The 57,671-nt window shown below is 41.5% G+C and carries 49 protein-coding genes, 1 other RNA gene and 1 pseudogene (2 of these 51 only partly in view); 31 read left to right on the top strand and 20 right to left on the bottom strand.

Annotated elements, in window-relative coordinates:
* From HWV03_RS08070 to HWV03_RS08055, 4 genes are all read right to left on the bottom strand, one after another.
* Nucleotides 1-383, bottom strand: partial view of a class II fumarate hydratase gene (locus HWV03_RS08070; protein ID WP_211679240.1) — the beginning only. 997 nt of this gene lie to the left of the window's left edge; only the first 383 of its 1,380 coding nucleotides appear in the window; its start codon is at nucleotides 381-383; the stop codon falls past the left edge of the window.
* A 71-nt stretch (nucleotides 384-454) separates the two neighbouring features.
* A complete protein-coding gene (locus HWV03_RS08065; RefSeq protein ID WP_211679239.1) occupies nucleotides 455-850 on the bottom strand; it encodes a hypothetical protein in 396 nt (131 codons plus the stop codon).
* 124 nt (nucleotides 851-974) lie between these two features.
* Nucleotides 975-3,653 (bottom strand): bifunctional diguanylate cyclase/phosphodiesterase, encoded by a 2,679-nt coding sequence (locus tag HWV03_RS08060; RefSeq protein WP_211679238.1) that lies wholly within the window; start codon nucleotides 3,651-3,653, stop codon nucleotides 975-977.
* 154 nt (nucleotides 3,654-3,807) lie between these two features.
* Entirely contained in the window at nucleotides 3,808-5,775 is a 1,968-nt protein-coding gene (locus HWV03_RS08055) for a transglycosylase SLT domain-containing protein (RefSeq protein WP_211679237.1), read from the bottom strand.
* Nucleotides 5,776-5,898: 123 nt separating this feature from the next.
* On the opposite strand from HWV03_RS08055, the gene HWV03_RS08050 reads away from it, so the two are divergent.
* Nucleotides 5,899-6,090, top strand: coding sequence for a hypothetical protein (locus tag HWV03_RS08050; RefSeq protein WP_211679236.1), 192 nt, complete (start codon nucleotides 5,899-5,901; stop codon nucleotides 6,088-6,090).
* Between the two features lie 518 nt (nucleotides 6,091-6,608).
* On the opposite strand, the gene HWV03_RS08045 is transcribed toward HWV03_RS08050, so the two are convergent.
* Nucleotides 6,609-9,506: an RHS repeat-associated core domain-containing protein gene (locus HWV03_RS08045; RefSeq protein ID WP_211679235.1), complete on the bottom strand. Its 2,898-nt coding sequence runs from the start codon at nucleotides 9,504-9,506 to the stop codon at nucleotides 6,609-6,611.
* Between the two features lie 324 nt (nucleotides 9,507-9,830).
* Between HWV03_RS08045 and HWV03_RS08040 the strand changes: the two genes are divergently transcribed.
* The 3 genes and pseudogenes from HWV03_RS08040 to HWV03_RS08020 all read left to right on the top strand — a co-directional run bounded on the left by HWV03_RS08040 (nucleotide 9,831) and on the right by HWV03_RS08020 (nucleotide 14,124).
* A complete protein-coding gene (locus HWV03_RS08040) occupies nucleotides 9,831-11,603 on the top strand; it encodes a DUF6531 domain-containing protein (RefSeq protein ID WP_211679234.1) in 1,773 nt (590 codons plus the stop codon).
* Nucleotides 11,604-11,694: 91 nt separating this feature from the next.
* Nucleotides 11,695-12,720 (top strand): annotated as a pseudogene (locus tag HWV03_RS22545) (ISAs1 family transposase); the annotation flags it as partial.
* A 96-nt stretch (nucleotides 12,721-12,816) separates the two neighbouring features.
* Complete coding sequence (locus tag HWV03_RS08020) at nucleotides 12,817-14,124, top strand: ISNCY family transposase (RefSeq protein ID WP_446724895.1); 1,308 nt, start codon at nucleotides 12,817-12,819, stop codon at nucleotides 14,122-14,124.
* A 619-nt stretch (nucleotides 14,125-14,743) separates the two neighbouring features.
* Here HWV03_RS08020 and HWV03_RS08015 read toward each other — a convergent pair.
* On the bottom strand, nucleotides 14,744-15,640 hold the full coding sequence (locus tag HWV03_RS08015) for a LysR substrate-binding domain-containing protein (RefSeq protein WP_211679230.1): 897 nt from the start codon (nucleotides 15,638-15,640) through the stop codon (nucleotides 14,744-14,746).
* Nucleotides 15,641-15,820: 180 nt separating this feature from the next.
* Here HWV03_RS08015 and HWV03_RS08010 point away from each other — a divergent pair, with 180 nt between their 5' ends.
* From HWV03_RS08010 to HWV03_RS08000, 3 genes are read left to right on the top strand one after another with little or no spacing between them, the layout of a single operon-like run.
* Nucleotides 15,821-16,267 carry a DoxX family protein gene (locus HWV03_RS08010; protein ID WP_211679229.1) on the top strand — a complete coding sequence of 149 codons (447 nt, stop codon included), beginning with the start codon at nucleotides 15,821-15,823 and terminating at the stop codon, nucleotides 16,265-16,267.
* A gap of 43 nt (nucleotides 16,268-16,310) precedes the next feature.
* The gene (locus tag HWV03_RS08005; protein ID WP_211679228.1) at nucleotides 16,311-17,291 is read left to right on the top strand and encodes a glutathione S-transferase family protein; all 981 of its coding nucleotides are present in this window, start codon (nucleotides 16,311-16,313) and stop codon (nucleotides 17,289-17,291) included.
* Between the two features lie 15 nt (nucleotides 17,292-17,306).
* A complete protein-coding gene (locus tag HWV03_RS08000) occupies nucleotides 17,307-18,056 on the top strand; it encodes a pirin family protein (RefSeq protein WP_211679227.1) in 750 nt (249 codons plus the stop codon).
* A 61-nt stretch (nucleotides 18,057-18,117) separates the two neighbouring features.
* Here the strand turns inward: HWV03_RS08000 and HWV03_RS07995 are convergent, their stop codons facing one another.
* The gene (locus tag HWV03_RS07995) at nucleotides 18,118-18,666 is read right to left on the bottom strand and encodes a MarR family winged helix-turn-helix transcriptional regulator (RefSeq protein ID WP_255547120.1); all 549 of its coding nucleotides are present in this window, start codon (nucleotides 18,664-18,666) and stop codon (nucleotides 18,118-18,120) included.
* Between the two features lie 145 nt (nucleotides 18,667-18,811).
* Here HWV03_RS07995 and HWV03_RS07990 point away from each other — a divergent pair, with 145 nt between their 5' ends.
* The 19 genes from HWV03_RS07990 to nuoG all read left to right on the top strand — a co-directional run bounded on the left by HWV03_RS07990 (nucleotide 18,812) and on the right by nuoG (nucleotide 38,045).
* Nucleotides 18,812-19,564 (top strand): hypothetical protein, encoded by a 753-nt coding sequence (locus HWV03_RS07990; protein ID WP_211674883.1) that lies wholly within the window; start codon nucleotides 18,812-18,814, stop codon nucleotides 19,562-19,564.
* A 64-nt stretch (nucleotides 19,565-19,628) separates the two neighbouring features.
* Nucleotides 19,629-20,192 carry a redoxin domain-containing protein gene (locus tag HWV03_RS07985; protein WP_211679225.1) on the top strand — a complete coding sequence of 188 codons (564 nt, stop codon included), beginning with the start codon at nucleotides 19,629-19,631 and terminating at the stop codon, nucleotides 20,190-20,192.
* 234 nt (nucleotides 20,193-20,426) lie between these two features.
* On the top strand, nucleotides 20,427-21,737 hold the full coding sequence (locus HWV03_RS07980) for a hypothetical protein (protein WP_211679224.1): 1,311 nt from the start codon (nucleotides 20,427-20,429) through the stop codon (nucleotides 21,735-21,737).
* A 162-nt stretch (nucleotides 21,738-21,899) separates the two neighbouring features.
* Nucleotides 21,900-22,886 (top strand): NADH-quinone oxidoreductase subunit NuoH, encoded by a 987-nt coding sequence (nuoH, locus tag HWV03_RS07975; RefSeq protein ID WP_211679223.1) that lies wholly within the window; start codon nucleotides 21,900-21,902, stop codon nucleotides 22,884-22,886.
* A gap of 64 nt (nucleotides 22,887-22,950) precedes the next feature.
* Nucleotides 22,951-23,526 carry a 4Fe-4S dicluster domain-containing protein gene (locus HWV03_RS07970; RefSeq protein WP_211679222.1) on the top strand — a complete coding sequence of 192 codons (576 nt, stop codon included), beginning with the start codon at nucleotides 22,951-22,953 and terminating at the stop codon, nucleotides 23,524-23,526.
* A gap of 17 nt (nucleotides 23,527-23,543) precedes the next feature.
* On the top strand, nucleotides 23,544-24,095 hold the full coding sequence (locus HWV03_RS07965) for an NADH-quinone oxidoreductase subunit J family protein (RefSeq protein ID WP_211679221.1): 552 nt from the start codon (nucleotides 23,544-23,546) through the stop codon (nucleotides 24,093-24,095).
* On the top strand, nucleotides 24,092-24,394 hold the full coding sequence (gene nuoK / locus HWV03_RS07960; protein ID WP_075473397.1) for an NADH-quinone oxidoreductase subunit NuoK: 303 nt from the start codon (nucleotides 24,092-24,094) through the stop codon (nucleotides 24,392-24,394). The genes HWV03_RS07965 and nuoK overlap by 4 nt, the downstream gene beginning before the upstream one ends.
* 11 nt (nucleotides 24,395-24,405) lie before the next feature.
* Nucleotides 24,406-25,947: a monovalent cation/H+ antiporter subunit D family protein gene (locus tag HWV03_RS07955; protein WP_255547119.1), complete on the top strand. Its 1,542-nt coding sequence runs from the start codon at nucleotides 24,406-24,408 to the stop codon at nucleotides 25,945-25,947.
* The gene (locus HWV03_RS07950; protein ID WP_211679220.1) at nucleotides 25,944-26,198 is read left to right on the top strand and encodes a hypothetical protein; all 255 of its coding nucleotides are present in this window, start codon (nucleotides 25,944-25,946) and stop codon (nucleotides 26,196-26,198) included. The genes HWV03_RS07955 and HWV03_RS07950 overlap by 4 nt, the downstream gene beginning before the upstream one ends.
* On the top strand, nucleotides 26,191-27,978 hold the full coding sequence (locus HWV03_RS07945) for a Na(+)/H(+) antiporter subunit D (protein ID WP_255547118.1): 1,788 nt from the start codon (nucleotides 26,191-26,193) through the stop codon (nucleotides 27,976-27,978). Before HWV03_RS07950 ends, HWV03_RS07945 begins: the two co-directional genes overlap by 8 nt.
* Entirely contained in the window at nucleotides 27,975-29,477 is a 1,503-nt protein-coding gene (locus HWV03_RS07940) for an NADH-quinone oxidoreductase subunit M (protein WP_211679219.1), read from the top strand. The genes HWV03_RS07945 and HWV03_RS07940 overlap by 4 nt, the downstream gene beginning before the upstream one ends.
* Nucleotides 29,474-30,997: an NADH-quinone oxidoreductase subunit N gene (locus HWV03_RS07935; protein WP_211679218.1), complete on the top strand. Its 1,524-nt coding sequence runs from the start codon at nucleotides 29,474-29,476 to the stop codon at nucleotides 30,995-30,997. Before HWV03_RS07940 ends, HWV03_RS07935 begins: the two co-directional genes overlap by 4 nt.
* Nucleotides 30,998-31,052: 55 nt before the next feature.
* On the top strand, nucleotides 31,053-31,415 hold the full coding sequence (locus HWV03_RS07930) for an NADH-quinone oxidoreductase subunit A (RefSeq protein WP_211679217.1): 363 nt from the start codon (nucleotides 31,053-31,055) through the stop codon (nucleotides 31,413-31,415).
* Entirely contained in the window at nucleotides 31,403-31,927 is a 525-nt protein-coding gene (locus tag HWV03_RS07925; RefSeq protein ID WP_211679216.1) for a NuoB/complex I 20 kDa subunit family protein, read from the top strand. Before HWV03_RS07930 ends, HWV03_RS07925 begins: the two co-directional genes overlap by 13 nt.
* A complete protein-coding gene (locus HWV03_RS07920) occupies nucleotides 31,924-32,454 on the top strand; it encodes an NADH-quinone oxidoreductase subunit C (RefSeq protein ID WP_211674872.1) in 531 nt (176 codons plus the stop codon). The genes HWV03_RS07925 and HWV03_RS07920 overlap by 4 nt, the downstream gene beginning before the upstream one ends.
* Nucleotides 32,451-33,668 carry an NADH dehydrogenase (quinone) subunit D gene (gene nuoD / locus HWV03_RS07915; RefSeq protein WP_211679215.1) on the top strand — a complete coding sequence of 406 codons (1,218 nt, stop codon included), beginning with the start codon at nucleotides 32,451-32,453 and terminating at the stop codon, nucleotides 33,666-33,668. The genes HWV03_RS07920 and nuoD overlap by 4 nt, the downstream gene beginning before the upstream one ends.
* The gene (locus HWV03_RS07910) at nucleotides 33,665-34,318 is read left to right on the top strand and encodes an NADH-quinone oxidoreductase subunit NuoE family protein (protein WP_211679214.1); all 654 of its coding nucleotides are present in this window, start codon (nucleotides 33,665-33,667) and stop codon (nucleotides 34,316-34,318) included. The genes nuoD and HWV03_RS07910 overlap by 4 nt, the downstream gene beginning before the upstream one ends.
* On the top strand, nucleotides 34,315-35,592 hold the full coding sequence (gene nuoF, locus HWV03_RS07905; protein ID WP_211679213.1) for an NADH-quinone oxidoreductase subunit NuoF: 1,278 nt from the start codon (nucleotides 34,315-34,317) through the stop codon (nucleotides 35,590-35,592). Before HWV03_RS07910 ends, nuoF begins: the two co-directional genes overlap by 4 nt.
* A complete protein-coding gene (gene nuoG, locus HWV03_RS07900) occupies nucleotides 35,589-38,045 on the top strand; it encodes an NADH-quinone oxidoreductase subunit NuoG (protein WP_211679212.1) in 2,457 nt (818 codons plus the stop codon). Before nuoF ends, nuoG begins: the two co-directional genes overlap by 4 nt.
* Here the strand turns inward: nuoG and HWV03_RS07895 are convergent.
* The 3 genes from HWV03_RS07895 to HWV03_RS07885 all read right to left on the bottom strand — a co-directional run bounded on the left by HWV03_RS07895 (nucleotide 38,029) and on the right by HWV03_RS07885 (nucleotide 40,405).
* Nucleotides 38,029-39,270: a hypothetical protein gene (locus tag HWV03_RS07895; RefSeq protein ID WP_211679211.1), complete on the bottom strand. Its 1,242-nt coding sequence runs from the start codon at nucleotides 39,268-39,270 to the stop codon at nucleotides 38,029-38,031. The genes nuoG and HWV03_RS07895 overlap by 17 nt on opposite strands.
* Nucleotides 39,271-39,333: 63 nt before the next feature.
* Nucleotides 39,334-39,843, bottom strand: a complete 510-nt coding sequence (locus tag HWV03_RS07890) for a L,D-transpeptidase family protein (RefSeq protein WP_211679210.1) — start codon at nucleotides 39,841-39,843, stop codon at nucleotides 39,334-39,336.
* Between the two features lie 49 nt (nucleotides 39,844-39,892).
* Complete coding sequence (locus HWV03_RS07885; RefSeq protein ID WP_211679209.1) at nucleotides 39,893-40,405, bottom strand: hypothetical protein; 513 nt, start codon at nucleotides 40,403-40,405, stop codon at nucleotides 39,893-39,895.
* Nucleotides 40,406-40,829: 424 nt separating this feature from the next.
* On the opposite strand from HWV03_RS07885, the gene HWV03_RS07880 reads away from it, so the two are divergent.
* The 3 genes from HWV03_RS07880 (at nucleotide 40,830) to HWV03_RS07870 (ending at nucleotide 43,525) form a co-directional block, all read left to right on the top strand.
* Nucleotides 40,830-41,891, top strand: coding sequence for a phosphotransferase (locus tag HWV03_RS07880; RefSeq protein ID WP_211679208.1), 1,062 nt, complete (start codon nucleotides 40,830-40,832; stop codon nucleotides 41,889-41,891).
* A 5-nt stretch (nucleotides 41,892-41,896) separates the two neighbouring features.
* Complete coding sequence (locus HWV03_RS07875; protein ID WP_211679207.1) at nucleotides 41,897-42,829, top strand: 3'(2'),5'-bisphosphate nucleotidase CysQ family protein; 933 nt, start codon at nucleotides 41,897-41,899, stop codon at nucleotides 42,827-42,829.
* 225 nt (nucleotides 42,830-43,054) lie between these two features.
* Nucleotides 43,055-43,525, top strand: a complete 471-nt coding sequence (locus HWV03_RS07870) for a cytochrome b (RefSeq protein ID WP_255547117.1) — start codon at nucleotides 43,055-43,057, stop codon at nucleotides 43,523-43,525.
* A 198-nt stretch (nucleotides 43,526-43,723) separates the two neighbouring features.
* Here the strand turns inward: HWV03_RS07870 and HWV03_RS07865 are convergent, their stop codons facing one another.
* Nucleotides 43,724-45,157, bottom strand: a complete 1,434-nt coding sequence (locus tag HWV03_RS07865; protein WP_211679205.1) for a porin — start codon at nucleotides 45,155-45,157, stop codon at nucleotides 43,724-43,726.
* 754 nt (nucleotides 45,158-45,911) lie between these two features.
* On the opposite strand from HWV03_RS07865, the gene HWV03_RS07860 reads away from it, so the two are divergent.
* On the top strand, nucleotides 45,912-47,492 hold the full coding sequence (locus HWV03_RS07860; RefSeq protein ID WP_211679204.1) for an alpha/beta fold hydrolase: 1,581 nt from the start codon (nucleotides 45,912-45,914) through the stop codon (nucleotides 47,490-47,492).
* Nucleotides 47,493-47,557: 65 nt separating this feature from the next.
* On the opposite strand, the gene HWV03_RS07855 is transcribed toward HWV03_RS07860, so the two are convergent.
* Complete coding sequence (locus HWV03_RS07855; RefSeq protein ID WP_211679203.1) at nucleotides 47,558-48,172, bottom strand: flavin reductase family protein; 615 nt, start codon at nucleotides 48,170-48,172, stop codon at nucleotides 47,558-47,560.
* Nucleotides 48,173-48,416: 244 nt separating this feature from the next.
* Between HWV03_RS07855 and HWV03_RS07850 the strand changes: the two genes are divergently transcribed.
* The gene (locus HWV03_RS07850) at nucleotides 48,417-49,184 is read left to right on the top strand and encodes an IclR family transcriptional regulator (RefSeq protein WP_211674853.1); all 768 of its coding nucleotides are present in this window, start codon (nucleotides 48,417-48,419) and stop codon (nucleotides 49,182-49,184) included.
* A 20-nt stretch (nucleotides 49,185-49,204) separates the two neighbouring features.
* Here the strand turns inward: HWV03_RS07850 and HWV03_RS07845 are convergent, their stop codons facing one another.
* The 8 genes from HWV03_RS07845 to menE all read right to left on the bottom strand — a co-directional run.
* The gene (locus HWV03_RS07845; protein ID WP_211679202.1) at nucleotides 49,205-49,894 is read right to left on the bottom strand and encodes an MOSC domain-containing protein; all 690 of its coding nucleotides are present in this window, start codon (nucleotides 49,892-49,894) and stop codon (nucleotides 49,205-49,207) included.
* 88 nt (nucleotides 49,895-49,982) lie between these two features.
* On the bottom strand, nucleotides 49,983-50,222 hold the full coding sequence (locus HWV03_RS07840; protein ID WP_211679201.1) for a hypothetical protein: 240 nt from the start codon (nucleotides 50,220-50,222) through the stop codon (nucleotides 49,983-49,985).
* 392 nt (nucleotides 50,223-50,614) lie between these two features.
* Nucleotides 50,615-50,797, bottom strand: a complete 183-nt coding sequence (locus HWV03_RS07835) for a hypothetical protein (RefSeq protein ID WP_067042981.1) — start codon at nucleotides 50,795-50,797, stop codon at nucleotides 50,615-50,617.
* A 500-nt stretch (nucleotides 50,798-51,297) separates the two neighbouring features.
* Nucleotides 51,298-51,789 carry a hypothetical protein gene (locus HWV03_RS07830; RefSeq protein WP_211679200.1) on the bottom strand — a complete coding sequence of 164 codons (492 nt, stop codon included), beginning with the start codon at nucleotides 51,787-51,789 and terminating at the stop codon, nucleotides 51,298-51,300.
* Between the two features lie 10 nt (nucleotides 51,790-51,799).
* Entirely contained in the window at nucleotides 51,800-54,637 is a 2,838-nt protein-coding gene (locus HWV03_RS07825; RefSeq protein ID WP_211679199.1) for a S8 family serine peptidase, read from the bottom strand.
* Between the two features lie 464 nt (nucleotides 54,638-55,101).
* Nucleotides 55,102-55,198: signal recognition particle sRNA small type (gene ffs, locus HWV03_RS07820), an RNA gene on the bottom strand.
* A 141-nt stretch (nucleotides 55,199-55,339) separates the two neighbouring features.
* On the bottom strand, nucleotides 55,340-57,226 hold the full coding sequence (locus tag HWV03_RS07815; protein WP_211679198.1) for a GGDEF and EAL domain-containing protein: 1,887 nt from the start codon (nucleotides 57,224-57,226) through the stop codon (nucleotides 55,340-55,342).
* Nucleotides 57,227-57,388: 162 nt separating this feature from the next.
* Nucleotides 57,389-57,671, bottom strand: partial view of an o-succinylbenzoate--CoA ligase gene (menE, locus tag HWV03_RS07810; protein WP_211679197.1) — the end only. Its footprint extends 1,244 nt past the window's final position; only the last 283 of its 1,527 coding nucleotides appear in the window; its start codon lies off the right edge, out of view; it ends in the stop codon at nucleotides 57,389-57,391.

Here is a 57,671-nt window from a genome sequence, read left to right as displayed (position 1 = left end):
TGATCGTTAGCACTGACTGGCTCGCCGGCTATTTCGCTAGCAAGATGTGCAATAACTTCATTCGCGTTCATGTTCGAACTAGTACCGGAACCAGTTTGGTAAACATCGACCGGAAAATGCTGCATCACATTTTCCATTTCTGACAAGTTTTTACAAGCCGAAATAATCGCATCAGCAATCGTTGGGGACACTAACTCGAGTTGTTTATTCGCTGCCGCAGCACTGGATTTAATTTGGATTAAGGCGCGAATAAAGCCGACGGGTAATTGCTGGCCACTAATTGGAAAGTTGTTAACTGCGCGTTGTGTTTGTGCGCCATAGAGTGCCGAAGATGGCACTTCAAGTTCGCCCATACTGTCTGTTTCTATTCTAAAGTTTGTCATTGTTCTTTCCGTAATTATCAGATGAATGGCACTAACTCAGTACCGTCGGATTAGCCTGCGATTAACGTAATTTAAAAAGGGTGTAGGTTGAATACCTTTGTTACTTGTTTGTTTATTTGAATATAGTAACTATTTATCTGATGTTTTTTTTCAGTTGTCGTTGCTATACGTTGCAGTGAAAGTAGCGGCTTGTTTAGCACTTCGTAACAAGCTCGACGCCAATGATTAGGTAGCAGTTCATTCTTTATTGAACGTAAAAGGAGAGCAAGCTGCGCTAAATATAGTGACCAGCACTGCTCTACATCAAGCGGTGCTGCGATCTGATCACTTAATTGAAAGTAGGACAAAAATATGTCGTGACGTTGCGGTGAATCAGCATGCTCAATCGCATTGCCAAGTTGTTCATAATATTCAAGAGCGCAGTCGTCACCTAAGGTGTTTTTAACATTTAATGTCGACAAGTTCATCGCATCCCCTAAAAACCGTTTGTGATAATGATTCTTATTATCATAAACGGTTTGATTGGATATTCAAGGAAATTTTAAATTGGTCATGAATCTTTTACGTCAAAAATCCGTTGGATTAGTCCGTTCAAGTACTTACAAGCTGTCGGCTCAATTCAACTTCCGGCAATGGACGAGAAAACAAATAGCCCTGAGCTAATCGGCAACCACCTACCTCTAACAACTTCCGTTGCGCCTCTGTTTCCACACCTTCTGCGACGACTTGTAAATTGAGTAAACGCGCCATCGTAACTATTACCTCGATCATAACCTGCTTACTGGAGTCTTCTTCTAAACCATCAACAAACGAGCGATCAATTTTAATACCATCAATCGGAAACTGAACCAAACGTTTTAATGAGCTATACCCTGTACCAAAGTCATCAATATATATTTGAAAGCCCATCGACCTTAGTGCCGACAAACGCTCTGTCACCACTTGCTCATTCATATCCAAAGCACTTTCTGTTAGTTCGAAACGGATATTCTCTGGTGCCACTCTTGCCTCTGTTAACAATCTAGGTAAAGCTTTCACTAATTGATCATCCTGTAATTGACGCGGCGACAAATTAATATTCAGATAAAGCCCTGCATTAGGCTTTAGCAAGGTTAACCGACGAAAACCAGCTAACGCCTGAGTAATCACCCATAGACCTAAGGGCTGAATCAGCAAAGATTTCTCTGCTAGCGGAATAAAACGCTCAGGGGAAATCTGACCCAATTTAGGATTATACCAGCGCAACAAGACCTCAAAACCTCGGGTTCGGGCATCCTTCAAACAGACGACAGGCTGAAAACATAAACTAAACTCATTTTTTTCCAATGCACTATGTAGGAGATCATCAAATTCAGTCTGGCGCTGTACCTGCTCATGCAAGGCTAAACTAAATACCTGATAATTGGCCTTACCATTCTTTTTCACTTCGTACATGGCCAGATCTGCATCTCGTAAAATATCCCTAGCATGCTGATAGTGAGGGCCCAAGAAGGTGAATCCAATGCTGGCAGAAACCTGTAGAGCGATAGACGCGCCGTCGAATAGAACTGGCTGAGTGACTTCACGCTGTAAACGTTCAGCCACATACTTAATGGTTTGTTGAGACATTTCGCCCTCAAAATAAATGACAAACTCATCACCTCCGATACGTGCAATTCGATCTTTTTTACGTAAAATCTGCGTTAATCTGTCCGCTATTTTTTGCAGATAAAAGTCGCCAACGCCATGCCCATAGGTATCATTAATCTTTTTAAAACCATCAAGGTCAATAAATAGCACCACGCCCCACTGTTTATTCTGTAAATAATGTTCCAAAAAATTCTGGCAGGCAGTTCGATTTAACAAACCCGTTAAGGCATCGTGATTGGCTTGATAACTCAGCTGCTGCTCATTACATTTACGTTCGGTAATCACATCCAAAGTGCCTTGATACACGACACAATCATCCTCAGTTGTATTTAAATATGCATTTTCTGACAGCCAGATAGTATTCCCATGTCGATCCTCGCCTTCCCATTCATAGTTAAATATTTCTTTTTTCTCTTTTAACGTCTCTAAAAAGGCCTGATATGATTGATCTTCTCGATGTAGTTGCCGACCAATATGCTCAACCGCTTGCAGCATCTGTCTTGGATCTTCATAACCAAAAGCCCGAGCTAACGCCGGATTAACCTTTAAAAACTGTCCTTCAAGCGTTGCGCTATAAACACCTTCAACCACTTTTTCAAACAAGTTATGATATTCATTTTGTGCTAACTCTAGCGAATGTGTCTTCTCTCTGGCGAGTTCTTCAGCGCGTATGCGACGGTATAGCGAATGACGTAACAACAAGAGAAACAATGAAATGATTAAGCCAATACCGATGACAATTAGCATGGGGCGAGATAGATACCACCAAGGCATAGGTGGACTTAAATCAACAAACTGATATCGCAACTGCCAATTTGCATAATTTTGTGTAAAGTCAATTCGATACTCAGGTTTAGAGCTTTGTTGATGTAACGAGGTAAATAACAGCTCAGTATTTTGCAAACATTCACGGTAGATCTCTAAACCAAGATTCTGCCTCTGGCTTAGTACTGGCCCTAAAAGAATTTCCATCGCTGCATCAAAGTGGGTCATCGCACTTACATAGCCCCTCAATTCAGAACCTACCTCACCTTGATCATTCAAAGCAAAAACAGGTAACAACAACCTAACTTCAGGTGTTGTCGCTTCATCAAGTGACATATTCTCACTGATCACTAACTGCAGACTGTTATCTATGGCCGCTAATGTCATCCCCTCGCGAATACTATCGATATCCGCCAGATTAATCCCCAAGGATAAACCATTCATCTGAGCCGAGGCCGAATAATAAATAGGGTAAAATACTTCACTTGTTCCAACTCGGCTAAAACGAAAATCAAAAATGCCGGTATTAACAGCTTCCTTAATTAAATCCAGGGTTTGCTGCTGACTGGTTTTAGGGATCCACTCATACACAACAATACCGTAATCACTTAGTGATGACTGAGCATTAAACTGATCAAACTGCTGGCGAGAAAGTTCAGGCTGGTAGGTCATCATACTGCGTAATGACACGAGGTGTTCCTGCAAAGCGTCAAGATTACGCTGAGCAGTGTCGAACGCTAGGCTAGCATGTTGATTCAGTTCCTCATAATCCCGTTCTTGCTCATTCTGCTGTAATTCCACATACAGAAAATATAAAGGAAACAACAACAAACTCATTGTTATAGACAACCATAAACGGATATTTTGTGCCAACACTACAGATTACCTACTGGTTTAATACTCAAATCAGATATGAATTATATTGATAATGAGAACTATTATCAATTGCATTTATGCATTTTAAACGAACTGACCAGCTTTGTTGTCCAACTAAATATTTCCTACTGATATGGTTAGGCGATTCATTATATTAAAAACGTGCATGGATCTCTTTAGGCGTAAGAAACTCAAGCGGTTTATCTAAGATATGCTGATAAATGACGTTATAGGCTAAAACATTTTTGACATAACGTCGGGTCTCTTTATAGGGAATGGCTTCGATCCAGCTATCCATCGTTAAGCCTTGCTCTGCCCTGCCGTCTTTGCTGGCTTGCCAGCGGTCTACTCGATTCGGACCCGCATTATATGCCGCAGTTGCCAGCACCCGATTCCCTTTATAGCGCTTAAGTAAGCTATCAAAATAGGCTGTACCTAACTGTACATTGATATCGCCATCGGTTAATTGTGCTTGCTTCTTATAATTTTTCAAGCCAATTTTACGTGCGGTCTCTTTTGCCGTTTTCGGCATCAACTGCATATAACCACGAGCCCCGACCGGAGAATTAGCAGACTCGTCAAAAGAACTTTCCTGGCGCGTAATGGCGTAAATATAGCTTAAATCGAGTTGGTATCGGTCGGCATTAGCATAAAATAGCTGTGGTTTAGCGGCAGGGAAACGAATATTCAAGGCATCCCAACTTCTAGAAAGAATACTGGCAACGACCGACAGATGAGCCCAACCTTTTTGGAAGGCAAATAAACCTAACTGCCTTTGCAAATTGTTACTTTGAGCGCTAATTAAGGTCCGCCACTCACGTTTAAGTAAATACGTATGTTGATGGAAATACAGTTCATCAATATGTGCTAGCTGTGTTTTCAGATGCTCTAAGTCTTGCTGCTGCCTGCTGACTATATTGGCATTAAACTGGTAATCTACACCTAATTTCTGCGCGGCCAAAAAGCCGTAGTAATTACGCTCAGCCGCGATTTTTTGATAAAGTTTATCGGCCTGATTTTGTTGCTGTTTCTTTTCCAATACTCGTGCTTGCCAATACACCCATTGACTATCCAGTTGCTTACTATCTACTTGCTTAATCTCGCTCAGCTGCATCAACCAGTATTCTATATCGGCCCAATGATTAAATTTAATCGCATAACGGATCCTATGCTCCGTTAATGGTACATCCCCTAAAGCCGAAAGCGCTTTATCTAGCCAAGGTAACAACTTAGTTTCATTACGGATCATAATGCGCGATATAAGGTATTTTTTTAATTTGACTTGCTCTGCCGATGTAAAATATTTTTTACGCTCATAAGTGAGGTATGCATTTAATCCTAATTCAATATCTTTTTTAGCAAGCCGCTTAATACTCGCAACTAAAAAATCGTGGCTAGCATGCGCCTTGTTGTTAAATGAAGGGTTGTTAAATGAAGGGCTCTTAAATAAGGGGCTGTTTAATAACTTTGTTGGTGATTTATGTAAGTCATATAACTGCTTAGCTAACAGTTCATTTTCCTTGTCCATTAAGGTGATTAAATAAGACATAAGGGATGTTTTATTATTTGCATAAGCTAAGTTAAAACGCTTAAAAATTAATGCCTGAGATATTTTTTTATTATTAAGATAATACGCCAAGACGCCATCACAGGCATTCGGCAAGGAAAATCCCGTTAACCAGGTTTTTTGCACATCAGGCCAAGTTTCATCTGCTTGATCGGCCGCTAATCGCGCCTGAAAATGAAAGCATTTCAAGTCGAGTGAATTGGGACGTTGCGGATAAAAAGACAGGTACTCACTCCAATATTGGTTTTTTGCTAAGTAATATAAATAGCTTCGCTGCAGATCATAACTCACGCGACGATCAGGGTTATCCTTTATAAAAGATTGCACTGCAACCAAACTGTTGCGGCTAAAGTGTGCTTTAAGCTGTTGGTATTCAAGCAGATAAGTTAATGGGTATGCAGGAATCTGCTCTGTTTTTTGTAACGCTTCGGACCACATTTGTTGTGCTTGTAAGTCTACAGCTTGCGTATACAGGCCTCTTTGCTGGCTCCACGTAAGCGAACTAGATAAACTTGAAAATGATAATAAAAACAAAGATATAAAAAATATTTTCATCGATTCATCCGTGAGATACTCTGCTTTAGCGCAGCTAGCTAAATACCAATACTGTATGTAATCGGCCCTGTTTCTTTTTAGTGTAGGAGTTATTCAAGAAGTTCATTAATCTACGAAAATATAATGGCCAGATTCGAATGGCGCAAAGGGGAAAGAGCCTTGGTAATTATAAAAACGACAGAGTCGCTTGGTAGTTATGGTACGACAAAGTCGCTTGGTAGTTATGGTACGACAAAGTCGCTTGGTGATCACACTTCATACTTCAGTCATTGTAAGCCAGAGCTAGACAAAACTGGCTTAGAGTTATTGTACTAACCGAGATAATACACATTAGATTTTGTAGGGGAAGTGAAGGGATCTAACTGATACCCTCACTCCATTAACCATAACATGCGTTATGCAAACAACACTAATGGGGTATCATCTAGTATAGCAATATCACTTATACCATAAGGTGTTTAGCTATCAAAAGCGACATTTCTATTGGTTTTTAGATATGACATTTTAAACTTGCCATAACAACGATTGTAAATCCCCGATTGTAGATCATTGTAAGTGCACACCTTTAATTTTGAACCACTAAACTCCAGTTTGCGACAGAACCTAAATTTATTGCCTGCGGATGTTCTTATTTATCTTTCGTAGAATATAGGCACCATACACCCCAGAAAACACACCGAAAGAAAACCAGATAAATACAAATAAATTAGAAATCATATCTGACGCTTCATTCCCTAGTAACAAGTACACCCAATAAAAAGCATAACCGATGCTTAAACCACCCACTGGAAATAAAATAAAATAAATACCATAGCACACATAACTATTCATAATTAACCTCCAGAATTATTGGCATTTATAGGTAGGTTGCTAGTTACGCCACCTAGAGTATTACCTACAGTTGTTCCCACCGTCCGAATCGGGGAGTTAGGCAAATTATGTAACGCATTAGAAGTTAGAAATAATTGCTGAGATAGCGGGAGAGAATTAAATCGAGATCGATTTATTTTCGAAAAAACACCTGATGTACCGTTACCCACTCCAGCCCCTAGCCCACCAAATATAAGTCCATTGATGAATGCATCTTCAATACTATCACAGGTCCCTAATAATTCGTTTTTACTTGCTGTAACTCCTGCGCTAATTAAGGCACTACCGTATGCATTTGCCGCTATATTTTTTGCCAAAGATAGACTTTTAGTTAGATTACCAAGTCCACCACCTAATCCACCTACGACAGTTGATGCTGCAAATGATCCCCAATCAAAAGGACCACCAGAGTTATATTGTGACCATGCATTTAGTCCCCCTCCAACTGCCGCGCCGAATACACACCAAGGACATAAACCTTTAGGATCAGCATACCTAACTGGATTCCCAGCAACATATTCATAGGTATTAATCCCCCCAGCCAAACCAATCGGGTCAGACTGAATATAGCGCCCCAACTCTGGATCGTAATCCCTGAAGTAGTTGTAATATAGTCCACTTTCTTTATCAAAATACTGCCCTGGAAAGCGTATTTCTTGATTAATATTATCGACATCAACGATGATTTTACCAAATGGAGTGTAATGTGCTGCCCATTGCACGGAACCAGAGTCTGTCAGCATGGTTGGTGTGCCTAAATGGTCTGTGTGCACATAATAAATATCAGCTTCACCTTGATCTGAACTTATCGCCGTTGCAACCTGCAGTGAACCAGCAAAGAAGTATTCACGGATCAAGGTGCCATCAGAAAGTGTTTCAGCTATAAGCTGACCATTGAGGTCGTAATGGTAATGAATCCTCTTCTTATCACCTATATTTTTTTGTACTCGCTGACCGAGGCTATTGTAAGTATATTCTGCCCAAGATTCGTTATTTTTGACGCTCGCTAAAAGTCTATTTTTAGAGTCGTAATGAAAATATTGTGTTGCTTTTTCATCTCCTCGGAATCCCTGCCTTTGATCATCTTTGTGTCCCTGCATTTGACCATTTTCATCGTAACTAAAATTCCGCACATTTCGAGGGACATCACCTGATGTTATTATTTCTTCGAGTTGATTATTCTCATGTGAATAAAGATAAGTTTCTTCCTTTACCCCTGTGTGATTTTGTTCAATTTTTTTTGTACGATTATGCACTGCGTCATAATCGTAGTCGATCTTACCATAATCTCCAATCGCGACTTTTAACCGGTCTAGTTCATCGTACTTAAATTCCTGATTTTGGTCACTAGCTAAAGCATTATTGATTGTTGCTATGTTACCATTAGCATCATATTGATAAGAAAATTGTTGTACAGCATTTTTTATAAGCCTAAGTTTATAATCTAAATCATAGATGTAGCTGTTAGTTAGGTCATTACCATATCTAAGTGAGGCTAGTGGTCCAAAAGCGTTGTATTCAAGGTTATTGACTAAACTATGCTTCATAGTTGTTGCCGTAACTGTGGAAATAGCTGTTAATCTGTGTTCGTTATTATATTCGTAGTGTAGGACCCTTCCACTTGGATAAGTCATCTCCTGCAAGGTACCGTTACTATTATATTGATAGGCAGTGACGTAGGTAGTGCCACGAATATTGCGAATTTCTCTAGTTACTTGATCTTGCTGGTTATAATGATATTCAGTAATTCCACTTTCGTCGATGATTTTTGTTAGTAAGCCTAAGCCATATTCACCATTGGACGGTCTGTCATATTCATAGCTAACATCATGTTTAGAATCAACATAGACCTCCGTAAGTAAACGATTGAGTTCGTCATAATGATAAACGACTATATTTTTTTTATTGTCTACTTTATAAATAAGATTACCAGCTTTATCATAATCAAACTCAGTAATGCCAGTATCTGGACTGATGGTTCTAACCAACTGTCCGAACCCGTCATATTCATAAACGGTGGTATTTCCTCTAGCATCGGTGATACTGGTTATTTGATCTAGGTTATTGTAGGTATACTCAGTTGTACCAGACTTAGCATTTTTCAGTAATTTAAAACGATTGAGGCTATCAAAAGTTTGCACCGTTTGGTTGAGTTTTGCATCAGTTAAGATTACCGGATTTCCTCCTGCATTATAAGTTATTTTCACGGTTTTATTGACTGCGCCAATATCTTTAATTAATCTATTTAGTTCATCAAACTGTTTCTCGTGTTCCAACATCAGCCTACCTTGGGCATCATTAATGCTGATGACAATACTATTCTTTGTTTTGTTCCGTTTAAAGAATATTTTATTGCCGTTACTGTCTTTAGTCGTTTCCAGTCGTAATGCTGGATCATAACTATAGATAAGAGTGTAATTTGATGAATTCGTTATAGTGTGAATAAGTGAACTACCCGACATGTAGGTATAAGTGGTAGTGTCTTGCCCTTGCTTTCTAAATACAGTTCGAGTTAGCACGTTACCAAGGTGGTCATAAGTTAATTTGACTGTCCTCCGATTAGCATTAGTAACTGTTTCTGGGTAACCATAACGGTTGTAGTCCCTGTAATCAGTTATATGACCTAATGCGTTAGTAATCCTGACGACTTGGCCTTTAGCATTATAATCGTATACCGTTATATCGTGAACATCGGTCCTTGGGCCGTTAATGGCCTCAATTAAACCTGCGCTGTTATGATAGTATTTGGTATAGTTGTATTTGTACTGGTCTTTGTCTATATATTTGCTATTGCCCGCCACTGCGCCACTTATTACTAAGTATAATATTGCACAGCTCATCAACGTCTTATGTGTTTTCATCCTTCATCCTTATATTATTTATCCTGCGCCAAAGGCAGTTGTAAGGCGCCTGTTAGTGGTAACAGTCAGCCCCTTATTAATTTCGCATGCAAATTATTATCATAAAACTGTAAATCACCAAGCGCTTGAGTCATAATGATTACTATTATCATTATCATTATCATTATCATTATCATTATCATTATGATTGCAATCGGTATGAATAGCTACAGGTGATTAAATATGTAGTGAAGCAACTAACTATCCTAAAGTTAACAATGATAAATAATGGATCTAGTAATAATAAATACAATATCGTTGCTAATAACATATCAAGGAGTTACTGTGTTAATCAGGATTTTAATATTATTTTCCTTCATCTTTTTTATTGGAAATCTCGTTATAAAGCCTGTACAGGCCAGTGATTTATATAAAACCTGCCCCAACGGGGAAGTCTGCTCAAAATTTTATTATGTGGTGGATACAACTAGTTATCCTTATAAATATATACATGAAAGCAGTAGTCGGGCTGAAGCTTGTAGTAAGTGGTATCCCACTGGAATAGCGGAATTAACAAAAAATGTTCCAGATATAACAACAATATCTACTGGTGATGACGATGCTTTCGGAGGACGTTGCGCGGTAAGGGGGGATTCAAAGACTTATTGTCAGATAAAACCTGTCTGTAGAATAAATTCTGCATTAACCAAAAGCCGATATAAAATAAAATCTGGGGGACCTTCTATTGATAGTAATAGCACAGGGGAGCAGGCTTGTAACATAATGACAAATCACCCTGTTAATATATATTCCGGTAACAAATTTTATCAAGTGTCAGAATTCAAGGGCGTGGGCAGAAATGCACTTCACTTTCAGCGATTTTATAATAGCTTAAGTGGAAGGTGGACTGTGACATATTCGCGTAATATTGATCTAGCAAATAAAAAATTCTATACCGATAGTGGTAAGGTTTTACCAATTAAAGGAAGTTTAATTAAGGGGTATGGCTTATTAGAGCCTGAGGGAAGGGGGTCGGTTATATACACTAATGATGGTGCTGTTGAGCATTATAACCAGTATGGACGACTAGATACCTTAATCACCAAGAATGGAAAGAGACAAACTTTTAACTACTCGGGTGTAATCTTCATTGAAAATAAGAGTGAAGATGAAATTGACGTTTTTAATAAAAACAATGGAAAATTAATTGCAACACTAAAGTATAAATATACGTCTTTAGCATCACAAAGAGCAGGGTTTTGGTCTCAAGGAACATTAATTACAGTCAATGACGAATTCGATAATCAATTTAAAATAGTTGTTGCCCACGACCTGAATAAGCCACAACTATACCTTAAGGATGGCTTTTTAGGTTATCCTATTGCTTGGCAAAGCAGTAATGGATTAAGTGCATTATTTTATTATGCCGATAATAAAAAATATAAACTGCCCCTTGCAGAAGTGAATTATTTTGATGATTTATTAATATCACCGACCAAAAAACATATTAAAAATATTATATACCAATATGACAATTTGTTATTGAATGGAAAGATATCATACATAACTAAAGTAATCGAAAATGGCAATGAAATCTCTAATGTTGAGTATTATCGAAACGGCCTCGTCAAGCGAAGTTCAATTACGTATGGGATTGAGTCTTCAAGTTTTAAATACGACACAGATAAAACAACCGTTACTAATTCAAACGGCAAGCAAAATATCTATACATTTAAAGATGGTAACGTGATTAATGTAGAAGGACTTGCTTCTCAAAATTGTCTTCGCTCAGATGCTAAATATTTTAACCATATAAAATATGGGCAAAGCGGAAATGGTGTGAAAGGGAGTAAACGTTCCGATGGCACATTCTCACTTATCAGAACAGATGAGTTGGGTCGAACCGTTTGCATCTTAGAGGGAGGGGGTACACCTGATCAACGTTATCGTACATTTATCTGGTCCGACAAACCAAGTCGACTTAGATATGAGAAAAATAGCCTATATGGTATAAGATATTTTTATAGTGGTCCTTCAGCATTACTAACAAAAGTAAAAAAATTTACTGTTAGTCCCGGATCTTTGAATGCAGAGCAATACTCTATATGTGAGGATTAATCTGAATATTTAAAGCGTATGTAGTGGTCAGGGCAAGATTATGAACGTTTTTTGATCATATTAAGCCCGGATTTGACCTGAACATGAACTTATGATCTCATATACATTTTTTGGAGATACCAAAGTGCTCGACGAGTTCGCCAAGCACTTTGGGGCGATTGATGATCCGCGTCAAGCCGCTAAAGTTTCCCATCCTCTTTTTGATATTATGTTTCTTACAATATGTGCTGTCATAGCGGGTGCTGATGGGTGGAAAGAGATCCAAGAATATGCTGAAGGACACCAATAGTGGTTTCAAGGTAATGATATGTTTATTAATGGATTTCCGATTGATGATACGATAGCTAGAACCATTTCACGTATTGATCCTGAGCAGTTTCGCCAATGCTTTATTGATTGGATGCAATCTATAAATAAGATAAGCAAAGGGGAACTTATTGCTATCGATGGAAAGGTACTTCGTGGCACTTATAACCGAGACGATCGCCAATCAACTATTCACATGGTTAGTGCTTATGCGACAGCAAATAAGGTTGTGATTGGTCAGTTTAAAACTGATGCAAAATCTAATGAAATAACCGCGATCCCTGAATTAATTAAGTTACTCGATATTAAGGGGTGTTTGATCTCTATCGATGCTATTGCTTGTCAGACTAAAATTACAGAAGAAGTTGTTAATAATGGTGGTGATTATTTATTAGCTGTTAAGGGTAATCAAAAGTCACTATCCATTTCAGTTCAAAACGCACTGTCAGAAATAGTAAACAGAAAACTTTAGCCTAAACAACTTATTATAGAGCAAGCTCACGGAAGAATCGAAGCAAGACACTATTATGTACTTGATGCTCAAGAGATTGCTAAGGTTCATCCTGAATAGAAAAATTTAAAAAGTATTGGTGTTGCTATTGGTTATAGGCAGGTCAAGGGTGGTAAAGCATCGCTTGATTACCGCTACTATATTAGTTCTGCAAATTTGACGGAAAACGGTTTTGCTAAAGCAGTTCGAGGGCATTGGTTAATCGAAAATAGTTTGCACTGGGTACTTGATGCCACGATGAATGAAGATAATTGTCAAATATATCGTGAGAATGGTGCAGAGAATTTGGCTTGTTTAAGACTGTAAGTGCAATATAGTAATGTCACATTCTAACAATTTAGAGATGTCACATTTTGGTATACTTGGTCGTAACTAATCCAAGCATCTAGTTGTGCCATGTTGATTACTATGAGCGAAAAAGAACTGCATCGTTTAGGTGTTATTAAAGATATTTGTCATAAGCGGATCACTCAAGTAGCGGCCGCTACACTGCTAAATCTAACTCGCAGACATATTCAGCGACTTGTTAATGCATATCGCCTTCATGGCGATATTGGATTAGTATCTAAGCGCCGTAACATGCCGAGCAATCGGCGCTATCCAGCCGAATTTAGAGAACAAATCCTCAACATAGTTAAAGATAAATACAGCGACTTCAAATCCACATTTGCTTGTGAAAAACTATTAGAGAATCACAACATCAAGCTATCTAGTGAAACGCTCCGTCAATGGATGGTCGCAGATGGCTTGTGGACTGTTCGCCGTCGCAAAAAACGGCAAATCTATCAGCCCCGATATAGACGAGATTGTGTTGGCGAATTAATTCAAATCGATGGTTCTCATCATGATTGGTTCGAAGGCCGCTCACCTAAATGCTGTTTACTCGTATTTATTGATGACGCGACAAGTAAATTAATGTCCCTTTATTTCTGTGAAGCTGAAACCACCTATGATTATATGAACGTAACCCGTCAGTATATTTCTGAATATGGTAAGCCAATTGCGCTCTATAGCGACAAGCATTCCGTCTTTAAAATCAACAGTCCTAGTCGTAAAACAAGCAAGCAAATGACGCAGTATAGCCGAGCGTTATACGAGTTAAATATCGAGCTTATTTGTGCTAATAGCTCACAAGCTAAAGGACGTGTTGAGCGTGCAAATTACACTCTGCAAGATAGATTAATCAAGGAGATGAGGCTTGCTGGTATCAATACGATTGAAGAAGCGAATGCCTGGGTTCCACACTATATTTCACTCCATAACGCACGCTTTGCGTGCTTACCCCACAGTACTGACGATAAGCATCGCCTACTCCAAGAATCTAACGTAGAGCTTGATGATATATTTGCGCGTCAAGTGAGTCGCTGCTTAACGACATCACTTACACTCCAGTACGATAAAGTCATTTACATGCTCACACCGACCGATAAAGCCAAGTCTCTGGTCGGTAAAAAAGTTATGATTTATGATTACCCTGATGGCACGCTTTCGATTCAACATTGCGGTGAATCGTTTGAATACAGCATATTTGATAAGCTGAGACATGTTCAGCAAGGTGAAGTCGTGAGTAATAAACGATTGGGCGCGGTCTTAGCGGCTGCAAAGCGTTCACAGGATGAACGAGAAAATGAACCGAGTCGTAACCGCAACTCAAGAATGGCAAGCCGTAAGGCACCCAAGCGTTTGATGAACCCAAGCGTTTGATGAACCCGATTTACCTTACTGACGTTGAGTTTAAAGCAAGTTCATCTCGGGATTAAAGGCATGAACAATGTGACATTTTAAACTTGCCCTAACAACGATATTAGAGTCATTCACTACTCAGGCAAAAAGTCCTCTCTAACGCTTACTTTACCCCTTTAAAACCAATTTTAACCCGTAATTCTGGATGGATCATTTTGCACTGCCTTAGTGAATATCACTTTCGCATCGATTTTAATTGAAATGCTTATTTCTAATGCTTTTGTAATATGGGATACAAGTCACTATAGGAGGGAGAGCCCCTTTGCATAATATCTAATCTAACCAAGGCTGGATCACAATTGAACTCGCAATAGAGTTCAATTGTACTGTTGTGATATGACAGATTCATCACATGATAAAATCTATGTAAAAACGATAAGTTCACATTTTGAGTGAGTCAAAGCTCTAACTCATTTAGAGGCAGAACCTTGTTAGGCGATTTGATCTCTTAGCCAATAACGTTGGTCGTAACAAGATTATGCAACGTTGCTAGATACACAGCTACAGAGACAGAAAACACTGTATTAGCGCTATTAATTTCTAGCTAGCCAGACAAGCAAGGTAACGTACTATTTAGCAATCAATGACCTAAATACTGCTGCATAATGTCTCTTAATCGTTTTAACCCTTTCCCTTTATTCACGGTTTTCCAAGCAAGGTAGATGCCTGATACAGGCTCCCTTTCGCCTAGGTCAATTTCGACTAAATCACCCGAATTTAAATGTGATTGAATACGTGTTTTCGGCAGATAGCCTACGCCAATGCCAGCAATAATAGCTTGGATCTTGTGTTCAACTGAATTGACGTAAAAATGTCGACTCTGTTCAATAATGTTATTTGACCAAGGTATGGCAGTTCTTGCCGAGTCGTGCACAACGACGGTCCGGTAGTTATCAATTTCAGATTTGCTGACTGGGGCTGTAAAATTAACAAGCTCATGGTCTTTAGGTACAACGAATATTTTCTGCAGATTGCCTAAGGCGGTCACACTAATGCCTTGTTGATTAGGTATAGGCTCGGGTGCAGCAATAACCAAATCGGTGCGATCTTCAATCAATGCTTCCCACGAACCACTCATTACTTCTTCATTCATGTCTACTTCGATATTCGGATGCTCATTTAAAAACAGCGCTAATGGTTTAAGTAATAGCTGCATGTCAAAAAGAGAATCGAATGTGATATTTATTTTAGGTTCCCAGCCATGGGAGATGGTTTGTGTTTGCTCGGTCAGTTTACTCACAGCACCAAGTACCTTACGGCCTTCATCGAGTAAGTGGCGACCCGCAGGCGTTAATACCGACCGCCTACCCTGACGCACAAACAAAGTCACCGCTAGTTGTTCTTCTAATTTCTGAACTATATAAGAGAGCGCCGAGGGTACTTTGTTTAACTGCTCAGCGGCCGCGGCAAAACTACCACGACGATCAATAGTATCAAGCACCTGTAATGCTTCTATCGTTATCGGAGATTTATACATTCATCGCCTCTCTCTTCTTAGTATTTTATTGTCACGCTTATACACGCCATCAATTGTTCAAATATTTTGAACATACTAAACAAATTTCAGCGGTTATTCCAATCCATTTAAGCGAATACAATGGCTACACACTTATAAGACATACTTAGAAACACATTAACGAATCAAAGAGAGCACAACATGAATACTTCAACAATTAAGAAAATATTAACATCAGATAACACTTTTTCGGCATTACCACTGCGTTTAGTGGCAGGCATTATTTTTACCGCTCACGGCGCGCAAAAACTGTTTGCTTGGTTCGGTGGTTATGGGCTCGAAGGCACAGGTCAATGGATGGAATCTATCGGCCTAGCACCGGGCTACTTAATGGCGATGATGGCAGGCAGTGCAGAATTTTTTGGCGGCCTACTGCTTATCCTTGGTCTACTAACCAGACCAACAGCGCTGGTATTGTCACTAACGATGATCGTCGCGATTTTTAGTACGCATATCGATAACGGGCTGTTCGTGAGCAACAGCGGTTATGAATTTGCCTTAGCACTGTTTGCAATCAGTCTGTCGATAATGCTGCAAGGCGGCGGTAAATTATCAATCGATAGCCTTATCGTGAGCAAGCTTAGTTAATAAACCCGATGGCGCTAACACAACATAAATTAGGAGTATTATCATGGGATTAATCGTTAACGGTAAATGGCATGACCAATGGTACGAAACCAAAGGCAATAAAGGCCAATTTGAACGTCAGGCAAGTCGCTTCAGAGATACTATTTCAAATGAGGAAGGTAGCCGCTATCCGGCAGAAGCAGGCCGCTATCATTTGTATGTTTCGTTAGCGTGTCCTTGGGCGCATCGCGCTTTGATTTTTAGACAATTGAAGCAACTCGAAGACATTATCTCTATTAGCGTCGTTAAACCTGAAATGCTAAACAATGGCTGGGAATTCGGTGCTAATAGTGACGATAGCAACGACTACAGCGATACACTCTATCAAAGTGACTATGTGTACCAGCTTTACCTTAAAGCAGCACCTGATTATGAAGGGCGAGTTACCGTACCAGTATTGTGGGATAAGAAAACACAAAGCATAGTGAACAATGAATCAAGCGAAATAATTCGTATTTTTAACACTGCGTTTAATGAGTTAACGGGCAACCACGATGACTATTACCCAACTGATTTACAACCAGAAATAGACACCATTAACGAACGTATTTATGACACGATAAACAATGGTGTCTATCGTGCAGGCTTTGCCACGACTCAAGCAGCATATGACCAAGCTTTTGACGCACTTTTTGCCAGTTTAGATTGGCTTGAAGCGCGACTTAGCAACCACCGTTATTTACTGGGGGAATACCTAACAGAAGCTGATTGGCGATTATTTACAACATTGCTGCGTTTCGATGCCGTTTATCATGGTCACTTTAAGTGTAATCGCAATAAGTTAAGTGAGTTCCATCATATCAGTCACTATGTACGTGAGTTATTTCAGTTTGAAGGGATCGAAAGCACTGTCGATTTGGAATATACCAAGATCCATTATTACGCGAGTCATGACACAATTAACCCGACTTTGATTGTCCCCCGTGGCCCACAGCAAGATTTCACTGCACCGCATGATAGAAATCGATTAACAGGTAAAGTCTAGTGGGAGGAAAATACAATGATAAAACACTATCCTTTTCAGCAGATTGGCAAAGCAAACCACGGCTGGTTAAAAGCCAATCATCACTTTAGCTTTGCTAATTATTACAATCCCAAAAGAATGGGATTTGGTGTGCTAAGAGTGGTTAATGACGACTGGGTTGCGGCAGGAACAGGATTTCCAGCTCACCCACACCGAAATATGGAAATCATTACTTTTGTACGATCCGGAGCGGTCACTCATCAAGACAATACTGGCAATAAAGGCGTGACCCTCGCAGGCGAAGTACAAGTAATGAGTGCAGGCTCAGGTATTACTCATTCGGAATACAATTTAACAAAAGAACCATTAACGTTATTTCAAATTTGGATTGAACCAAATAAGCAAAACGTAAAGCCGAGATGGGGCAGCAAACTGTTTTCTGAAAATACTGATACGATTAATAATACAGCTACGTTTCATCATACAGACAATACTAAGCTCCCCCTACTCGTTTCTGGATACCCAGGCGAGCAAGATAACGCACTCTTTATCAATCAAGCCGCGCGTATCTATGGTGGTAAGATTAAAAAAGGCACAAAATTTACTCACTCAATAGAGCACCAGGCATATATTTTGGCATCCAGTGGAGAGTTTGAACTTATTGATAATCAAAGGGCAATATTGATGAACAAAGGCGATGGTGCAGAAGTAACGAGACAAAAGGAAATCACGATCAAAGCGCTATCCGATGCGGAGATCATCATTATTGATGCACCTGCCCAATGATATTTTGTTTATGTTGCAGCAATAGCGATCAGACAATCGCTATTTTTTTAAGACAGTTGGTTTATTTGTGTAAATGTTCCCGGCATATAAGATCAATGTCATTTATTGAGAGTGGTTCCTGTGTCAACTCACAAAAATAACCCTCATCACGTTTAGAATTATGTATACAGGTATGACATTGACCAAAAGATTTAAACTGATTCGCTGACTGCACTGCAAATAGCAAATCATGGAGCGCTGTGTCAATCGTATTAAATTTCTTATTACTAAATTGTTCACTCGCTTGTTGCAGTAGTGGTGAGATCTGCAACCCATTAATCAACGCTAGGCCAGATTCTGTCACTTTAAGGTGTGCAACACGTTTATCTTTACTATCCGCTACTTTCTCAATAAGTCCTTTTTTTTCAAGTATTTTTAGTGTTTGAGAGACCGAACCCTTGGTCTGATTTAAATAATCAGTCACGCCCATTGGTGTGTCTGAATAACGGTTACATATCGACAGATAATATAACGCTTCAAATTGGATGGGCTGTAAACCATATTCAAGCAAGCGATTACGTTTTTCACTGCGTAGCAAGCTAGAAAGCCGCTCTAATGTTTGTTGGATCATTGATATACTCATTCATATATAGTATCGAATAAACACCATATTTACAACCTAGAACCAGAAATATAGTATCGACCCGATACCATTTGACAACGCGAGATGCCCGTGTACACTTAGTGTTGACTCAATACTAATTTTGGAGATAGTTATGAAACACCATTCTTTATTTATTACAGCCTCTTTGGCACTGTTGTCCTCCTCTTATGCATTTTCTGGCGGCTCACATGATGGGGGCATCCACGCGAAAGTCGACCCTACAGGTAACACACCAGCTACCTTTGATATCGTTCATGCCAAGATAACGACCGACAAAAATATTGCGACCTTCCACATGGCAGTGTCTGAAAAAGCAGGGACAAGTAAACCACTTGCGTCGGGTAAATTAGCGGGGAGTAATGTGTTTTCATATGTGTGGCCGACTTCGCTTAATAGTGCAACGGTTGGCTTTGAAAAAGACGCCGGAATATTAGCCTTAGCAGTAACAGCCCATGCCGACTTTGATGACACGCCTTTATACGATGAGAACTCAGATAATAATCCAGCCAATGATGGTGATGTTTGGCACAGCCATTGGGTCGTCTTACAAGGTAATGAACAGTGCGGTAAAGGTATGCTGGCAGTAGTTGATATTCCGGAGGGTACATCGCCAAGACTGCCTAAAACATGGCCGGGACTTCCCATTCTACTAGATAGTCCAGGTTGGGATCCTATTTTCAATAACGAAACCGTTGAAGTAAAAGTAGCCTTTGATTCTAACGTTGATATTTCCAATACCAAGTATGATGGCGTTACCGCTGGCCTACGCGTTAATCAAAGTGTTCATGCACCATTACTATGTGTAGTCAATGTGATGGACGTTGCCTCTGGAGATCTAAGTTTACCCGGTAAAGTAAATCAATAAAGAAATAGGCAGGTGTTAGCGCGCCTGCCTATCAATTAATCCCATAATCAATGAGGTAATAAGAATGTCTATATTCACCGAATACCCAATAGCACCCGAAATTGAAGCGAGTACTTGGCTAAATACCACAGCACCGTTACCCCTATCTAAAATGAAAGGATCTGTCGTTGTTATTCATGCATTTCAAATGTTATGTCCGGGCTGTGTGTCACACGGGATACCACAAACCAAAATGATCGCTGACACATTTGCAGATAAAGACGTTAAGGTTATTGGCCTTCACACTGTATTTGAACATCATGCAGTAATGACAGCGGACGCACTAAAAGCATTTATCCATGAATATCGCATTACTTTTCCAGTTGCCATCGATATGCCAGCTTCAACGGGGTATATACCAAAGACAATGCAAAGCTATGAAATGAGAGGAACGCCTACACTCATCTTGATCGATAAGAATGGCAGAGTAAGGCTAAATCACTTCGGTCGAATGGATGATATGCAAGTTGGTAAACTGATTAGTAAACTCGTCTCAGAAGCAGCTGCACTTACCAGTACTACTGAAAAGGCAGAGTCGACTTTAGATTCATCTGAAAATAAATGTGATGATAACGGCTGCTATATTTAATGCCGATGCGCCTAAGAACTGAGTCTTAAGCGCTTTATGATGACCCACTCCAGCCTACCTTTTAGTATCTTATGTAGCGCTAATAACCGTTAATTATGTTCGCTATTTAGATGGCATATTCCATGTTCATTATCCTACTTACATAACATTTCATTTTCTTTACATAGGTTGAATTGTCCTTGCAGCTCTGTATCGGTATATTGCTGCCAGAAATCAACCTAACTGGAACTAATTATGAAATTTAAACGCGTCATATTCCCTGCAAGTATCCTTTCAACTGTCACTCTTATGGGTTGTAATTTAGATACTAATGACAGCTATTCACAAACAGAAATCACAGCGATGAGCGGGTATTTAGGAAGCGCTCTAATATGCAGCGCCGAAAAAGCTCAATCTTGTAATGAAGACCGAAGTAATGTGCTCGGTACAACCAACAGTAATGGTAAATTAAATACGAATGAAACATCTCTCCAACATCCCTTGATTGCAAGGGTTCAAGAGGGTATTTCATTTGATAGTGATAAAATAGGAGTAGCCAGAAAAAGTTATACTTTATTTGCTCCTGCTGGCAGCACAGTTATAACACCATTTACAACAATAATGTACACCAAGAAAATTGATATAGAAACCTTAGCTGGCTGGCTAGATATGGAAGTAAAATTTATCTCAGGTGATTATATTGCGTTGAAATCAAATGAGGACGATAACTACAAAGCCCAACAAGCACACCTTCTAGCAAGAACAATCAGTGACTTAGACATTCACAACGAAACAGACCTCCGTAAGTTAGGAGATTTAGTAACTGGCTTAGTTAACGATGGCGATAAGCTAGATGAGGTGAAAATCACTCGAGATATTGAAAACAACTTCATCAAAGAAAAGGCTAACCACAATTCACTGGCTGCCTATGTTGACGGTAATAAATTTACTTATCGTAGCTTAAATGAAAGCCATCTCACTGATGAAGGGGATTATAAAAATGGTGAATTAACAATAGAATACATTGATAATGAATTAAATGTTAACGGCTCTCGTAATCTTTATTCCTATACAGCATCAGGTAGTGTCATTAAAGCGCCAGGTGTTGCTTACATAGATACATATTATTATGCGAGTGATAATGTGGCATTAGTTTCAACATCCCGTGCAGGTTTAGATTTAGTTACACACGCATCCCTTTCTAAGACAAAAAATATTAGCCTTACCAATATTAAATTAGAAGGTAATTCTTGGTTTTATATATCACCAACAGAGTCTTTGGCATTAGCAGATATTACCAAATTTAGTTTTAAGAATAACAAGACGCTAACCATTAAAATTAACGATGATAGTGAATTTGAAGGTATATGGAAGGCCGAGGCAGACCAGCTGACAATCAATAGTGACGATAACCGAATGAGTTATAAATTCGAATTCAAAATCGATGATGATAACGTTTTACCTGTAATCAACACTGTAGATGGAGAAAATCAGTACGGGTTATTTATTGGAACGTTGGAATTTGCGGAACAGATAAAGAAACTATGGAACAAGGACAAGCATTAAATAATCCATTCATAAAATAATCACCTAACGGTAAGCAAGGAAGCGAACCGTACTCACCTCGAAATGATATTTGATTAAGTTATAAGCGCAAACTACCTTTATAGTACGCTTAATTAAATATACCCAAACTACTTCAAAATACGATATCAGAGACCCAATAGCATGGAAAACTTATATGTAATCCTGCCTATGTTACTCAAGATTGCCGTCGTTGTGGCGGTGCTTCTGCTGCTGCCTTTGCCGCTCACTTGGTTAGAACGAAAAATTGCGGGTCATATCCAACAACGTCTAGGCCCCATGCGGGCTGGCTGGCACGGTTTGTTACAGCCCATAGCCGACGGCATCAAACTACTGACGAAAGAAGATCATATCCCCAGTGCCGCCGATCGTACCCTGTTCAAAATGGCCCCTGTGGTCGCATTAGTGCCGCCTTTTGTGGTGTTTGTCGCCATCCCACTAGGGGAACCGGTAACCATTTTTGGTACTGAATTAATGCTCAGCCTGTCAAATATGAATGTAGGGCTGCTGTTTATTCTCGCCGTTAGCAGCATCGGCATCTTTGGGACCATCCTCGCTGGCTGGGCCTCCAACAGTAAATATGCGGTGCTCGGCAGCCTCAGAGCAATAGCCCAGATGATTAGCTATGAAATTCCCATGGGATTCTCTGTTATTGGCGTGGTGATGCTGGCTAACTCGATGAATATGATGGACATAGTGGCCGCCCAAAAAGACATGTGGAATGTGGTCTATCAACCCTTAGGCTTTTTTGTATTCTTTGTGGCTGGATTGGCCGAAGTCCAGCGGATTCCGTTCGATCTGCCAGAGGCTGAAGGCGATTTGGGTGCCGGTTACCATACCGAATATAGCGGCATACGTTTTTCCCTTTTCATGCTTAGCGAATATTTAGGCGTTGTGATCATAGGCTTCCTCAATGTGATGCTGTTTTTTGGCGGCTGGCATGGCGCGCCGCCCTTTATACCAGATACTGTTTGGCTGTTACTCAAAGTTGGCTTTTTCATCTGGGTGTTTATGTGGTTCCGCTTTACCTTTCCGCGTTACCGTTATGATCAGTTAATGGCGATTGGCTGGAAGGTGCTTTTACCTCTGTCGCTAGTCAATATTTTAATCAGCGGATTATTTATGTTTTAAGAACATCTAGTTACCCAGGAAAACGGGATAAGCAATGAGGTATTGATAGTACCAGGAGGCCAATATGGCCAGAACACGACAACAAAAGCAAAGCTGGATCGGATGGCTGTTCTTCAGCGACCTGTGGCGCGCACTACGGCTGACATTACGTTATATGTTTTCCAGAGTTATTACACACAGATATCCTGACCATGAAAAATGGCGGCCTTACCATCGTCATCGTGGGCATCATTTCATGAAAACCAACGATGAAGGCGACGTGAACTGTGTCGGCTGTGAGCTGTGTGCAAAGATCTGTCCCTGTGACTGCATCACGGTGGTGCCCTATGAAGATGAAAAAGGTAACCGACGACCGAAAGTCTTTGATATCGATTTGTCGCGCTGCCTTTATTGCGGCTTGTGTGAAGATGCCTGCCCGGCTGACGCTATAAAGCTCGGTCAGGAATATGAGGTTGCTAGCACGACCAGCGAGGCGTTAATCGTGCACCTTGACGATCTAATCGCTGCGCCACACAAAACTGAAGAAGGGGCGGGAACAGTCATCCCTGCATCGCTGGATAAAAATGGTAGAGGAAAAACCATCACTCAGGATAACGTAAAAGGCCACGACTGGTGGCAATTACTCAAACGAGAAAAATAACAAAAAAGGATTAATCAATGGAGCAGCAATTTTTTATATTACTTGCCTTGGTTGCCATCGGCACTGGCTTACTGGTTGTCGTCGCCAGAAATCCGATCCACAGTGCCCTGTCTCTTGTCGCCTGTTTTGTGCAGATCGCGGCCCTGTTTGTCCTCCTAGGATCGCCGTTTCTTGCGGTAATCCAACTGTTTGTTTATGTCGGTGCCATTATGGTGCTGTTTTTATTCGTCATCATGATGCTAGACGTACGCAAAGAAGCCCATGGTCGGTTTATCAATAACAGTCGCTTTATTCAAAAAGGGGCAATACCGGCCATAATCGCGCTGTTAGCACTAGCAACTGAGCTACTATTTCTACTCAGCCAAAGCAGCCGTCTACATGCAGTGATGGCACAGCAAAGCATCATTGGCGATGAACCAACCAAGCAACTAAGCTTAACCTTATTCAGGGATTTTCTGCTGCCCTTTGAAGTGGCTTCAGTCATTCTACTGGTCGCCCTGATCGGCGCGGTAGTTCTGGCCCAAAGTAACGAACACAAAAAAGGGGCAACCAAGGAGGCACCCAAATGATCCCCATCTCTTGGTATTTGATATTAGCCGCTATTTTATTTGTCATTGGCGCTGCAGGCGTATTACTACGGCGTAATGTGTTGATTGTGCTAATGTCTCTCGAACTCATGCTCAACAGTGTCAATATCAATCTGATCGCCTTCGGGTATGAAATGAACGATCCTCGCGGCCAGATCATGGCTATTTTTATTATTGCAATCACCGCAGCCGAAGTCGCCATTGCACTTGGCATACTGGTGGCTTTATTACGTAACAAACGCACATTAGAAGTGGACGACCTGACAATCATGAAAGGCTGAGACTGGAATTGATGACTCTTATCAACATGGAATTACTGAATTGGGAATTAATATTATCCATAAGGCCGGCCTTAGCAGTCACAGTCTCACTCATCACTGCGGGCGTCATACTGTGCCTGCATAACCGCACCAACGCACGGGATGCGGTATCGGTTGTTGCTGCGGTGATAAAGTTCATCATCGTTATTTCAATGGCGCCATTAATACTGGCTGGCAATACTGTCGACCTGACCTTATTTGAAATCCTGCCAGGTGTTGATTTTGCGTTTCGGGTTGACGCGCTGGGCATGGTATTTGCCACAGTATCCAGCCTATTATGGATATTAGCCGCCATTTATTGTATCGGTTATATGCGCAGCCAGAATGAGAAAAATCAGACCCGATTTTATGCCTCTTTTGCCGTCTCGCTATCTGCTGCTGTGGGGGGCGCATTTGCCGCTAATCTGTTTACGCTGGTGATCTTTTACGAACTACTCAGCCTTATAACTTACCCATTGGTTTATCATAAAGAAAACCAGGCATCCTGGAATGGTAGCAAACGATATATCGTCTATTTGGTGGGGGCCTCAAAATCCTTTTTACTTGCCGCACTGGCGCTTACTTATCAACTTACTGGCAGCTTTGATTTCTTACCCCAAGGCCTGTTTAAAAATGTCGTCGCCGCCGATGGCTTATTGATTATTATCTATTTCTGCTACCTGTTTGGATTTGCCAAATCAGCCATCATGCCGTTCCACGCCTGGCTGCCAGCGGCCATGGTCGCACCAACCCCTGTCAGCGCTTTGTTACACGCGGTCGCGGTGGTAAAAATGGGGGTATTCTGTCTGTTACGGGTCATTTTCCATGTGTTTGGTATCAAGCTGATGAGTACCTTGGGTCTTGGCATCATCACCGCTTATCTGGTGTCTTTCACCATAGTTACCGCCTCTATTTACGCCCTGACCCGAGACGATTTGAAAGCAAGACTGGCCTACTCCACCGTCAGCCAACTCTCTTATATCATTCTCGGCGCAGCCATGCTGACACCAGTGGCAGCCATAGGGGGAATAATCCATATCGCCGCCCATGCCTTTTCAAAAATCACCCTGTTCTTCTGTGCTGGCTCTATTTATTGTGCCAGCCACCGCAAGAAGATCAGTGATCTTTCCGGCATAGGTAAAAGACTGCCTATCACTATGACTGCATTTTTCATCGGTTCCCTCGGTATGATAGGCATCCCGCCAACCGGTGGTTTTATCAGTAAATGGTATCTAGTAGTGGGGTCTGTCGATGCCGGACAGATGGCGCTGTTAATCGTACTGCTGGTTAGCGCTGTGCTTAATGCGGCTTATTTTCTGCCCGTCACCTATAAAGCCTTTTTTGAGCGGGAAGAAACACCCAAAGACCCGTCACTGGTGGCGGCCAATGATATCCACGAGATCCCAATGGTCGCAGTGCCCTTACTGATCACTGCGCTATTGTCTTTGCTATTGGGACTCTATCCGGACTATTTTTTAGGCTTAGCCAATACCTTAGTCACAGACGTATTTGTCACAGGAGAATCGCTACCATGATGGAAAAACTAGTCAACTTCTTTGGTGACAAAGAATACACAAGAACACGCTGGCGCCTGTTAGTCGTCATTTTAGTGGGCATAGTCATTGCCGATTTTCTGGTTGCCAGACCTCACGGTTATAACTTTTGGGATGCAATACCCGGCTGGGGAGCGCTGCTTGGGTTTATCGGCTGCGGCTTGATCGTATTAATCAGCAAATTCATCGGCAAAAAAATCGGTATCTCCAAGAAGGAAGACTATTATGACTGAATGGTTCTCCTTCTCCATGATGCCAGCCTTTCTGCTACTCGTCGGCGGTCTGCTGCTGCCGTTATTTAAAGGCAATAGCCAAAAATCTTACTCAATCATCATTCCACTGCTGGTGATCTTTTCTCTGACCCAGATGGAAATGGGGAGCGTCGGCGAAATTGACTTTGCCGGTATCTCATTAGTCATGTTCAACGTTGACAAACTGAGTCTATTTTTTGGCTGGGTATTTGCTATTGCGGCGCTGATCGGCAACATTTATAGCTTGCATATCAGTCATACAGGCCAAAGAGTGGCTGCGTTTCTTTATATGGGTAGTGCCTTTCTCGTACTCTTCGCAGGTGACTGGTTTACCCTGTTAGTCGGCTGGGAGATCATGGCATTTGCGTCTGCTTACCTGATCTTTGCCACTCGAAAAAAAACCGCTGTGAAAGCAGGCTTTCGTTATCTAATGGTGCATGTCACCGGCGGGGTATTACTGTTTGCTGGTATTGTACTACATGGCCTTGAAACCGGGTCTTACTTGTTTGGGCCAATCGATGGCGCACAACAAGGGGGTATAGCATATACCTTGATTCTGATCGCCTTTATGATAAATGCCGCGGTTCCACCGTTAAATGCCTGGCTCACAGATGCTTATCCGGAGGCAACAGTGACAGGCGCGGTATTCTTAAGTGCCTTTACCACCAAAACCGCTGTTTATGTGATGATCCGCGCCTACCCCGGCGCAGAAATCCTGATCGGTTTTGGGGTTTTCATGGCGCTTTATGGGGTGATATTCGCGATGCTGGAAAATGATTGCCGTCGCCTGCTGAGCTATCATATTGTCAGTCAAGTCGGTTACATGGTCGCAGGCATCGGTATCGGCACCGAAATGGCCCTGAACGGTAGTTCTTCCCATGCCTTCGCACATATTATCTATAAAGGTCTATTGTTTATGGGGGCTGGCGCTGTCATTCATATGACAGGCAAACGTAAGCTCACCGAACTCGGCGGCCTCTACCGAACGATGCCCTGGACGGTAGCGTTTTACATGGTTGGCGCATTTGCTATCGCAGGCTTTCCTTTCTTCAGTGGTTTCGTCAGTAAAAGTATGGTCATCGCCGCGGCCGCAGGAGATCATCATGCGACAGCCACGCTGTTACTTATGTTAGCTTCTTCCGGTACCTTCCTGTCAACAGGGCTTAAACTGCCTTATTATATGTTTTTTGGTAAGGATTCCGGCCTCAGCCCCAAAGATCCACCAATCAATATGTTAGTGGCCATGGGTATTGCCGCGTGCTTCTGCATTGGCATCGGACTCTTTCCTGCTCTGCTTTATAACATGCTGCCTTATGCTGTTGAATTTGAACCCTATACAGGTGCACATATCACCGAAAGTCTCGGTATATTGATGTTCACCCTGTTGGCTTTTGTACTGTTACTTAAATACCTCAATCCCAAGAATACCATCAGCATCGATACCGACTGGTTTTATCGGCGCGGGGCGGCTGTATTTATGTGGCTGGCCAATAAACCCGTGCTCCGGTGGGAACAGATGGTCATCACGCTGGGTGATGGCGTGATCCTCAATACCCTGCATCGATTGTCCAAACACAGCCTGACAGTCGATACTCATGTTGTCGATGGCGCGGTTAACGGCGTGGCGAAAACAGCAATGAAAAGCGGTAACTTGTTGCGCCGCCTGCAAACTGGCATTATTTCCCATTATGCCCTTGCGATGGCGATTGGCCTGTTTTTAGTGATCGCCGTTTATATGCTGATTGGGGATGAGGCCTTATGACAGACTCCTTGATGACCAGTTTATTCATAGAAAATGTCCCGATATTAAGCATATTGATATTTTTGCCTGCAATAGGCGCATTATGCGTGCCCTTCCTATCAGGTAAAAACGCAGTGCGCTGGTTTACGTTGACCATATTGTTTGTCGATTTCCTCATTGCCACTTGGTTGCTGGTCATTTTTGATAATAGCACCGCCCAAATGCAATTTGTGGAGAGTAAACCTTGGGTACCCTCTCTGGGCATAACCTATAAATTAGGTATTGATGGAGTCAGTGTTTTATTTCTATTCTTAACATCCCTGCTCGGCTGGATCTGTGTGTTGGCGTCCTGGAACGCCATTGATAAACGCCTCAAAGAATTTATGATCTGTCTGCTGGCAATTCAGAGCCTGATGCTTGGGGTTTTCTGCGCGTTAGATCTGCTGTTATTTTATGTATTTTGGGAAGCGATGTTAGTCCCCATGTATCTGATGATAGGTATCTGGGGTGGCGAAGATCGCATCTATGCCGCGTTTAAATTTTTCCTTTATACCCTTGCTGGCAGTCTGATTTTTCTGGTCGGGATATTGGTGCTGTATTTCGAAGGTGGGCGCACCTTCGATATCTTGGTATTAATGGATGTGTCATATGACTTTGAGCTGCAGCGCTGGGTCTTTATCGCGTTTCTGATCGCATTTGCGGTCAAGGTGCCTATGGTTCCCTTCCATACCTGGCTACCGGATGCCCACGTACAAGCCCCCACCGCGGGCAGTATTATTCTGGCTGGGGTACTGCTAAAAATGGGCGCATACGGTTTCATTCGTTTTTCGTTGCCAATGTTACCCGATGCTGCCCATTATTTTGCCCCGCTAATACAAGGGTTATCGGCCGTCGCAATTGTCTATGGGGGCTTCCTCGCATTAGCGCAGCAGGACATCAAAAAACTGATCGCGTATTCTAGTATCAGCCACATGGGATTTATCACTTTGGGGCTTTTTACGTTCACGACCAATGGCACAACCGGAGCCGTGATCCAAATGTTTAACCATGGCATTACCACGGGTGCCTTGTTCCTGTTTATTGGCCTAGTGTATGAGCGCACCCATTCACGGGATATTCCGGCTTATGGCGGTTTACTCAAGGCCATCCCCTTTTACGGCATATTTTTTGCGATATTCTTACTCTCTTCCATGGCAGTGCCCGGCACTAACGGATTTATTGGTGAAATACTGGTGCTGTCAGGGACTTTTGGCGTCAATAACGGGGCCGCAACTGCTGGTGTGTTAGGCGCTTTGCTCGGCGCAGCTTACCTGTTAAGCATTTATCGTCAGATGCTATTGGGACCAGTCCGTATTCCAGGTGCTGCCAAGATGTGGGATCTTAATGTGCGAGAGATTTGCTGTGCGCTGCCGCTCCTGCTCTTTGTGTTCTGGCTTGGATTTTATCCTAAACCCTTCCTCAGTATTCTGCAGCCGACCCTAAAACACCTGCTTGAGCAAACAGTAGGAGCAGGCTTATGAGCGACATCGCAGAAAAACAAACAGCTGCTGACTTAGCTACTGTAGATCTAACGGCTATCAGCCAATCAGTATTGGCAAGTGGGCCAGAAATTATCATCATTATCGGTGCCTGTGTGGCGTTGATGTTATCGCTGGTGCCACACCCTCGCCAGAATCAACTGCTGGCAGGTGTTTCGGTATTCATGATTTTACTTGCTGCCTGTATGAGCTATGCCCTATCCGACTTTCCGCAAACAGCTTATGCCGGTATGTTCGTCGTTGATGGATTTTCCACTTTTTTCAAAGTTATCCTTTATCTTGGCACCACGTTAACCGTGCTTATGTCAGGTAACTATCGGCCCAATAACGGGCTAATCAAGGACGGTGTGTTCCAGGGTGAATATTATGCCTTACTGCTGTTTGCACTTTTGGGTACGATGATCATGGTATCCAGCACCGATCTACTGCTTATCTATATCGGTCTGGAACTGCAGGCGCTCTCGATTTATGTGTTAACGGGCTTCCTCAAGACTGACCTAAGATCTAATGAAGCGTCTTTAAAATACATCATTCTTGGTGCTTTCTCGTCCGGTATTATCCTTTACGGCATGTCTTTATTTTATGGTCTTACCGGCACTACTAACCTCAACGATATGGCTGTAGCGCTGTCTACCTTGGACTTGTCCGACCCGATGTTGATCCTCGCGACCTTGTTTATGCTGGTTGGTCTGTTATTTAAAGTCGGTGCAGTCCCCTTCCACATGTGGGTACCAGACATTTATGAAGGTGCACCGTCACCGATCACCGCTTATATGTCGGTGGCCTCCAAAGCGGCCGCATTTGCCGTTATCATGCGCATTTTCATGCAGGACCTTTCAGTACTACAACCCATTTGGATTTTAAACATTGTAGGTATTGCAGTGCTAACAATGACGCTGGGCAGCTTTGTGGCTCTAGCACAAACAAATATCAAACGCATGCTGGCTTATTCCAGTATTGCTCACGCTGGTTTTTTGATGCTGGGCCTAGTGGCTGGTGGCAGAGACGGGATGGCAAGTATCATGCTTTATCTGCTGATTTATACGTTTATGACAATCGGTATTTTTGCCGTCATCATTCTCTTAAATAAAGGGGTGACCCTCGGTGAGCCAATCGAAGATTTTTCGGGGCTGGCAAAAAACCATCCCGGTCTGGCATTTATGAGTCTGATTTTTTTATTTTCTCTGGCTGGAATTCCGCCAACCGGTGGTTTTTTTGCCAAGTTTTATGTGCTAACAGCGCTTATAGATACAGGTCATGTGATATTGGCTGTGATCGCCGTGCTGTTGAGCGCCGTCGCGGCTTGGTTTTACATCCGTATCATCATGTTGATGTATGTACAGCCACCAGCTCCAGTACTAACACAAGCGGCCGAGATGCAGCTTACCCCATCCATACGCATTGTTTTGTTAATCGCCACAATAGGCACCTTAATGACTGGCGTGTTACCCGCCTGGTTCCTTGGTTTTGTAGCCGATTCAATCCCCCTTGGTCTTGGATAAAAGCCCAAAACAAGACTACAGTTAAAAAGAGCATAGTTGTAGGAGAACAGAGTAAATGCCTATTGATTTTTTACCGGTGTTTTTGATGGTTGCGGTTATCGTTACACTGGCCGCATTTATCCTGACCGTCTCCCGCCTGCTCAGGCCAGACAATCCCTATCCAGAAAAGAATCGGCCCTATGAATGCGGTATAGACCATGTAGGGGAAGCGTCAGCTGGATTATTTAAAGTGCAGTATTTTGTGATTGCCATTCTGTTTGTCGTATTTGATGTAGAAACCATGTTTCTGTTCCCTTGGGCGATGGTGCTGGCAGACCTCGGCTTGTTTGGTTACATCGAAATGTTTATTTTTATCATGATGCTGTTGGTTGGATTTATCTACGCTTGGATAAAAGGTGCCTTAGAATGGGAAGTTTGACAGAACGATACAAAGATAATGTACTTTTTACCACTTCCGATAGCATTATCAATTGGAGCCGAAAATCATCCCTGTGGCCGGAAACCTTTGGCATTGCCTGCTGCGCCATAGAAATGATCGCGGCCGGCTGTGCTAGATATGATCTTGACCGTTTTGGTGTCGTTTTCCGCTCCTCTCCCCGCCAGTCTGACGTGATGATCATCGCTGGAACTGTGACCAAAAAAATGGCACCAATTATCAGGCGTCTTTATGATCAGATGCCAGAGCCAAGGTATGTGATAGCCATGGGTACCTGCGCCATCTCAGGTGGTGTTTACAATACCTATTCTGTGGTGCAAGGTTCAGACCTTTTTGTCCCGGTTGATGTTCATGTAGCCGGGTGTCCGCCTCGCCCCGATGCACTCTTACATGCCATGGTGCTACTACAAGAACAGATCACCGGTAGCCGTCAGTCTAAGAAAGCTCAAGAACAAGCCTCCCCGCCGCCAGCCTTTGTGAAAGAGAATATATGATCATGCCGAGCCAGTTTCCACTTAACAAGCTCATCGATAATTTCAACGGCCGCATCAGCATAGATCCAAACGTCATCGATATGCCCTGTGTCATCGTCAGCCCGCAAAACCTAGTGGAACTGTGTTTATTTCTGCGCGACGACGACGCATTCAAATTTAATTTTATGGCTGATATTGGCGGTATTGATTTTTATCCAGATACCCCACGCTATCAACTTGTCTATCACCTTTATTCAATTTCACTGGGATGGCGAGTACGCATAAAATGTCCGCTAGATGACCCACCCAAAGTACCGACCATCACCCACCTCTGGACCACTGCTAACTGGCATGAACGGGAAGCCTATGACATGTTTGGTATCGTCTTCGAAGGTCACCCAGACTTGCGCCGGATCTATATGTGGCAAGACTTTGAAGGGTGGCCCATGCGTCGTGATTTTCCGCTGCGCGGTTACAAAGATAAATATAATCCATTTGGTGAAGAGAGACCGACCACCACACAGGGGCCCGTCGGAGATATTCTATGACTGATGTCAATATCATCCACGAAAGCAAACAAGAACATGGCTTAAGCCGCGAAGTATTGATGAACCTTGGGCCACAGCATCCCAGTACCCATGGGGTATTACGTCTGTTACTACAGATGGACGGTGAAATTGTAAAACGCATTGAACCACACATTGGCCTATTACACAGAGGTACCGAAAAGCTGTGTGAAAGTTTCACTTATACCCAGATCTTTCCGCTCACCGATCGGTTGGACTATCTTTGCCAACCGTCCAATAATCTGGGCTATGCGCTAGCGGTAGAATCCTTACTTGATATCAAAGCCCCTGAACGGGCGCAATATATCCGGGTATTAATGGCAGAACTGTCTCGGATCTCTGGGCATTTACTGATCACTGGCGCGCTACCGATGGACGTTGGCGCAATAACAACCTTGCTCTATACCATGCGTGACCGAGAAATGATCATGGACCTGATGGAGATGATCAGTGGCGCACGTATGCACACCTCCTTCTGCCGAGTTGGTGGTGTAAGAGAAGACCTGCCTGATGGCTGTGCCGAACGTATTATTGAATTTTGTGACATCTTCGAAAACAGCATTTCTGATTATGAAAATCTGGTGGGAAACAACCGCGTATTTCTTGCTCGGGTAGAAAATGTCGGCAACATCACAGGGGAGGATGCAATCGCCCTCGGCCTTAGTGGTCCCTGTTTGCGGGCTTCCGGTGTGGACTGGGATATCCGCCGAGATGCCCCTTACGAGATTTACGACAGACTCGATTTTAACGTTATCGTACGCACCGATGGCGACTGTTATGACCGTTGGAAATGCCGGGTCGACGAAATGCACGAAAGCCTGAAAATGATCCGCCAATGTGTTGCACAAATGCAGCCGGGTCCATTTTTAATCGATGACCCCAAGATCGCCTTTCCAGTCAATAAAGACCTGCTGGCTCATTCTATGGAAGCCCATATCCATCATTTTAAACTGGCTGCCGAAGGTTTCAAAGTACCCAAAGGCGAGGTTTATACCGCCATCGAAGCGCCAAAAGGGGAACTTGGTTTTTACATCGTCAGTGATGGCTCTGAAAAACCGTTCAGAGTCAAAATCAGAGCGCCCTCTTTTGTTAACCTACAGGCGCTGACCGACCGCACCACTAATCTGAAATATCTGGCCGATGTGATAGCCATGATAGGTTCACTCGACCCGGTGATGAAGGAGGTCGACAAATGACCGCTGAATATTCCAAACAAACTATCATAGCCGATCTTACCGCCCCTATCGCAGACATTGTAAAACGCTATCCGACCCAGCGCAGCGCGATCATGCCAGCGCTTTATCTGGCTCAGGAGAAATATGGTTTTATCGACGAAACAGCCTATCTAGCAATCTCAGAAATCCTAGACGTACCAGAGATCTGGGTGTTTGAATTGGCCAGTTTCTATACCCTGTATAAAAATAAAAACATCGGTAAATGTCACCTGCAGATCTGTACCAACGTTCCCTGCATGTTACGTGGCGCCTATGATTTGCTAGACCACCTACAAACTCGACTTGGGATTAGCCAAGGCGATACCAGCAAAGACGGTCTTTTTACCCTGAGTACAGTGGAATGTATCGGCTCTTGTGATGTCGCACCCGCCATGATGGTTAATGAAACCTATCACACCAAACTATCCAAACAGAGCATAGACCAATTACTCGATCAATTAACACAGGCAGAAACCGAATCCTTAGCAACAGATATATTGTCGTTAACGCAGAATACGTCTTCCGCAAATAATGAGCCCTTAGCAAATGGACAGCCGTTAGCGAATAAACAGTTTTCAGAAAATACAGAGTCGTTGACCAAGAGTGAGCCAACAGCAGGGCCAGAGTCATGAGCGAATTAGTATTGTTAAAACATATCACTCATCCAGACTCTACTGATATCGAATTTTATGAAAAAAACGGTGGTTATCAGGGATTAAAACAGGTCCTGAATGACTATTCCCCCGGTCAGGTGATCGAAACAATCAAAACATCCAGCCTGCGCGGTCGTGGTGGTGCCGGTTTTCCCACAGGCTTGAAATGGAGTTTTGTGCCCAAGGATGATGGCAAGATCCATTACCTGTGTTGCAATGCCGATGAAGGGGAACCTGGCACATTTAAAGACCGACTGCTGATGGAACGAGACCCACACCGGGTAATTGAAGGTATGATTATTGCGGCTTACGCGATTCAATCTCAGGTAGCTTATATCTATATTCGTGGTGAATATGGTGTATCAATTGAAAAAATATCACAAGCGATCAAAGCCGCTTACGCCAGAGGTTACCTTGGAAAAAATATCTTTGGTTCTCGTTTTTGTCTCGATATCTATATCCACAAAGGTGCTGGTGCTTATATCTGCGGTGAAGAAACGGCACTGCTGGAATCAATTGAAGGCAAGCGTGGACAACCCAAATTAAAACCGCCTTTCCCAGCAGTATCAGGTCTTTATGGCTGCCCAACCGTGGTCAATAACGTCGAAACCTTGGCCTGTGTCGCACATATTTTTGCCCGTGGCGTTGACTGGTTTACCGCCATCGGGCCTGAAGATGCACCCGGTCCACGTCTATTTGGTCTTAGCGGACGCTTACAGAATCCAGGGATCTACGAGTTACCAATGGGACTTTCGCTGCGTGAGTTGGTTTTTGACTATGGTGGTGGCCCTTTGACCGGACAACTTAAAGCGGTGATACCAGGTGGATTATCAGCACCAATGATCCCTTTAGCAGGACTTGATGTGAAGATGAACTTTGCCGATTTGGCGGCTGCCGACAGCATGATGGGCTCAGCTGCAGTAATCGCACTGGATGAGACTACCTCGATTCCAGTCATTGGCAGACGGATAGCCGAGTTTTTCTCCCATGAAAGCTGCGGTAAATGTACACCTTGCCGAGAAGGTCTGCACTGGGCCAGTAAGATTCTTAACCGCATCGAGTCTGGACAAGGTCGCCCAGGAGACCTAGAGCAATTACAAGTATTATGCGGCGGTATATTTAACAATAGCTTCTGCGCGCTGGGTGTCGGTGCATCATGGGCAATAGGAGCCACCCTGAAACATTTCAGCCATGAGTACGACGCCCTTATCACCCAACAAACCATCCCTGTGCGCGACAGGACACGCTTATGATCAAGCTCAAAATTAATGGTCAGGAGATTGAAGTAGAAGAAGGCACCACGATTCTTAACGCGGCACGCGCCAGCACTGTTGAGATCCCAACATTCTGTTATCAAGATAGGCTGTCCATCTTAGCCAGTTGCCGCATGTGTCTGATAGAAATCGAAGGCAGACCAAAACTAGAGCCCGCTTGCGCCACCGTCGTATCTGAAGGCATGGCAGTACTCACCCATTCGCAAAAAGTGGTTACCAGCCGCGAAGATATGTTGGAAATCCTACTGGCTAATCACCCACTCGATTGCCCGGTCTGTGACAAAAGTGGCGAATGTGAACTGCAGGATACGGTGTTTGAATATGGCAAAGGAGATTCAAGGCTTGCAGATCCAAAACGCGTATTTAGAATCGACGATATTGAACTGAATAATGTCATCACCTTTAATGCCAATCGCTGTATCCAGTGTCAACGTTGTGTCCGGGTTTGTGAAGAAGTGGTCGGTGATGTGGCACTCGGCACTATGGAGCGCGGGTTAGATTCAGAGATTACCGGTGTCGGTAACAGTTTGAAAGATTGCAGTCATTGCGGCAACTGCATCGAGGTCTGTCCGGTGGGGGCGCTGATGAGTACGCCATACCGTTATAAGGCTCGCCCTTGGGATCTTGAAAAGTTTGAAACCACCTGTGGCATGTGCGGTACTGGCTGCAGTATGACCATAGAAACCCGTGAAGGTAAACTTGCGCGGGTAAAAAGCCAATACGAAACGGGCATCAACGGTGAACTGCTGTGTGCGAAAGGCCGCTTTGGGTTTGATTTTATCGACGGAGGTGAACGCATCACCCAACCTATGATACGTAAAAATGATGTCATGACACCTGTAAGTTGGTCCGAAGCGTTAGATTTCATCATCAACAAAACTCTGAATACCCTCAGCAATAACGGTCATATCAAAGGCCTTATCTCACCACGCCAAACCAATGAAACCGCCTTTATGTTTCAGAAACTAATGCGGGAAGTTTTCCAGTCGTCTGACATCCATGCTAGTTGTCGATTCTCAGGCCTGAACCTGCAACCGGAAACCAATGATATCCTGAACAACTTGCTCACCCAGACCTATAGTCGCCAACCACTGGCTGAAACCCTAAAAAGCGACTGTGTGTTTATATTAGGCGGTAACATCTGTGATGAAAATCCAGTGTCGAGTTACCTCGTCCGACAACACAAGCGGGACAATCATAATCACTTATTATTGGCAAGCTCTAGACCCAGTGCTTTAGATGATATTGCCACTGAAAAATTGCGTTTACTGCCTGGTAATGAAGCGAGGTTATTGGCGGCTCTGATTTCAGACCTAGCGGTATCAGATGATAGGGAAATGGCTGATTTTGTTATCGCAGGTAACGTTATTCTGGAACAGGCTAATTCAATCACCCTATTAATAGGCACCGAGTTTATGCGGGGGAAACAGACCAAAGACTGTTTATTATGGATCGAAAAAACCACACAGCGTCTGCAACAACAGGGCAAAGCGGTATTTGTGCAATTCTTGTTTGACCGACCTAACCAGCTCGGTCTATGGCACATGGGCTGCCAGCCAGACTTGCATAACGATCAGTCCGGCTTACAAAAGTATCATCAAGACAATGTGCCAGATATGTTTTATGTGGTCGGAACTGACCCACTCGCTAACTGCTCTGCAGACGATCCATTGGAACAAGCGGCCTTAAATACCCCCTGCCTCATTGTACAAACTGCCTTTATGAACGCCAGCGCACAGCAAGCGATGGTTATTTTACCCGCGCCTTCATACGGGGAAGATAATGGCACTTATACCAACAATGAAGCAAGGGTACAAAAGGTTAGAGCAATCCGGCCACCAGCAGCAGATATATTACCAAGTGCAACTGTTTTTGCTCAGATAGCCAACTCATTGGGGGTGGATATTGGCTCAAGTAAAGTTAAGCAAATATTCAGTCAAATTAAACAGGAAATAAACGGTTATCAAACGCTCAAAGAAGACTTTATTTTTGGTCCCGAGCTCAATGACTATGGTTTAACAGCTACGCCTCCAACAATTAATGCATCAGCAGTTACAACGCCCGTGGTTAAGGCTCTAGCAGATACAGCGCCGACGGTCGATTACCTTGCTCTAGAAAATTACACGCTAATCACTGGCGACAGTCTGTTTCGCTCTGGCAAACTCACCGCCCAATCAAAAAACCTGTCAGGCCTCGGTCATAACACGTATGTAGAAATGAACCCCGGCGCAGATTATGACGAACAGCAGGATTATCAGGTGACCATTACCCGAGGCAACGTCTCTCTCACTGCGCCATTAAAAATAAACCGCGCGTTCCCTGACAAGCTGCTGTTTATACCAGAAGAACAGTTATGCTCCCCTGCGAATAAAATCATCACAGCGGCAGAGTATCCTTGTGTCGTGGAGGTGGAGGTTAAGGTTTCGAGTTAGAATAACGAACACACCTAATACCATCCGTATCTTCAAAAGGTCCTGATAAGCATATTTTATTGCCATTAATACTGTATGCATCAGCGTTAGGGTAATAGGGGTTATTGAACTGGCTACTTTTTCCTTCAGGACTATTCTTACCTTCAAGTAGGCTGTTAACCAGTGATATTTTACCATTTAGATCATGTAACCTTGCCATCTGAGTATGATAGCTGGGTCTGGCAAGACTGTTTAACACGCTGCCAACAGGGTTGAAGAAATCAACACCTTGCTCTTCATCGTCCTCCCCATCATCCAATTGCATCTTGGCGAATTCTTCAGCCGTCAACTCAGACATAGCAATCATATATTCAGTGGCCGGTATCGAACCGTTAATCGTCATGTTGGGCTTGAATAAAATATTCGCAATCCATCTAGGTAAATGACCATCTTTATTAAACAAATCAGGGCTGCCATCTAAACTGCGATATAACTCAACTTCCCAACCAAATTCTCTTATTGCCATGTTTTTAAAACTTAGTTCATCAACAGTTAGATAAGGCAAATCAATGTCGGCATGATAGTTATATTTATCACTAATGTAGGCAATTATATCGAGGTTGTTGGCGAGCAGATTACCTAAAATCAATTTCAAAACAAAATCATCTATAGCAGGAAACTGCTGATACAAGTTGTGTGTATCATCTATCAACAGCTGAACAGCTGAACTTGGCGACTGTTCAGCGGCTAACGTTAAGCTTTCCAATAGGGCAAGGCGGTTAGCAGAACGCAACGATTCAATTACTTCATAATCAATCAACATACTCGAGCCAACTAGGCTTCTGAAGTCTCTGAAGGATAAATATTTGCGGTATCTGGTTAACAATACTCCATGTTGCTTTAATTCAGCCACCCAAGCAGTGTCATTATTGACTACATAGTCAAAACAGTCTGCCTTTGAAAAGCGACAGTAAAGAGGATTTTCCTCTTGGGGCATAACAAGGGTTTTTAATATGTCGGGGTTTTGTTGTTGGTTTAACAGCTCAAGTCTTTCCCGGCCAAACTGAATAACATCAGCATCTGCACTAGCCATTATGCCATTGAGGTATAAGAATGATTGGCTTTCGGCTTGGTCATTCTGCTCAATAGATTCAAGCCACTTTGTTGCAGTGGGCGATAGTGCGTCATCACATTTAAAGATAGTCAATGATATGACTGGAATGAGTATTAACAGTATATAGTGCATATAATCCTTTATATAACCCTTGATATAAAAACATCAACTTATCATCAATGCGATGGTAATTATTTACCACTCGATTTGAATTTTTGTCCCCACTTCAATTAGCGACATGAATTCATCCATTTCAGAATTAGTCAAAGCAATACAGCCATTCGTCCAATTAAAGCGCTGAGTGATACCAGAAAGCCAACCTAACTTATTACGTTGGCCATGAACCATAATGAGGCCACCAGCAGACACACCTCTATTTTCTGCATCGTCTAAATCAGATTGATTCGGATAACTCACATGCATTGATCTATAAAATGATGAATCTTCTTTTTTATAATCTAATGTATACGTTCCTTCAGGCGTCTTTTCATCCCCTTCTTGCAGCTTGTGCCCTTTAGGATTGGCGCCAAACGCGACATGATATTCTTTAATCACTATTTCATTTTCAATTAAGTACATTTTACTTTCTGATTTATCAACTTTAACCAAATCGATACCTGCAACAGCACTTAAAAATGGTGATACAGAAAAAGACAAAACGATAAGATTTACAAATGCTATAACGCGCTTTTTGTTTCTGTGCATTCACTAGGGTCCTTAAGTGAAAATGTTCCAACCATCTTTATAAGTATAATTACTCACCCATGTTAAGCAGCATAAAACTTGAATCAGGTTTACATTCTTTGTTGCACCACATACCCCATTTCGAATCGCCATAATCAAAAAAATTGAGCTTAAGCGTTTTACCCGATATAGATGCAACCTGCAGTGAATATACTTTAGGTATTGATGTTGATTTATCAAAACTTGATTCCAAAAGTTCAATCGACTTTTGAGCGTCAATACCCGACAAGACCTGCATCTCTATTTTGGTGAAATATGACTCATTACCCACTGATTTTGGAGCATACTGCACCATCTGAGAAGAGATCATCACAGGTCTAAAACCACCTGCATTAGACCAAATCCAGCCGTTTTTATTAGCAATGATATGGCCATATTTAGAGCAGATAATTTGCCCCCAAGCATTCAATGGTTCAGGGAGTATCATCACTGCAGATGCAGGCGTTCCTTCGCACTCGCCTACTGGGGCAGCATTAACATTTAACGACAATAAAAACACTGCCGCGATAATTAGATATTTCATAAACACTCCTTTGTATAACACCTTTGATTTTCATGATTGAGAAAAGTGAGCTTACACCTATCAACTTATTTTTTTATCAAAATAAAATCCACAACAATGGGAACGCCATCACTCTTAAGTAGATATAAAAAACAAGCACTCATAATGCTATGACTAGTGAGCCGTAGAACTCTAAATATTTTCCAAAAAAATTATATTAAGCTTAATAGTGATATTCACGGCCCCCTGCATAACACCAACGCTATAATTAATGATACGTTCAAACACATAATTTAAACACCGTAAACACTTGATTTAATACTTATTTCATACGTCACTTACTGATTTATAAATTTGTACAGGAAGTCGTTTTAGGAAATTATTAAATACCCATCTGCAGCACTATTTTGTACACTATTGGCATATTTTCGTTCATGAGCCAAATATGAGTATACCGACAGACGTTTTACAGGCAGTCGCCAATGCAATGACAGCAGATCGCGTTGTCAGTACCCAGTTGATCCAACCTTTATGGGGTGGATACGGCGAGCTTTTTCGTGCCACGCTAGACGGCAGTCAATATACCTCGGTGATAGTTAAACACATCAAATTACCCCAACCAAAAGTGCATCCACGCGGTTGGAATACGTCTATATCTCATCAGCGAAAATTGAAATCATATCAGGTGGAGCTACACTGGTATCAGCATTATGCAAATAATTGTCTATCACAATGCCCTGTACCAAAATGCCTGTATGTTGAAGAACAGAATGATGAAATATTACTCATCATGGAAGATTTGGCCACGCAGGGGTTTAAGCATACGTTTACCAGCTTTGAACCGAAACCAGCATCCAACGAATCAACAGCAGACAATCCACATATCAGTCATAAACAAATAGAAGCATGTTTATCTTGGCTGGCTTATTTCCATGCCCAGCACCTCGCGATTGAACCGACAGGTTTATGGGATTGCGGCAGTTATTGGCACCTAGCCACCCGACCCGACGAACTAGCAGCGTTAACTGATATAGCATTACAACAAGCAGCTCAACAAATAGATCAAACATTACAGCAATGCCAGTTTCAAACCCTGATCCATGGCGATGCTAAGTTAGCTAACTTTTGTTTCACCACCGCTGGCGATCGGGTTGCTGGCGTTGATTTTCAATATGCCGGCAAAGGTTGCGGCATGAAAGACGTAATATTGTTGCTGAGCAGTTGTGTTCCCTATCAGCACTGTGAGCAAGATGTACCTGCATTGCTGGATTATTATTTTAGACAATTAAAGCAAGCGCTGTCAGAGCATAAACCACACATAGAACCGCAAGCAGTGGAAGATGAATGGCGACCGCTTTATTGTATTGCTTGGGCTGATTTTCAACGCTTTATGAAAGGCTGGAGTCCAACTCACTGGAAGATAAATAGCTATACAGAAGCGCTGACGCAACAGGCATTGTTACAGTTAAAAACAGTGCAATTAAACTCAGCTGAACAAGGTGAATAAAAACAATGACACTCACGATTTATCAGCTGGAACAGTTACTGAAACTCGCTACCGAGGCTGCATTAAAAGCTGGAACATTCATCAATAGCCTTGATAGAAGTTCGCTGCAGGTACACAACAAACAGGCTGGGTCGAGTTTAAGTGCTCAGGTGGTAACGCAAGTTGATCTGGACAGCCAAGCCATCATATTGGAGATACTACAGCCAACTATCGATCAATATGATTTAGCCCTGTTGACCGAAGAAAATGCCAGCGAAAAAGATGTAGCAACCCACGCCCGTTTTAATAAAGACTATTTCTGGTGTATCGATCCACTCGATGGCACCTTACCCTTCATTGAAGGCGGTGATGGCTTTGCCGTGTCTATCGCGTTAGTCGATATTGCAGGTAAACCAGTTATTGGTGTTGTACATAACCCAAGCTCTGGTGATATCTACCAAGCCATTAATGCACAGCCACTGATATCAAAAGTGTTGAAAAATGGACTACTTTGGCAATCTGAACGGCTTAAGGAGTACAGCCATTCATTAAGTTTGTATATTGATCGTAGTTTCCAGCAAGACCCACGTTATCCGGCTGTCATTGAGCAATTAACAAGGCTTTCAGCGCAGCAAGGATTGGCACTGCAAGTGATCAAAACTAACGGTGCGGTGATGAATGCAATTGGGGTACTTGAAAAGGCACCGGCTTGTTATTTAAAACTGCCAAAAGCACAGCTAGGTGGCGGCAGTTTATGGGACTTTAGTGCGACAGCAGCAATCACACAAGCATTGTCTGCTCAGTATTTCACTGCATCTTCGCAAGCATGCTGCGCAGTAAGTGATGCTCAAGGTGCCCCCTTGGATCTTAACCGTAAAGATTCTAATTACATGAATCACAAGGGGGTACTGTATAGCAGTGGATTACAGCATCAGACTTTTTTAAATCTAATCAATTGATTAGTTATGAGGTCCAACTCGTTTCAACTTAGTCGAGTAACTTATACTTACTTATGTTTACTTACTTTTGCTTAAAGTTAAAAAAGATAAAACGCTATACACTCACATTTTTCAACGCTAACGACCTTGATAAGGCGTATTAGGATGTAGGTATAATAGATGCAAAATGAAGTGAGTAAACATAGTAAAAAAACGGTGATATTCCACTGGCTAGTTGGACTATCTATGATCACTGTACTCATAATGGGTATGTATATGGTCGAAAATAAAGTGTATTCACTTTATTATTGGCATCGTTCATTAGGACTTTCATTATTCATTTTTGCCATTTACCGCCTTATTCTCAGAGTTAAGGAAGGGTTACCAAAACCAAAACTTTCTTATACTAAGATTGAGAAAAACTTATCGAGATTAGTACAAATATTACTATTAGCCAGTACAATTTTAATGCCTATATCTGGTATATTAATGACCACGATGAACGGATTCGGCTTGATTCTTTTTGATCTAGTATTCGTAACTCCAACCCCAGATCCAATAAATAGCATGCTGGGTGATCTGAGTAAAACTATCCACGTGACTTGTGGTTGGATTATGGCTGGTACTTTACTACTACACGTATCAGGCGCTATGAAGCATCATATTATTGACCGCGATGATACTTTAAAGAGTATGTTGAAGCTGAAATCTAATTAGAATAGCGTCAACTTGAAATGCTCTAGATTACCTGAGATTTAAGAAACAGGTAATCACGTATTCTCCAGTACAACAAAGACGAAACAATAATTAAATTGTATTCGTCTTTAATCACATTTATTTATTATTGAGATTACTCTGTTGCAAAAAACGACAGAGATTAATCCCCGTCGTTTTTATTACTGCCCGTATGCTAACTTATTTTAAAATATCGTAAGGCTTAGCCCAACCAAGACGCTGACTGAGATCTCTTTTAATTTGCAGATAACGTGGCGATGACTTCATGGCTTTCACATCATCTAAGGTAAGTAGCTCTTTTTCACCTTGAGGATTTTGCTTACGTACATAAATGATATCCTGCGCACTTTGACGCAAAGAACTAAACGTCACTTCCTCACCATTGCCATTGATGAAATGGGTGTATACTTTTGGCTCGTATCCCGGATCGACTGCTTTGCAATCATTCATCGAAGGAACCCAACCCATTTTACCGTCTTCAGTAAAGTGACCAGTTACAGGTCTACCTTTAGCAATATCTTCAATCATGCAGAAAGTTGGGCTCACACTGGTAATATTATGGATATTATTGAAAGCATGGCTTACCCAACCACCACTGCTAACCTGATCTGTGCCTTTTTCAGGATCCCAATCAGTTGCATCAACCTGTACCCAGCTGTCAAAAGGCCCAGTCATAGAAATATCAATTACAAAATTTTGCGGGTCAGAGACGAAATAAGCTTTAGTGCTATTCTCTAGGGTATATTGGTTCACATAATCACGGCTAACCCAATACACAGGTCCATCAGTCTTTACGTTACGGCCTTGATAGTTACTATCCATCACACCAAATGTATTGAATACCGTTTTCGCGACATGGTTGGCTGAATTATCTACCGCGGTATCCTCAGTATTATCAGTAATAAAATAAGGGGAATCGCTGTACAGCAAGCTCTCAGCGCCAGGTATGAGCCCCGAACGTGAGCGTGGTGAATATTGATAGTAAGCAACATCATAAGTCGGTTGAGTGGAAGAATCATTTAATACCGATTGACCTTTGATCACGCGAACTGAGTCACCAATCCATCGGCCTTCAAATTTAAATACATAATCCATAGTTAAGGTCTCTGTATTCGCCGAGACATTGTTATCATAACTTTGAATTTCAAAATGAGACTGCATTGGATCGAAATCCCAACGGCGGAAGAAAGTTACCTTCGTATCTTTCTGGCTTATCGCCATGGATTTATTGTCGTAGTTACCGCTGCAACCTTCATCCCTTTTCGCAATATAAGCCAGTTTTACGCCTGACATATCTGTTCGACAAACGTATTGGTCACGTAATCCTTCGGGGTTAACCTTTTGCACGATGCGCTTGAACTCCTCCCAATTCATGCCGCTGTTCTTAGCTTGGAAGTACCCTAATGCATCATTATTCGCCAGAAACTGAGCCTGAGGCTGAGCTGGTTTTGTAAGTGCATAGTCGAGCATGAAAAATTCAGCTTTGTTCTGTTGAATTTTATTTACAGTATAACTGACCAGCTCTTTTGCCTGGTAATAGCCCTGCAGGTTCGGTGCTGCAGAAACTTGGTTTGCAACAAACAATGACGCTGTACAAAGTAGTATTTTTTTCATTGCAGCCCCCTACTTCTGAAAGTTTTTTGGTGTACTGAATGCAATACCGTCATTCGACGCATATTTCACGTTCTGCAGCTCTTGCAGATCTGCCGCATCAACGCTGAGTTGCATTTTAGAGGGAGCACGCTGCTGGCTATCACTGTTTTGAGACGAGGAATCTCCCCCGCCGCCGCAGCCGACCATTAATATAGTTAAAACACCACTGTAGCTAATTTTTTCATAGTAATTATTTGGATTCCACGGTTTGTAAGAACAAGTATTGAAAGGTTCATTGCCCCCCCCTTTAAACAGACGTTTTAATCTTGAGATAAGCCGTCAATATGATTTTTTATTTCTGGAATGTGGCACATGAAGGCGATTACCATTCGATTAAAACGCAGTTTTTTGCTGTCGCAATAGTCAATTTTGCCAAGGGTAATCGTTGGTAACGGTTAGTTCATTATATTTTACATAATTTTACGCATTGGGCTTGTGTAGTTGAATTGTAGTGGCTGAGTAATACTGGATAATAATAGCGGCTCGTCCTCTAGATCTTTGCCGTTATGGTTAAGATAAGGCTTATCGTTGAGCTATAGACTGCCAATATTGAAAAACAGTGATTTAGTCTGCAAAAGTAAACATCCAAAAATAGGAGATTCATTCTCGACTCGAATTAATAACACCCTTCATATATTATGCCCCGTATCTTTAAGTCGACTCATCTATCACAGCGTTATTTTTACATTAAAATAATCTAGGGAAATAAATAAGAATGTATAAGAAATATTTACTATTACTAGCATGCGGGTTAATTCTTACTGGATGTGGAGGTGGGGGTGAATCTGAATCTACATTTGACTCAAATACCAGTACTAGTGGTAATGGCAATGGTAATGGCAATGGCAATGGCAATGGCAATGGCAATGGCAATGGCAACGGTAATGGCAATGGCAATGGCAATGGTAAATATCTGGTCGTACCTAAAGATTATGACAAACCTGATGGTGATAAAGTTAGGATTTATTATACAATTCATCCCGCAACCTCATCAAAACAACGTATAGGGATATTATTATTAAATTTTGGTGGACCAGGTGCAACAGCTGCCGATAGATTATTGAGTAAAGTGAGCTCAATGCCTACATCCATTACTGAGTCATTTGACATCGTCGCTATGGATCCTAGGGGCGCGGGGAAAAGTGCATTTGCAAGAGAATTAATGACCTGCGCAGTGGGAGGGTCATGTGATTCGACATATAAAGAGATATCCCCTTATATGGGAAGTAATGCTGTCATTCAAGACATGGACTCGTTACGGGAACATTTGAATGAAGATCAAATTAACTATCTAGGTTACTCTTATGGCACAAGACTAGGTGCGCTTTACGCCGAACGTTATCCGACAAAAATTCGTGCTCTAGTGCTTGATTCTTCAATGTCTCCTTTACATCAAAATTATGAAGAACTACGAATTGATCAGGCTCAAGGGCACCAAAAAATCGCTGAGTATCGACTGGACTCAAAGCCAAAGAGTATGGCGAAACTAGATGATATTGTCACTCAAACCAAGGATAGTGACTATACCGCGAATGATGGCGGAACGATTAAAAAAGACGATGTAAATCTAATTCTTGGTGCAATCAAACACCCTATGCGAGAATATTTAAATAATTTAAGGGGTATTTCATGGAGTGAGTCCAAGTTAGGGCTATCATTATCTGCATTATTTGATAAAGATGAAGCAAAACCTTTTATTTGTTGGAGAACCCAATGTGAGACTGAGTCCAATAGTTTAAGCTTTAGTCATATACCAAAAGAAAGTTTTACTTCTGATGAAAAGCGGTCGTCAGCTATGTTTCGCTCAGTCATGTGTACTGATGAACGAGCGACTTTGGACGATAGCGACATAGAAGGAAATGAGGATAAATATTTGGCTTCATCATCGATCTATGGCTATTACCTAAAAGAAAATCTTTCAGGTTTATGTAAAGGTTGGACGGCACAGCGCTCTCCTATTGCTAGCCAATCTGAAATTAAAAATAACATAACTGAGCAAGTGTTGATCGTGGGTGGTTTATATGATCCACAAACCTCTTATAATTGGTCTGTAGAAATGAAAGATACAATAAACAATGCAGCACTCATTACTATTGCAGATACTGTCGGTCATGGTTTTAGTTATAACGGCATTGGTTCCTGCTTAGATGACATTGTGACTAATTATTTACTTGAGCCAGAGGTCAAAGTTACAGATCGAAAATGCGAACGAGTTAAAAGAATATCTTATCGTTATAGTAATGAAGCCCCTACCGTCCCTGTTAATTCAGCACATTCCGGAGATATTCACTTGTAGTTAAGCATCTATAAGTTCACTCGGCGAGTAGCTCACTGCAGAGAGTTCTGTAAGCCGATGACTCATTATTCAGGCCTTTGAATACTAAAAGGTGCGGTGATTGATGCATACTCCCCTCCGCCTAACCGCGCGAGGGGTTTCATTTTATCCGCCGCAATATTCAATCGTTCCTTCGCATCTTTACTTACCACAGTATCATTGATGTAAAGCTGCTTAACTTCAACAAAGATAAGTGTTTGCGGTGCATCTCCAATCTCTTTAATTTCATAAAGCTCGCAGCCATAAGCAATATCACATTGCGTTAGTCTAGGTAGCGAGAAATCATCAAAGGCAGTGGTCGTTAATCCCGCATTAGCAAGTTCAGATTCACCATGCGCTAATGTGGCGGCAGTTTGTGTGACAATGTCAGCTTGATCATCTGATGCAATGTGAATAACCATTTTCTTATTTTTAAGGATGTTGGTGAGTGTATCTTTGTTATCACCATTCGGCTTTTCCCCAACCGAGATCATTAACAACGCAGGTTTACTTGATACCGCAGTAAAATACGAAAACGGCGCTAAGTTATAGCTCGCATCACCCGAGTCTGTCAGTACCCAAGCAATAGGTCGTGGGATAATCGTTTGTGTCATCAAGTGATAACCTTGATTGGCTGAAAAGTCTGAAAAGTTTAACTGCATGTCACTAAGTCCCTGTTATAGCAAAGATAGTATCGTGACATATCAGAGGTTGTTAGCCTAGGTTTAATTTATGGCTGAAAATGACTAGCGCTAACAAGAACATAAATACCTATTTAGCATAAACGACGAGATAAAACGTTCTGACTATGAATTTATCACTCACGCCTGTATCATAACCAAGCTACTGAAATTCTAGCTATAAAGCTACGTCAGCAACACCATACTAAACCAGTAATAGGACACTATGGAAAAGAAAAACCAAGGCATACAATCTGTAGAGCAAGCCTTTGAGATTATAGATTTTTTCTCTAACAAAAATCACGCAATCTCGTTAGGTGATGCAGCTGTAGAAATGGATATATCTAAAAGTAAACTCCATAAATACCTAGCAAGCTTTCTGCGTATTGGGGTCATCATTCAAGACGTAAATGGTAACTACTGCCACGGGTCAAAGCTGATCGAACTTGGTGCCAAGATCCTTGGTCATACCGATATTCTCCACGTCTGTGAGCCAGAATTACAACGGTTAAGACTAGAAACGCAAGAAGCAACGGCACTCGCCGTTTGGACTACACAGGGACCGATGATTGTGCGCTTCCTCGAAAGCCCATACCCTGTCGCGATAAGCTTTAGAGTCGGTTTTCACGCACCGCTAACTGGCAGCTCTGTCGGCATGTGTTTTGCGGCATTTTCACCGGAAGAAGCTTACCAACATCTTTTAAAAGCAGAAACGAAAGATCAAGCACAGCTGGACAAAGCGTTTAAACAAGGCCTAATATCGATAAAAGATGAAGGTTATGCGATTCGAAATAAAGTAAACCCAAGCATACCGGGTGCCAAAGCGATATCAGCACCTGTCTTTGACGCAACAGGCAATATAGTTGCGTGTATTCTCATCATCGGTTTCAAGCAAGAACATTCTATCCAAGAAAAAGACATAAAAGCGATACGCGATACGAGTAAACGACTGTCTCAACACTTAGGCTACACGGTGACTAAAGCGGTGAAGTAAAGGTGATAGACAACTCGCTTTTAAACCATTGGCCCGAATAACCGGAGGTCCCAGTTCTCTACAACGCCGCTTTCGAGGCGACGTTCGATAAGCCTTCTCCATGAATCGACCAGTGGTAACTCTAGCGCTTGTACAAGCGCTTGTTTATCTAAACATCCCGTGAAAATTAAACTCATTATTCTTGCGACAGACCAATCTGGGTAAGGTCGTTCACAAAGTAAGATTTCATCACCAACGCCGATTTTACCTTCTTCCAACACCCGAAAATACCAACCTGTCCGTAGGGTCTCTTGTAGTTTTAGCGCCATCTCGTGTTGTTCAAATCTTTCGTTTAATTTCCAACAAGGCATACGTCCTTGTGACACTTCCAATAGTGTCGTTCCGATGCGGATCTTATCTTCGATACAAATGGTATGTTCATTCAGCCCCAAGGAACTAATGTTTTCGCCAAAAGCCCCAACCTCTTGAAATATCACATTGTCACCGAGATCTTTTTGCCACTCGGCATAGTGTTCACTCGGATAGATATGTAGCGCTTTTTCAATGCCGCCGTGTACACTCAAGTCCCCGACTTCATCGTTGATAAACCCTAGTGTTTCAACAACTAGGCGTTCACTCATCACTTTTTTATCTATCGCACTTATTGATCCTCTCGCATAAGACACAGCTTTACCTACAAGCACTGCACCAACCGTTCCTATCTTTTTCATATTGAAGCCACCTCTTTGTTCTGCTGTCATGTTAGTTCGCTTCTATTTTGAATTGCCTCACCATTTGCTGTTTTGGAAGACGAGTATCCTAACTATTCGTCGGTCGATAAATGGGTTGTGAAGCGAGTACTTCGATGCCTGTCGGCGTACTTTTTAGATAACGCACTTCATCATCTGAAAATAGTACCTCTCTCTCAAACCCTTCAGCTGTTGGGAATCGGTCCAACACTAAGGCTAGTATTTCTTCCCTTGTTCTGTGATCGTTATTTTCGATTACGACTTCGCAAAGCGGTTTTTCTTCTTTTGTTATTTTTATCTTATATCTCATTACCATTCCTCACTCTTGTTGCTTCAACCTGTCTAGGTGACGAATGACACCTCACCTTAAAAACAGGAAATTAGATTTAATAATATTACACAATAACTATACCAACCCCACCCTTGTTTATCCATAGGGAATCTAGTTTAATATAAAGAAACAGACATGAAGATAAATTTGAGTGGCAATACGCAGAGGCAAATGAATCACCATTCAGGCTCTAATCAAGAGATATAATTAGTAAGGCGGGTTTACTGGATACGGCAGTGAAATAGAAAATGGATTAAATTAGAAGTGAAGCAGAAGTTACGACGCAATCGCCATAAAAAAGACCTACATTGTGAGGCCTTTTTTATATCTATATTAAAACAGCATAATGATAAGAAATTTAACTATGTATTTTAATTTTTAAATACGACTGAACCATTTTCATTAGTATAAAGTATTGCTTTAAATTGATTAATTAACTGCACTGCATAAGAAGGAGAAACTGAACGTAAATTGCCTTTTACAGTATAGAATGAAGGTTCCCAAGCTCTATCTTTGTACCGACCTGTTTCTATAAATTCCACTACAACTTTCATAAAGTACCTCTATTGATCTAACCAACTTCCGTCACGAATAAAATATCGATATCCAGAAGACAACATGACTATTCAGAATAATAAACTATCATTAGGCTTTATTTTTTACAAACGAGTTGAGATGAAAAGAAACAGAATTATGTTTTCGATCAAGCTTTTCCATTATTCTGCAACATAAACCAGCCCATTTCGGTTATAAAACCACTTATTTAAGTTGGTAAATTACAATTTACATTGAATAACTAGATACACCGGTAATTAAGGGGGGCTTAAGGGTAATTAAATTACAGTTGGGTTATTTAAGTTACACTAACACTTGTCGTGTGTTAGCGATATAGTGATGGATCTTATGCTCAGTCCTTGAGACATGACTCGATGGGAAACTAATTTGGGCAAAAAATAATTTAGCTCAAATTCAAACTGACAGCTACCATACAAGAATAAAGTAACTGTCAGATCAAGTTTAAGCTAATACAATTAAACTCAGGTTAATAATATATTTACAATGGTAAATATTCCTGTGTATTAACTTCAATCTCTGCAGCTTCAACCGTACTAAGTGCTTTGATTTCCTTTATTTTTTTCAATAGATCTATATTTTCATCAAAAGTAATGATGAAAAATCCGTTACCAATAACCAGTATTTCAGCATCATCAAAAGAGAGTGTTAGATCATCACTTTTCATTTTCACCAAAATTGAACCTGTTAACGTTCCTGTATATTCATCCTCTAATGATTGCATTTCTTGACCTGCATAGAGTGCTGGTGAAGAATCTGTACCTTCCTCTGACCCCGTATAGGCTGCGCCCATTATCGGTGAAAACTTAAATCCATCACTTTCAATAACGATATCACTATTCGTATGTGTATTTGAGCTCTCTCTAGGCATCGCTACATTATCACTGTTCATAATATTTGCATTAGCAGATGCATTACACAAAGATAATGTTGATACAAATAATGTTGATATAAATAAACTTTTTATTTTCATCTTAAATTCCTTAATGTCCATATATTCTTATTGAGACATCTTTTAACAATCCAGCTTCTGTATTATTCTCTAGTACCCTTTCTCTAAAAAGAAAATAATAAATAAAATCACCTTGATTTGTATCCGTTACTTTTATCTTCCATTCTCCGGCTGATGTTTCACCATAAAATGCATTACTGAGTAAGACTGTATTCTTGAAATCTGCGTCTCTGGTTAATAAGCTTCTCGGTGTCAACAGCATTGAACTTGTCCCCTGCGGTGAGATAAGTTCAATTGAAAGATCACTATTACGTTCATGTTTAATATTTAATTCTACCTGTACAGCTTCAATAATTAGATTGTCTTCTTCTGTTATACGAACACTCTTTGTTGTAGGGGTTCCTTCAACTATATCTAGCTCGGCATCATCCGATGGAATAAATGCAGTTTCTTTTAACGGAGGTAATAATCGCTTATCCTTAATATAAGTTTGTGCCATCTTCACCGCTTCAGAAGCATCGATGAGACCAAAACCATACCAATTATGGAAATTAAAGCCCGCGTTATTCGTTATCCAGCCGGGTTCGGCAATAAAAGAGTCGACAAATATGGGTTTAAACTTATCATCAATTTTCTTTGCTGTTTTAGCGATAATATAACGAACATCACGCCATGTTATAGCATCATCAACACTAAAAATAAGGGCCGCGACACCGGACACAACAGGGGCCGCAGAGGATGTACCATTAAAGGAAGATGTATAATTACAGTCTTCATTTAATACTTCTTCGCCACTGTTAAAACCTTTGCTCCCGCTGCCAGTTCTGGCGTAGCCAATGGTACAACCCATACTATCTGTTGTAATAATAGCTGGTGCATTACGACCGTATTCACCACCAGGGGCAGAAACAAATACTGCAGCACCCGTAGATGAATAGGATGACAGTGGATCACTCGCATTTGCGTTTAGCGCTGATACGACCGTATTATAAAAACTAGCATTACCAAGATCAATTGATGCATTATGTGCAGTTAATCTTGGTAATGATTTATTTTCACTATATGCGCTTTTAACATACCAAGAGAAGCCTTCGAATGAATTCCCTGCTGATTTAACGAATAAAACCCCTCGGCCTTTATTATTCTTACGCGTTATTTCTTTTAGCCAAGACTCATGAGCTTTATTCCAGGGTGACGTAAACACCCTTGGCTTATTTTGTGATCCAGCACCATAACTTTGATTGATAACAAGAACATCTTTAGTTCTTTTTCCACCATGACTATCATACCAATTAGACTCTTCTTGACTTTCTAAATAGTTTAATCCAATTAGACTCGTTTCCGGTGCAACACCACGCCCACCAATATTGTTAAAACCACGCGCGGCAATAATGCCTGCAACCGAAGTACCATGGTCACCTTCTTTACTTGTAGAAGTAGGGTCATTTATTGACGTCACATAATTATAAGATCGATTTAATAATATGTTCTCAACTAAATCCTCGTGCTTAATTTCGAGCCCAGAGTCAACAACGGCAACCTTAACGCCTGAGCCTTTAACTCCTTGTTTATGCAGATTTCCTATATTTATATCGTGCCCAACCGTACCTCCTGACTTTGAAAATGCTTTCTGCCCTGTATTCTTCAGATGCCATTGTTGACTATATAAAGGGTCCGTAAGTTTAGAATTGAAATTAAAAGTGAAGTTTGCCTCTATCGATGTAGTCCCGTCAGAGATAATGATAGGAAGCTCAACCTCACTCTCTTCCTTGCTTTTCGTTGTGATGTTAAAAGAACCATCACGATCAAGCTTAAACGTGAGATCTTCAGGTAATGTGAAGCTATCTTTTAATTTAAAGTTAAGCGTGTCACCGTCAACATCTATTGCTCTAATTTGACTCTTAATCATTTTCGTTGGAGATGTAAACGTACGTTTACCCAGTACTTTTGGTGTGTCATTCACCGGTGAAATCGAGAGTGATATTCTTGCTTTATCAAAGCCATCATTCTCTGTCACTGTTATTTCCAGTGAGTCCAAACCAGAAGCATCACGATTAGGTGTGTATGTTAGTATACCTTTTGCATCTAATGTTGCTTTACCCTTACTAGGCGCTGTTGATAACGTGAAACGAGGCGCTGTTGTATTTGTTGTCTTGATCGCAAATTTAGACAGCTCATCTTCATCTAAGGTAAAACTTTGCTCTGAGATAAACTCCTTCTTCTTTATCGCTCTAATGTTAACCGTAAGAGTGGTTTCAACATCTCCTTCAGCATCGCTTATAATAATAGGGATAGCTATAGAGTGAGAACTCTTCATTTCGCTCTTGAACGTAAATATACCAAAAGAATCTAATGCAAAAGAAATATAGTCAGGTCTATTAAATTTGGGGCTAATCTTGTAGGTTAACGAGTCACCATCAGCATCGGTTACACTTATTGTACCGCCAATGTATTTACCTGGAATAGCGAAGAAGGTTTTATTATTTACAACAGGTAAATCGTTGATACTCTTTACATCGAAATTAATATATGCGGTATCATACGTATTCCCATTTGCGACTTTTACCGCAATAAAATCCGAACCATGGTAGTTTTCATTAGGCGTATAGCGTAAATCCCCTTCTTTTGTAAGGGTTGCAGTACCAAACAATCCATTACTGGTTATTTTCCAGTTCCAACCCAATGTATCACTTGTGGTAAGGCTTCCCTCATATATCGTATCTTCATTCAGTTTTACGTCTCTGTCTGCTATAGAGCCGGATAAATGTGTTGGCTCTACTATTGGTGACGTCTCTGAATCACCGCCTCCACCACAAGCTGTTAGGTACCCAGTAAGAATTACGGGGATTAGATGCATTAATTTGTTCAAGATCTACCTCTTAAATAATTCACTACAATAAACATTTTGTTCACTATTACGTCAGTGGATTATACATTACCTTTTAAAACGCATTGTAAGGCATTGTAATTACGGTACCTGTGTTGGCATTAACCCTCTTGATATGGCCAAGAGTTCAATGCTTTTTTGTCGCAAACTAGATAAAAATAAATAAGATATCGATAATGAATATAAGTTTAATAATTAATAGTTAATAGTTAATAGTTAATAGTTAATAGTTAATAGTTAATAGTTAATAGTTAATAGTTAATAGTTAATAGTTAATAGGTGATAGTTGCGGGATTCAAAAATAGAAGGTGCCAAAATTGCTTAATCGCTAAGGCTGAACTATAACTCCAAAGGGAATAAAATAATAACGAAGATGGAGCGGTAAGATATTGATTTGAAAAAGCAGAACGTCAGAAACGAGAAAAGCACAACACTTTTGAAGGATACCCTACAAGCCTCACTCCGGCACTTGAGTTCTCTGCTGCGGTTGCTCCCTTCCAGGCCTGGCCGAATTCACAGAGTATCAATGCGGAGGGACCCATAAGGCACCCATCAAATGTGTTGTGCTTGACAACGAGTGAATTATTAACTATTCACTGATTCTTTGCAACCGTTTATAGCAGTTTTATGCTCCACAAACTCCAATTGCACACTATCCAACCAAGTCGATCAAAAGCACATCAACTAAATAGCTTGTTTGCTAAGGTACTGACCCGTAAACATAGTTGCAGGTACAGGTTTACCATACAGATAACCCTGACCATAATCACAACCTTCATCAGCAATAAACTGATCTTGCTCTACCGTTTCAACGCCTTCGGCAACAACTTGCAAATTAAGCTTCTTCGCCATCGCAATAATCGCCCGCGCTAATTCTTTGTCTTGATCTCGCTCCATTAGATTCATAATGAAACTACGATCAATTTTCAACGTATCAAACGAATACTTCTGTAAATAACTTAATGACGAATAACCTGTGCCGAAGTCATCTAACGAAATACGTACACCCAACTTTTGTAATCCAGCAATGGCTTTCGCGGCTTTCTTCTCGTCTTGTAATAAAACGCCCTCAGTTATCTCAAGTTCTAGCGAGCTACCAGGTAAACGATAATAAACCAGCAACTGCGCGATACGAGAAACTAAGTTGTCATCACGAAACTGTACCGGTGACATATTAACAGCAATACAAAAATCATCACCAAAGCTGTTACGCCACTGGGCCGCTTGTTCCATTGCGGTACGTAATACAAAGTTACCTAATGCTAAGATCTGGCCATTCTGCTCTGCTAGATGGATAAAACGATCGGGCGCAACCGCACCGAGTATCGGATTCTGCCAGCGAATTAACGCTTCGGCCCCCAATACACGACGAGTTTTAACACAAATCATCGGTTGATAATGTACCGACATTTCATTTTTATCTAGCGCTTCGGCTAAATGTGATTCTAAATAGTGACGCTCACCAATCGCGACACTTAACTCTTCAGTAAAGAAGTTATAACAGGTGCCCTTGTCTTTACTCACACTCATCGCGGCTTCAGCTCTTTCAACCAAAGAAATACCTTTGTCTGCGGGAGAACCAGCTAACGCAATGCCACAACAAATCTGAGTGGTGATAGTATAATCATCAACAATAAATGTAGATTCAAAGGCTTGTGAAAAACGTGCAATTAAATCAATTACTTGCTCAACAACATTATCATCGCGAACAACAATAGCAAAAGCATCACCCCAGCAACGTGCAACCAAGTGTTCTGTCGTCAGCTGCTGGTGAATACGCTGGCTGACTTCAAGTAATACTTTGTCACCAATCGCATAACCATAACTGTTATTAATCGATTTGAAGTTTCGGATACCCAAATAAATAACAGCAAGCTCGTTGTCATCATCAACATATTCCAACATGTCATCAATCTGTTTAACTAATGAAAACTGATTAGCGACACCTGTAAGCGGGTCATATTCTTGCTGATAAATAAGGGTCGATTCTAATGCCGAACGGCTATCTTGTTCATATAATAACGCTTGATGAGACAAGGTTAGCGCCATTGATTTCTTAGCAAGTAAACTCTGTAATTTACGGTTAGCGTTCAGTAACTCGGCTTTTTCGTAGAGTATAGTGAGATCAGCATTCATCGATTGCTGAAAACGTGCGATAAGTAATTTGCAATGAGGTGTAAATTTATGGATTTTCGTATCTAAGACACAAAGTGTACCAAAAGCTTGATCATTCGGCCAAGTAAGCGGTAAACCGTAATACGCCAAAATGTCGGCGCTAATATTACTGTCGAATTTCCACGTTGAATCGAGGGTAGCGTCTTCAATAAGTAGCTCTGCACGATTATAAATAACCTGTGCACTGTAACAGCTTAATTGCTTCGATTCTGATAATCGCAGGGAAGCCAAATGAGCCGTGTCGTTTGACGAAAATATTCGAATATCATTGTGGTGAACGCGCATAATTAATGCTGCAGGCAGATTCATAACGCCAGCGATCAACTCTACAGTTTGTTGCCAACCACGAAACATGGGTTCCGGGATCTCAATAACCTGAGTATTAATATTTAGCATGCTACATCTCTGTTAATTACACCGCTCTAAATGACATTGTAAACCTTCATTACTATGTCGCTATTCATCTGATGAATAAGGAGGAATCTGTATACTACAAGAAAACAAAGCGAACACCAAGCCAGATTTATAACAAGCAAGAATTATTATCATCTAGCTCAACTATTCGTATAAACTTGTGACCCACAGTTGAACAGAAGCCCTGTTTAACTTGATGCTGTTCACATTTATAGCGTCTGGTAGCGAATGATAATTTATCGGCCACATGAATTTAACCAGCTTGTTTTGTAGGAATTTATTCATATCATCGACTGATAAATATGCAATAGCGTCAATAACAGCAATTGGACGATGGCCAAACTCCACATCTTCGCATGGGAATACTAACGCTTGATTAATGAACGGATGCGAAAGTAAAATGCGCTCAATTTGTTCTGGATGAATA

This window comes from Moritella sp. 36 (assembly GCF_018219415.1).
Taxonomy (GTDB): domain Bacteria; phylum Pseudomonadota; class Gammaproteobacteria; order Enterobacterales; family Moritellaceae; genus Moritella.
This window is presented reverse-complemented; position numbering and strand designations above follow the sequence as displayed.

What these genes read in the sequence shown, in the direction of transcription:
- HWV03_RS08015 (WP_211679230.1), bottom strand. Translation starts at nt 15,640, where the DNA reads ATGTATAAATCTCCGATAACGATAGAAGCATTACAGGTGCTTGATACT.
- HWV03_RS07895 (WP_211679211.1), bottom strand. Translation starts at nt 39,270, where the DNA reads ATGCACTATATACTGTTAATACTCATTCCAGTCATATCATTGACTATC.
- HWV03_RS07840 (WP_211679201.1), bottom strand. Translation starts at nt 50,222, where the DNA reads ATGAGATATAAGATAAAAATAACAAAAGAAGAAAAACCGCTTTGCGAA.
- nuoH (WP_211679223.1), top strand. Translation starts at nt 21,900, where the DNA reads ATGGAAAACTTATATGTAATCCTGCCTATGTTACTCAAGATTGCCGTC.
- HWV03_RS08045 (WP_211679235.1), bottom strand. Translation starts at nt 9,506, where the DNA reads ATGAAAACACATAAGACGTTGATGAGCTGTGCAATATTATACTTAGTA.
- HWV03_RS07865 (WP_211679205.1), bottom strand. Translation starts at nt 45,157, where the DNA reads ATGAAAAAAATACTACTTTGTACAGCGTCATTGTTTGTTGCAAACCAA.
- nuoK (WP_075473397.1), top strand. Translation starts at nt 24,092, where the DNA reads ATGATCCCCATCTCTTGGTATTTGATATTAGCCGCTATTTTATTTGTC.
- HWV03_RS07845 (WP_211679202.1), bottom strand. Translation starts at nt 49,894, where the DNA reads ATGAAAAAGATAGGAACGGTTGGTGCAGTGCTTGTAGGTAAAGCTGTG.
- HWV03_RS07880 (WP_211679208.1), top strand. Translation starts at nt 40,830, where the DNA reads ATGAGTATACCGACAGACGTTTTACAGGCAGTCGCCAATGCAATGACA.
- HWV03_RS07815 (WP_211679198.1), bottom strand. Translation starts at nt 57,226, where the DNA reads ATGCTAAATATTAATACTCAGGTTATTGAGATCCCGGAACCCATGTTT.
- HWV03_RS07830 (WP_211679200.1), bottom strand. Translation starts at nt 51,789, where the DNA reads ATGAAAATAAAAAGTTTATTTATATCAACATTATTTGTATCAACATTA.
- nuoD (WP_211679215.1), top strand. Translation starts at nt 32,451, where the DNA reads ATGACTGATGTCAATATCATCCACGAAAGCAAACAAGAACATGGCTTA.
- HWV03_RS07970 (WP_211679222.1), top strand. Translation starts at nt 22,951, where the DNA reads ATGGCCAGAACACGACAACAAAAGCAAAGCTGGATCGGATGGCTGTTC.
- nuoF (WP_211679213.1), top strand. Translation starts at nt 34,315, where the DNA reads ATGAGCGAATTAGTATTGTTAAAACATATCACTCATCCAGACTCTACT.
- HWV03_RS08010 (WP_211679229.1), top strand. Translation starts at nt 15,821, where the DNA reads ATGAATACTTCAACAATTAAGAAAATATTAACATCAGATAACACTTTT.
- HWV03_RS07950 (WP_211679220.1), top strand. Translation starts at nt 25,944, where the DNA reads ATGATGGAAAAACTAGTCAACTTCTTTGGTGACAAAGAATACACAAGA.
- HWV03_RS07995 (WP_255547120.1), bottom strand. Translation starts at nt 18,666, where the DNA reads ATGATCCAACAAACATTAGAGCGGCTTTCTAGCTTGCTACGCAGTGAA.
- HWV03_RS08055 (WP_211679237.1), bottom strand. Translation starts at nt 5,775, where the DNA reads ATGAAAATATTTTTTATATCTTTGTTTTTATTATCATTTTCAAGTTTA.
- HWV03_RS07835 (WP_067042981.1), bottom strand. Translation starts at nt 50,797, where the DNA reads ATGAAAGTTGTAGTGGAATTTATAGAAACAGGTCGGTACAAAGATAGA.
- HWV03_RS08020 (WP_446724895.1), top strand. Translation starts at nt 12,817, where the DNA reads ATGTTGATTACTATGAGCGAAAAAGAACTGCATCGTTTAGGTGTTATT.
- HWV03_RS07920 (WP_211674872.1), top strand. Translation starts at nt 31,924, where the DNA reads ATGATCATGCCGAGCCAGTTTCCACTTAACAAGCTCATCGATAATTTC.
- HWV03_RS07930 (WP_211679217.1), top strand. Translation starts at nt 31,053, where the DNA reads ATGCCTATTGATTTTTTACCGGTGTTTTTGATGGTTGCGGTTATCGTT.
- HWV03_RS07940 (WP_211679219.1), top strand. Translation starts at nt 27,975, where the DNA reads ATGACAGACTCCTTGATGACCAGTTTATTCATAGAAAATGTCCCGATA.
- HWV03_RS07875 (WP_211679207.1), top strand. Translation starts at nt 41,897, where the DNA reads ATGACACTCACGATTTATCAGCTGGAACAGTTACTGAAACTCGCTACC.
- HWV03_RS08000 (WP_211679227.1), top strand. Translation starts at nt 17,307, where the DNA reads ATGATAAAACACTATCCTTTTCAGCAGATTGGCAAAGCAAACCACGGC.
- nuoG (WP_211679212.1), top strand. Translation starts at nt 35,589, where the DNA reads ATGATCAAGCTCAAAATTAATGGTCAGGAGATTGAAGTAGAAGAAGGC.
- HWV03_RS07890 (WP_211679210.1), bottom strand. Translation starts at nt 39,843, where the DNA reads ATGCACAGAAACAAAAAGCGCGTTATAGCATTTGTAAATCTTATCGTT.
- HWV03_RS07870 (WP_255547117.1), top strand. Translation starts at nt 43,055, where the DNA reads ATGATCACTGTACTCATAATGGGTATGTATATGGTCGAAAATAAAGTG.
- HWV03_RS07855 (WP_211679203.1), bottom strand. Translation starts at nt 48,172, where the DNA reads ATGCAGTTAAACTTTTCAGACTTTTCAGCCAATCAAGGTTATCACTTG.
- HWV03_RS08005 (WP_211679228.1), top strand. Translation starts at nt 16,311, where the DNA reads ATGGGATTAATCGTTAACGGTAAATGGCATGACCAATGGTACGAAACC.
- HWV03_RS08065 (WP_211679239.1), bottom strand. Translation starts at nt 850, where the DNA reads ATGAACTTGTCGACATTAAATGTTAAAAACACCTTAGGTGACGACTGC.
- HWV03_RS07945 (WP_255547118.1), top strand. Translation starts at nt 26,191, where the DNA reads ATGACTGAATGGTTCTCCTTCTCCATGATGCCAGCCTTTCTGCTACTC.
- HWV03_RS07925 (WP_211679216.1), top strand. Translation starts at nt 31,403, where the DNA reads ATGGGAAGTTTGACAGAACGATACAAAGATAATGTACTTTTTACCACT.
- HWV03_RS08050 (WP_211679236.1), top strand. Translation starts at nt 5,899, where the DNA reads ATGGCCAGATTCGAATGGCGCAAAGGGGAAAGAGCCTTGGTAATTATA.
- HWV03_RS07860 (WP_211679204.1), top strand. Translation starts at nt 45,912, where the DNA reads ATGTATAAGAAATATTTACTATTACTAGCATGCGGGTTAATTCTTACT.
- HWV03_RS07885 (WP_211679209.1), bottom strand. Translation starts at nt 40,405, where the DNA reads ATGAAATATCTAATTATCGCGGCAGTGTTTTTATTGTCGTTAAATGTT.
- HWV03_RS07965 (WP_211679221.1), top strand. Translation starts at nt 23,544, where the DNA reads ATGGAGCAGCAATTTTTTATATTACTTGCCTTGGTTGCCATCGGCACT.
- HWV03_RS07985 (WP_211679225.1), top strand. Translation starts at nt 19,629, where the DNA reads ATGTCTATATTCACCGAATACCCAATAGCACCCGAAATTGAAGCGAGT.
- HWV03_RS07990 (WP_211674883.1), top strand. Translation starts at nt 18,812, where the DNA reads ATGAAACACCATTCTTTATTTATTACAGCCTCTTTGGCACTGTTGTCC.
- HWV03_RS07850 (WP_211674853.1), top strand. Translation starts at nt 48,417, where the DNA reads ATGGAAAAGAAAAACCAAGGCATACAATCTGTAGAGCAAGCCTTTGAG.
- HWV03_RS07980 (WP_211679224.1), top strand. Translation starts at nt 20,427, where the DNA reads ATGAAATTTAAACGCGTCATATTCCCTGCAAGTATCCTTTCAACTGTC.
- HWV03_RS07910 (WP_211679214.1), top strand. Translation starts at nt 33,665, where the DNA reads ATGACCGCTGAATATTCCAAACAAACTATCATAGCCGATCTTACCGCC.
- HWV03_RS07935 (WP_211679218.1), top strand. Translation starts at nt 29,474, where the DNA reads ATGAGCGACATCGCAGAAAAACAAACAGCTGCTGACTTAGCTACTGTA.
- HWV03_RS07955 (WP_255547119.1), top strand. Translation starts at nt 24,406, where the DNA reads ATGACTCTTATCAACATGGAATTACTGAATTGGGAATTAATATTATCC.